Origin of the sequence: Streptomyces sp. NPDC089915, assembly GCF_040684675.1 — a bacterium.
Taxonomy (GTDB): Bacteria; Actinomycetota; Actinomycetes; order Streptomycetales; family Streptomycetaceae; genus Streptomyces.
Genome location: NZ_JBFBGN010000048.1, coordinates 1 through 46,119 on the forward strand (window position 1 = coordinate 1; position 46,119 = coordinate 46,119).

38 protein-coding genes are annotated in these 46,119 nt (G+C 74.0%); 24 read left to right on the top strand and 14 right to left on the bottom strand.

Annotation, left to right across the window (positions count from 1 at the left end; genetic code table 11):
• Nucleotides 1–267: 267 nt before the first annotated feature.
• The gene (locus AB0O29_RS16835) at nucleotides 268–1,884 is read right to left on the bottom strand and encodes a CocE/NonD family hydrolase (protein ID WP_365152283.1); all 1,617 of its coding nucleotides are present in this window, start codon (nucleotides 1,882–1,884) and stop codon (nucleotides 268–270) included.
• 374 nt (nucleotides 1,885–2,258) lie between these two features.
• On the opposite strand from AB0O29_RS16835, the gene AB0O29_RS16840 reads away from it, so the two are divergent.
• The 7 genes from AB0O29_RS16840 (at nucleotide 2,259) to AB0O29_RS16870 (ending at nucleotide 11,343) form a co-directional block, all read left to right on the top strand.
• Entirely contained in the window at nucleotides 2,259–3,059 is an 801-nt protein-coding gene (locus AB0O29_RS16840) for a TIGR03084 family metal-binding protein (protein ID WP_365152286.1), read from the top strand.
• Complete coding sequence (locus tag AB0O29_RS16845) at nucleotides 3,056–5,008, top strand: acyclic terpene utilization AtuA family protein (RefSeq protein WP_365152288.1); 1,953 nt, start codon at nucleotides 3,056–3,058, stop codon at nucleotides 5,006–5,008. Before AB0O29_RS16840 ends, AB0O29_RS16845 begins: the two co-directional genes overlap by 4 nt.
• Entirely contained in the window at nucleotides 5,005–6,603 is a 1,599-nt protein-coding gene (locus AB0O29_RS16850) for a carboxyl transferase domain-containing protein (protein ID WP_365152290.1), read from the top strand. Before AB0O29_RS16845 ends, AB0O29_RS16850 begins: the two co-directional genes overlap by 4 nt.
• An 8-nt stretch (nucleotides 6,604–6,611) precedes the next feature.
• Nucleotides 6,612–8,519, top strand: coding sequence for a biotin carboxylase N-terminal domain-containing protein (locus AB0O29_RS16855; protein ID WP_365152292.1), 1,908 nt, complete (start codon nucleotides 6,612–6,614; stop codon nucleotides 8,517–8,519).
• A complete protein-coding gene (locus AB0O29_RS16860; protein ID WP_365152294.1) occupies nucleotides 8,516–9,679 on the top strand; it encodes an acyl-CoA dehydrogenase in 1,164 nt (387 codons plus the stop codon). The genes AB0O29_RS16855 and AB0O29_RS16860 overlap by 4 nt, the downstream gene beginning before the upstream one ends.
• Before the next feature lie 243 nt (nucleotides 9,680–9,922).
• Complete coding sequence (locus AB0O29_RS16865; RefSeq protein WP_365152296.1) at nucleotides 9,923–10,663, top strand: enoyl-CoA hydratase family protein; 741 nt, start codon at nucleotides 9,923–9,925, stop codon at nucleotides 10,661–10,663.
• Nucleotides 10,651–11,343, top strand: a complete 693-nt coding sequence (locus AB0O29_RS16870; protein ID WP_365152298.1) for a TetR/AcrR family transcriptional regulator — start codon at nucleotides 10,651–10,653, stop codon at nucleotides 11,341–11,343. Before AB0O29_RS16865 ends, AB0O29_RS16870 begins: the two co-directional genes overlap by 13 nt.
• Nucleotides 11,344–11,404: 61 nt before the next feature.
• On the opposite strand, the gene AB0O29_RS16875 is transcribed toward AB0O29_RS16870, so the two are convergent.
• A complete protein-coding gene (locus AB0O29_RS16875; RefSeq protein ID WP_365152300.1) occupies nucleotides 11,405–12,511 on the bottom strand; it encodes a citrate synthase 2 in 1,107 nt (368 codons plus the stop codon).
• 239 nt (nucleotides 12,512–12,750) lie between these two features.
• Between AB0O29_RS16875 and pdxH the strand changes: the two genes are divergently transcribed.
• The 3 genes from pdxH to AB0O29_RS16890 all read left to right on the top strand — a co-directional run bounded on the left by pdxH (nucleotide 12,751) and on the right by AB0O29_RS16890 (nucleotide 15,795).
• A complete protein-coding gene (gene pdxH, locus AB0O29_RS16880) occupies nucleotides 12,751–13,374 on the top strand; it encodes a pyridoxamine 5'-phosphate oxidase (protein WP_365152355.1) in 624 nt (207 codons plus the stop codon).
• A 386-nt stretch (nucleotides 13,375–13,760) separates the two neighbouring features.
• Nucleotides 13,761–14,366, top strand: coding sequence for a PH domain-containing protein (locus AB0O29_RS16885; protein WP_365152301.1), 606 nt, complete (start codon nucleotides 13,761–13,763; stop codon nucleotides 14,364–14,366).
• Nucleotides 14,367–14,484: 118 nt separating this feature from the next.
• Nucleotides 14,485–15,795 (top strand): PAS domain-containing protein, encoded by a 1,311-nt coding sequence (locus AB0O29_RS16890; RefSeq protein ID WP_365152303.1) that lies wholly within the window; start codon nucleotides 14,485–14,487, stop codon nucleotides 15,793–15,795.
• Between the two features lie 130 nt (nucleotides 15,796–15,925).
• Here AB0O29_RS16890 and AB0O29_RS16895 read toward each other — a convergent pair whose 3' ends face one another.
• Nucleotides 15,926–16,681, bottom strand: coding sequence for an SIS domain-containing protein (locus AB0O29_RS16895; protein WP_365152305.1), 756 nt, complete (start codon nucleotides 16,679–16,681; stop codon nucleotides 15,926–15,928).
• Between the two features lie 259 nt (nucleotides 16,682–16,940).
• On the opposite strand from AB0O29_RS16895, the gene AB0O29_RS16900 reads away from it, so the two are divergent.
• From AB0O29_RS16900 to AB0O29_RS16910, 3 genes are all read left to right on the top strand, one after another.
• A complete protein-coding gene (locus AB0O29_RS16900) occupies nucleotides 16,941–17,633 on the top strand; it encodes a metal-dependent transcriptional regulator (RefSeq protein WP_365152307.1) in 693 nt (230 codons plus the stop codon).
• 292 nt (nucleotides 17,634–17,925) lie between these two features.
• On the top strand, nucleotides 17,926–18,870 hold the full coding sequence (locus AB0O29_RS16905) for an alpha/beta hydrolase (protein WP_365152309.1): 945 nt from the start codon (nucleotides 17,926–17,928) through the stop codon (nucleotides 18,868–18,870).
• A gap of 186 nt (nucleotides 18,871–19,056) precedes the next feature.
• Entirely contained in the window at nucleotides 19,057–21,135 is a 2,079-nt protein-coding gene (locus tag AB0O29_RS16910) for a calcium-binding protein (protein ID WP_365152311.1), read from the top strand.
• A gap of 64 nt (nucleotides 21,136–21,199) precedes the next feature.
• Here the strand turns inward: AB0O29_RS16910 and AB0O29_RS16915 are convergent, their stop codons facing one another.
• From AB0O29_RS16915 to AB0O29_RS16930, 4 genes are all read right to left on the bottom strand, one after another.
• Complete coding sequence (locus tag AB0O29_RS16915; protein WP_365152313.1) at nucleotides 21,200–22,273, bottom strand: hypothetical protein; 1,074 nt, start codon at nucleotides 22,271–22,273, stop codon at nucleotides 21,200–21,202.
• 101 nt (nucleotides 22,274–22,374) lie between these two features.
• Complete coding sequence (locus AB0O29_RS16920) at nucleotides 22,375–23,979, bottom strand: transporter (RefSeq protein WP_365152315.1); 1,605 nt, start codon at nucleotides 23,977–23,979, stop codon at nucleotides 22,375–22,377.
• Nucleotides 23,976–24,812, bottom strand: a complete 837-nt coding sequence (locus AB0O29_RS16925; RefSeq protein WP_365152317.1) for an ABC transporter ATP-binding protein — start codon at nucleotides 24,810–24,812, stop codon at nucleotides 23,976–23,978. Before AB0O29_RS16925 ends, AB0O29_RS16920 begins: the two co-directional genes overlap by 4 nt.
• A 125-nt stretch (nucleotides 24,813–24,937) precedes the next feature.
• The gene (locus tag AB0O29_RS16930; protein WP_365152319.1) at nucleotides 24,938–25,618 is read right to left on the bottom strand and encodes a bifunctional DNA primase/polymerase; all 681 of its coding nucleotides are present in this window, start codon (nucleotides 25,616–25,618) and stop codon (nucleotides 24,938–24,940) included.
• Between the two features lie 219 nt (nucleotides 25,619–25,837).
• On the opposite strand from AB0O29_RS16930, the gene AB0O29_RS16935 reads away from it, so the two are divergent.
• Both AB0O29_RS16935 and AB0O29_RS16940 read left to right on the top strand, forming a co-directional pair.
• Nucleotides 25,838–27,220 (top strand): transcriptional regulator, encoded by a 1,383-nt coding sequence (locus tag AB0O29_RS16935; protein ID WP_365152321.1) that lies wholly within the window; start codon nucleotides 25,838–25,840, stop codon nucleotides 27,218–27,220.
• Between the two features lie 91 nt (nucleotides 27,221–27,311).
• A complete protein-coding gene (locus tag AB0O29_RS16940; RefSeq protein WP_365152323.1) occupies nucleotides 27,312–29,060 on the top strand; it encodes a hypothetical protein in 1,749 nt (582 codons plus the stop codon).
• A 9-nt stretch (nucleotides 29,061–29,069) separates the two neighbouring features.
• On the opposite strand, the gene AB0O29_RS16945 is transcribed toward AB0O29_RS16940, so the two are convergent.
• The gene (locus AB0O29_RS16945; protein ID WP_365152325.1) at nucleotides 29,070–30,479 is read right to left on the bottom strand and encodes an ABC transporter substrate-binding protein; all 1,410 of its coding nucleotides are present in this window, start codon (nucleotides 30,477–30,479) and stop codon (nucleotides 29,070–29,072) included.
• 196 nt (nucleotides 30,480–30,675) lie between these two features.
• Between AB0O29_RS16945 and AB0O29_RS16950 the strand changes: the two genes are divergently transcribed.
• Together AB0O29_RS16950 and purU are read left to right on the top strand one after the other, a co-directional pair.
• Nucleotides 30,676–31,122, top strand: a complete 447-nt coding sequence (locus AB0O29_RS16950; protein ID WP_365152357.1) for a hypothetical protein — start codon at nucleotides 30,676–30,678, stop codon at nucleotides 31,120–31,122.
• A 14-nt stretch (nucleotides 31,123–31,136) separates the two neighbouring features.
• A complete protein-coding gene (gene purU, locus AB0O29_RS16955; RefSeq protein WP_365152327.1) occupies nucleotides 31,137–32,015 on the top strand; it encodes a formyltetrahydrofolate deformylase in 879 nt (292 codons plus the stop codon).
• Between the two features lie 153 nt (nucleotides 32,016–32,168).
• On the opposite strand, the gene AB0O29_RS16960 is transcribed toward purU, so the two are convergent.
• A complete protein-coding gene (locus AB0O29_RS16960) occupies nucleotides 32,169–32,684 on the bottom strand; it encodes an EF-hand domain-containing protein (RefSeq protein WP_365152331.1) in 516 nt (171 codons plus the stop codon).
• 268 nt (nucleotides 32,685–32,952) lie between these two features.
• Between AB0O29_RS16960 and AB0O29_RS16965 the strand changes: the two genes are divergently transcribed.
• Nucleotides 32,953–33,531 carry a sigma-70 family RNA polymerase sigma factor gene (locus tag AB0O29_RS16965; RefSeq protein WP_042816979.1) on the top strand — a complete coding sequence of 193 codons (579 nt, stop codon included), beginning with the start codon at nucleotides 32,953–32,955 and terminating at the stop codon, nucleotides 33,529–33,531.
• Nucleotides 33,528–34,754, top strand: a complete 1,227-nt coding sequence (locus AB0O29_RS16970) for a zf-HC2 domain-containing protein (RefSeq protein ID WP_365152333.1) — start codon at nucleotides 33,528–33,530, stop codon at nucleotides 34,752–34,754. Before AB0O29_RS16965 ends, AB0O29_RS16970 begins: the two co-directional genes overlap by 4 nt.
• Nucleotides 34,755–34,822: 68 nt before the next feature.
• Here AB0O29_RS16970 and AB0O29_RS16975 read toward each other — a convergent pair whose 3' ends face one another.
• Nucleotides 34,823–36,433, bottom strand: a complete 1,611-nt coding sequence (locus AB0O29_RS16975) for an AMP-binding protein (protein WP_365152335.1) — start codon at nucleotides 36,431–36,433, stop codon at nucleotides 34,823–34,825.
• 143 nt (nucleotides 36,434–36,576) lie between these two features.
• On the opposite strand from AB0O29_RS16975, the gene AB0O29_RS16980 reads away from it, so the two are divergent.
• From AB0O29_RS16980 to AB0O29_RS16995, 4 genes are all read left to right on the top strand, one after another.
• Nucleotides 36,577–37,779, top strand: coding sequence for an amidohydrolase family protein (locus tag AB0O29_RS16980; RefSeq protein ID WP_365152337.1), 1,203 nt, complete (start codon nucleotides 36,577–36,579; stop codon nucleotides 37,777–37,779).
• Nucleotides 37,779–38,933 (top strand): acyl-CoA dehydrogenase family protein, encoded by a 1,155-nt coding sequence (locus tag AB0O29_RS16985; protein ID WP_365152339.1) that lies wholly within the window; start codon nucleotides 37,779–37,781, stop codon nucleotides 38,931–38,933. Before AB0O29_RS16980 ends, AB0O29_RS16985 begins: the two co-directional genes overlap by 1 nt.
• Before the next feature lie 6 nt (nucleotides 38,934–38,939).
• Nucleotides 38,940–39,896, top strand: coding sequence for an acyl-CoA dehydrogenase family protein (locus AB0O29_RS16990; RefSeq protein WP_365152341.1), 957 nt, complete (start codon nucleotides 38,940–38,942; stop codon nucleotides 39,894–39,896).
• A 344-nt stretch (nucleotides 39,897–40,240) separates the two neighbouring features.
• On the top strand, nucleotides 40,241–40,702 hold the full coding sequence (locus AB0O29_RS16995; RefSeq protein ID WP_365152343.1) for an ATP-binding protein: 462 nt from the start codon (nucleotides 40,241–40,243) through the stop codon (nucleotides 40,700–40,702).
• 216 nt (nucleotides 40,703–40,918) lie between these two features.
• On the opposite strand, the gene AB0O29_RS17000 is transcribed toward AB0O29_RS16995, so the two are convergent.
• Together AB0O29_RS17000 and AB0O29_RS17005 are read right to left on the bottom strand one after the other, a co-directional pair.
• Complete coding sequence (locus AB0O29_RS17000; RefSeq protein WP_365152345.1) at nucleotides 40,919–42,310, bottom strand: pentapeptide repeat-containing protein; 1,392 nt, start codon at nucleotides 42,308–42,310, stop codon at nucleotides 40,919–40,921.
• Nucleotides 42,307–42,957 (bottom strand): TetR/AcrR family transcriptional regulator C-terminal domain-containing protein, encoded by a 651-nt coding sequence (locus AB0O29_RS17005; protein ID WP_365152347.1) that lies wholly within the window; start codon nucleotides 42,955–42,957, stop codon nucleotides 42,307–42,309. Before AB0O29_RS17005 ends, AB0O29_RS17000 begins: the two co-directional genes overlap by 4 nt.
• 71 nt (nucleotides 42,958–43,028) lie before the next feature.
• Here AB0O29_RS17005 and AB0O29_RS17010 point away from each other — a divergent pair, with 71 nt between their 5' ends.
• Entirely contained in the window at nucleotides 43,029–44,516 is a 1,488-nt protein-coding gene (locus tag AB0O29_RS17010) for an FAD-dependent monooxygenase (protein ID WP_365152349.1), read from the top strand.
• A 14-nt stretch (nucleotides 44,517–44,530) separates the two neighbouring features.
• On the opposite strand, the gene AB0O29_RS17015 is transcribed toward AB0O29_RS17010, so the two are convergent.
• Nucleotides 44,531–44,950: a hypothetical protein gene (locus tag AB0O29_RS17015; RefSeq protein WP_365152351.1), complete on the bottom strand. Its 420-nt coding sequence runs from the start codon at nucleotides 44,948–44,950 to the stop codon at nucleotides 44,531–44,533.
• A 23-nt stretch (nucleotides 44,951–44,973) separates the two neighbouring features.
• Nucleotides 44,974–46,119 (bottom strand): EndoU domain-containing protein (locus AB0O29_RS17020; protein ID WP_365152353.1); only part of this gene is annotated, 1,146 nt, incomplete at its 5' end.

The window sequence follows — 46,119 nt, forward strand, 5'->3', positions numbered from 1 at the left end:
GTCAAGGGTCGCCGCAGGCGATCGCGAAGCGACGCGACGAAGGAGCGCCCTTGACAGGGCGGCCCGACGCGGAAGGACGATGAGACTGGCGGGAAACCCCCAGCCCTCCCTGAGACCGCCCCGCCGAGGCCCCGCCCTCCCCCGGCCCCGCCGCACCGTGCCACCCCCGCCCAGCCCCCACCCCCGCCCGGGCGGGTGGGCAGCCACCGCCCGGCCCCCGGCGCCTCGCGGGGGAGATGGCCGGCCCCCGCCGCGCCCCGTACACCCTCACCCCACCGGCAGCTCCACGTACGACGGCGTCGGCTCCGGTGAGGTGAACGACAGGGTGGCGCGGGGGAGGTTGGCGTCCGCGTAGAAGGGGTCTCGGGGGGTGAGGGCCAGCATCGGGCGGTGGCCCGGGGGGAGGTCGTACGCCGTCGGGTGGAGGGTGATGTCCGCGGTGATCAGGCTGTCCGGCGGGGAGTGCAGGTCGCTGAACGGGGCGTGGGTGATCAGGCGGGCCGAGCCGTCGGGGGCGAGGTCGAGGAGGTAGGCCACGAAGGTGGAGCCGGAGTTCGCCGCCCGGTAGGTGACCCGCAGGCGCGGGGTGCCGCGCAGGCGGGTGGTGTCCGCCGCCGGGGCGGCGGTCCACACGGCGGCGGCGGTGCGGTCCATCGCGGCGGCGGCCGGGTGGTGCCGGGGCCGGCCGGCCAGCTCGGCGTCCCCGGAGCGGGCGACCGCGTCGGCGACGGTCACCGGGGTCTCGACCCCGCACACGACGCCCGCCGCCCAGCCGGGGTCGGGCTCGGCCGTCAGTTCGCCGGTGCCGGTGAGGTAGAGGCGGCGGGTGAGGCGGGTGGGGGGCGGCCAGGTGGGGGAGGGCTCCAGGGTCCGGCTCCACATCACCTCGCAGAGGACCTCCCCCTCCGCGTCGACGCCGTTGTCGAGGCCGAGGAGGTGGCGGTCGAACCAGCGGTGGGCGTCCGTCCACACCCGGTTGGGCAGTCCGGGCAGGCCGCTGGACTCGGGACCGCCGTGGTCGCCGATGGAGAGGTCGATCCGCTTGGGGCCGGTGAGTTCCTGGAACATCCGCAGCACCTGCCCGGCGGGGAAGAGGGTCTCGTGCCAGGCGTGCGCGCAGAACACCGGCACCCGCCGCCGGACCAGCTCCTTGACGTACGTGAAGGGTGAGCGCCGCTCCGCCCACGCGCGGGTCTCCCGGCCGTCCCGGTGGGCGAGTACGTCCTCCAGCGCGCGCTCCGCCGGCCGGCCGAGCCGGGCCCGCGGGGAGGCGGTGAGCAGGGCGTGGACGGCGGCGGTGCGGCGCGTGGCGTTCTCGCCGAGCACCTCCCCGAGGTCGGCCCAGCCGCTGAGGGCCGCCACCGCGTCCACCCGGGCGTCGTGCGCGGCGACGAGCTGGGCGATCCCGGCGCCGTAGGAGACGCCGAGGAGGCCGATCCGGCTGACGGGTCCGGCGGCGCGTTCCAGCAGGTGGTCCAGGGCGTGCCGGCCGTCGGTGACGTCGAGCGGTCCGGCGAGGTCGGACTGGCCCTCGGAGGCGGCGAACCCGCGCGGGCTGTAGGCGAGGACGTCGTAGCCGCGCAGCGCGAACCGGGAGGCCTGGACGGCGTACGCGGGCCAGCCCAGGTCCGTCCACGGCGCGGGCATCACGACCACCGGCCGCGCCGCGGATCCGGTGTGCCGCCAGAGGGCGGCGTCGAGGAGGTCCCCGTCGGCGCCGGTCACCTTGCCCCGGCTGAAGACGGCGGCGGCCCGCACGGCCCCGACCTCGGCGGCCCGTGCGGGCGGCAGGCCGTCGGTCTCACCGGTTTCGAGGGCGGTGGCGAAGGCGGTGAGGGCGGTCGCGTCGAGTTCGGGGTGGAGGGAGTGGGCGGCAGGGTGCACGTCGGATCATCCTCATCGTCTCGTCGTCGAGTGGCATGGACGGGTGGGGACGTGTTCGGACGTGGGGGGGAGTGGGAGAGAGGCGCATGCGCCGCTTGTGCTCCGGTGGTACGGGCGGCGCACTCAGTATCGGCGCGGCGCGCGGGGTGTGCCCGGGGGCTTGCGGGGGACGGCCGGAATCGCCCGTGGGGGTGGCGGGCGGCGTCGGTGCCGTGGGCTTCGGGGAAGCGGTCGGCGGGCTCAAGTGGCCTGCGGTGGAGCGGGGTTGGCCGGTGGCGGGAATCGGTCGGGGCGGAATGAAAATCATGCAAGCATGCTTGATTGTTTCTCGGACGGCTGCCAGGCTTCCCCTCACGCCGAGAGGGGAGCACGCCGTGCCCGAGCCGTCCGTCGTCGCCGTCTTCGCCGATCTCCGCGAGGAGGGCCGTGAACTCGACTCCCTCGTAGGGGGGTTGGCCGAGCCCGAGTGGGCGCGGCCGACGCCCGCCGAGGGGTGGGGCATCGCCCATCAGATCGCGCACCTGCACTGGACGGACCGGGCCGCGCTGCTCGCCCTCACCGATGCCGAGGGCTTCGCGCGGGAGGTGGAGGCGGCCCTCAAGGCCCCGGACTCCTTCGTCGACGAGGGCGCCGAGGAGGGCGCCCGGCTGGCGCCCGCCGAGCTGCTCGCGCGGTGGCGGGCCGGGCGGGAGGCGCTGGACCGGGCTCTGGCCGCGGCCTCCCCCGACGCCCGGTTCCCCTGGTACGGGCCCCCGATGAAGGCCGCCTCGATGGCCAGCGCCCGGCTGATGGAGACCTGGGCCCACGGCCAGGACGTCGCCGACGCGCTCGGTGTGCGCCGCGCCCCGACCGCCCGGCTGCGGCACGTCGCGCGGATCGGGGTGCGGGCGCGGGACTACGCGTACGCCGTGCGCGGACTGGCCGTGCCGGACGGGGAGTTCCGGGTGGAGCTGACGGCCCCCGACGGGGCCGGGGTGTGGGCGTACGGGCCCGAGGACGCCGGGCAGCGGGTCACCGGGCCCGCGCTGGACTTCTGCCTGCTGGTCACCCAGCGCGCCCACCGCGCCGACCTCGCCCTCACCGCCGAGGGCGCCGACGCCGACCGCTGGCTGGACGTGGCGCAGGCCTTCGCCGGCCCCGCCGGCCCGGGCCGCGAGCCGCGGGGCGAGCGGTGAGCGGCCGCCGTCCGCTGCGCATCGGCAACGCCTCGGGCTTCTACGGCGACCGGCTGGGCGCGGTCCGCGAGATGCTGACCGGCGGCCCGCTCGACGTGCTCACCGGCGACTACCTGGCCGAGCTGACCATGCTGATCCTCGGCCGCGACCGGCTGAAGAACCCGGACCTGGGCTACGCCAAGACCTTCCTGAGGCAGCTGGAGGAGGGGCTCGGGCTGGCGCACGAGCGGGGCGTGCGGATCGTCACCAACGCCGGCGGGCTGAACCCGGCCGGACTGGCGGACGCGGTGCGCGCGCTGGCGGGCAAGGTGGGGGTGCCCGTCCGCGTCGCGCACGTCGAGGGCGACGACCTGATGCGGCACGTCGAGGGCGACGACCTGATGGGGCACGTCGAGGGCGACGACCTGATGGGGCACGGGCAGACGGCGGCGGGGGCGGGGCCGGCGGCGTGGGAGGGGGCGCTGACCGCCAACGCGTACCTCGGCGGAGCCGGGATCACCGCCTGCCTGCGGGCGGGCGCGGACGTGGTGGTCACCGGCCGGGTCACCGACGCGGCGCTGGTGAGCGGGCCGGCCGCGTGGTGGTTCGACTGGGGGCCCGAGGAGTACGACCGGCTGGCGGGGGCGGTGGTCGCGGGGCACGTCCTGGAGTGCGGGACGCAGGCCACCGGCGGGAACTACGCCTTCTTCACCGGCCACGACGTACGCCGGCCGGGCTTCCCGCTGGCGGAGGTCTCCGAGGACGGCTCGGCGGTCGTCACCAAGCACCCCGGCACCGGCGGGCTCGTCTCCCCGGGCACGGTCACCGCGCAGCTCCTGTACGAGACCCAGGGCGCCCGCTACCTCGGCCCCGACGTCACGGCCCGCCTGGACACGGTGCGTCTGACCCCGGACGGCGAGGACCGGGTCCGGATCAGCGGGACCGTGGGGGAGCCGCCGCCGGACACCCTCAAGGTGGGGGTGACGAGGGTCGGGGGCTGGCGCAACGAGGTCGTCTTCGTCCTGACGGGCCTGGACGTCGAGGCGAAGGCGGCGCTGGTGCGCGAGCAGCTCGCGGACGCGCTGGCGGGGGTGGAGGGCGTGGCCTGGACGCTGGCCCGCACCGATCACGCGGACGCGGACACGGAGGAGGCGGCGAGCGCCCTGCTGCGGCTGGTGGTCCGCGACCCGTCGCCGGACCGGGTGGGACGCGGCCTGACGGGCGCGGCGGTCGAGCTGGCCCTGTCGAGCTACCCGGGCTTCCACGTCACGAGCCCGCCGGGGCCGGCCCAGCCGTACGGGGTGTTCACGTCGGCCCTGGTCCCGGCGGACGCCGTCCCGCACATGGCGGTCCTCCCGGACGGGACCCGGGTGGCGGTCCCGCCGGCCGGGGCCCGGGCGGGCGGCGGGGCCGCTGACCTGGCCGCTGACCTGGTTTCCCCCACCCCGCCCCTTCCCGGAACCGGGGCTCCGCCCCGGACCCCGTCCGGGGGCGGAGCCGCCGGCCCCACCACCCGTGCCCCCCTCGGGCTGGTGGCCGGGGCGCGGTCCGGGGACAAGGGGGGTGACGCCAACATCGGGGTCTGGGTCGAGGGCGACGCCGCCTGGGAGTGGCTGCGCGAGACCCTCACCGTCGAGGCCCTCCGGGTCCTGCTCCCCGAGACCGCGCCCCTCGCCGTCGTCCGCCACGAGCTGCCCCGGCTCCGGGCCCTGAACTTCACCGTCGCGGGGATCCTCGGCGCCGGCGTCGCCTCCGGCCACCGGTTCGACCCGCAGGCCAAGGCCCTCGGCGAATGGCTCCGGGCCCGCCACGTGGACATCCCGACGCACCTCCTGCCACCCGCCCCGGAGGGCCGCTCCACTCCCGAGGGCCGCTCCGCTCCCGAGGCGCCACCCGCCCCCGAGGGCCCCGCCGCTCGCGCCGGAGCGGCCGACCGTACGTCACCCGCCCCCGAGGGGATCCGCCCATGACCCGTCTCGCCACCGCCGTCGACCCGCTCGCCCCCGAGCACGCGCAGGCCCGTACCGCCGCGCTCGAACGGCTCGACGCGCTGCACGCCGAACACGCCAAGGCCCTCGCCGGCGGCGGGGAGAAGTACACCGCCCGCCACCGCGGCCGCGGCAAGCTGCTGCCCCGCGAACGGGTCGAGCTGCTCCTCGACCCCGACACCCCGTTCCTCGAACTGTCCCCGCTCGCCGCCTGGGGCAGCGACCACCCCGTCGGCGCCTCGATGGTCACCGGCATCGGCACCGTCGAGGGCGTCGAGTGCCTGATCACCGCCAACGACCCCACCGTGCGCGGCGGTGCCAGCAACCCGTGGACCCTCAGGAAGGCCCTGCGCGCCAACGAGATCGCCCTGCGCAACCGGCTCCCCTGCATCAGCCTCGTCGAGTCCGGCGGCGCCGACCTGCCCTCCCAGAAGGAGATCTTCATCCCGGGCGGGGCGATCTTCCGCGACCTCACCCGGCTGTCCGCCGCCGGCATCCCCACCGTCGCCGTCGTCTTCGGCAACTCCACCGCGGGCGGCGCCTACATCCCGGGGATGTCCGACCACACCGTCATGATCAAGGACCGTTCCAAGGTGTTCCTGGGCGGTCCGCCCCTCGTCAAGATGGCCACCGGCGAGGAGAGCGACGACGAATCGCTCGGCGGCGCCGACATGCACGCCCGCGTCTCCGGCCTCGCCGACCACTACGCCCTCGACGAGTACGACGCCATCCGCCAGGCCCGCCGCATCGTGGCCCGGCTCAACCACCGCAAGCCGTACCCCGAACCGCCGCGCGCCCAGGAGCCGCTGTACGACGCGGAGGAGCTCCTCGGGATCGTCCCGCCGGACCTGAAGACCCCCTTCGACCCCCGCGAGGTCATCGCCCGCATCGTCGACGCCTCCGACTTTGACGAGTTCAAGCCCCTCTACGGGCCCAGCCTCGTCACCGGCTGGGCCAGCCTGCACGGGTATCCCGTCGGCATCCTCGCCAACGCCCAGGGCGTCCTGTTCAGCGCCGAGTCGCAGAAGGCCGCCCAGTTCATCCAGCTCGCCAACCAGCGCGACATCCCGCTGCTCTTCCTCCACAACACCACCGGCTACATGGTCGGCAAGGAGTACGAGCAGGGCGGCATCGTCAAACACGGCTCGATGATGATCAATGCGGTGTCCAACTCCCGGGTCCCGCACCTGTCCGTCCTCATCGGAGCCAGCTACGGCGCCGGGCACTACGGCATGTGCGGCCGCGCCTACGAGCCCCGGTTCCTCTTCGCCTGGCCCAGCGCCAAGTCCGCCGTCATGGGCCCGCAGCAGCTGGCGGGCGTGCTCTCGATCGTGGCCCGGCAGTCCGCCGCCGCCAAGGGGCAGCCGTACGACGAGGAGGCCGACGCCGGGATGCGGGCCTTCGTCGAGGCGCAGATCGAGTCCGAGTCCCTGCCCATGTTCCTGTCCGGGCGGCTCTACGACGACGGCGTCATCGACCCGCGCGACACCCGAACCGTCCTCGGCCTGTGCCTGTCGGCCGTCCACAACGCCCCCGTCGAGGGCGCCCGTGGCGGCTTCGGCGTCTTCCGGATGTGAGCCCGCCCATGACGAACCCGATCACCTCCCTCCTCGTCGCCAACCGGGGCGAGATCGCCGTACGGATCTTCCGCACGGCCCGCGCCCTCGGCCTGGCCACGGTCGCCGTCCACTCCGACCCCGACGCCGACGCCCTGCACGTCCGCTCGGCCGACACCGCCGTCCGGCTGCCCGGGGCCGCCCCCGCGGACACCTACCTGCGCGCCGGCCTGATCGTCGAGGCGGCCCGCGCGGCGGGCGCGGACGCCGTCCACCCCGGGTACGGATTCCTCTCCGAGAACGCGGACTTCGCCCGCCGGGTCGAGGCCGCGGGGCTGGCCTGGATCGGCCCGCCGCCGGAGGCCATCGAGGCCATGGCCTCCAAGACCCGGGCCAAGGACCTCATGCGGGCCGCCGGGGTGCCGCTGCTGGAACCCGTCGACCCCGCCACCGCCACCGCCGCGGACCTGCCCCTGCTGCTGAAGGCCGCGGCGGGCGGAGGCGGCCGGGGGATGCGCGTCGTACGCGACCTGGACTCCCTCAAGGAGTCCCTGGACGCGGCCGCGGCCGAGGCCCTCTCCGCGTTCGGCGACGGCGAGGTCTTCGCCGAGCCGTACGTGGAACGCGGCCGCCACGTCGAGGTCCAGGTCCTCGCCGACGCCCACGGCACCGTCTGGGCCCTGGGCACCCGCGACTGCTCCCTCCAGCGCCGCCACCAGAAGGTCATCGAGGAGGCCCCGGCCCCCGACCTCCCCGAGGAGCTCCGGACCCGCCTGCACGCCGCCGCCGTGGCCGCCGCCCGGGCGGTGTCCTACCGGGGCGCGGGCACCGTCGAGTTCCTCGTCGGCGCCGACGGCCGCCCCTACTTCCTGGAGATGAACACCCGCCTCCAGGTGGAACACCCCGTCACCGAAGCCGTCTTCGGCCTCGACCTCGTCGCCCTCCAGCTCCGCGTCGCCGAGGGAGAACCCCTCCCGCCGGCCCCGCCCGAGCCCTCCGGCCACGCCGTCGAGGCCCGGCTGTACGCGGAGGACCCCGCCCTCGACTGGCGCCCGCAGACCGGCGTCCTGCACACCCTCTCCGTCCCGGAACACGTCCGCGTCGACACCGGGTTCACCGACGGCGACAGCGTCTCCGTCCACTACGACCCCATGCTCGCCAAGGTCATCGCCCACGCGCCCACCCGCGCCGAAGCCGTCCGCGTCCTCGCCGACGCCCTCTCCCGCGCCCGTATCCACGGCCCGGTCACCAACCGCGACCTCCTCGTCCGCTCCCTGCGCCACCCGGAGTTCACCGCCGCCCGGATCGACACCGGCTTCTACGACCGCCACCTCGAAGCCCTCACCGAAGGCGCGCCCGACCCCGCCCTCGCCTGCCTCGCCGCCGCCCTCGCCGAAGCCGCACCGGCCCCCGGCGCCCCGCTCGCCGCCCGGCTGGGCGGCTGGCGCAACCTCCGCTCCCAGCCGCAGACCCGCCGCTACACCGTCGCCGGCACCGAGCACGAGGTCCGCCACCACCCCGTCGACCGGCCCGGCGTACGCGTCCTGGCCGCCGCACCGGAGCTCGTCACCCTCGAAGTCGACGGGGTCCGGCGGATGTTCCACGTGAAACACGAATCGAACACCGTCTACGTGGACTCCGCGCTCGGCTCCCACACCCTGACCCCCGTCCCCCGGTTCCCCGATCCCCAGGACCGCACCGAACCGGGCTCCCTGCTCGCCCCCATGCCCGGAACCGTCGTCCGCGTCGCCGAGGGCCTCGCCCCCGGCACCGCCGTCACCGCCGGGCAGCCCCTGCTCTGGCTGGAGGCCATGAAGATGGAGCACCGCATCCTCGCCCCCGCCTCCGGCACGCTCACCGCGCTCCACGCCGCCACCGGCCAACAGGTCGAGTTCGGCGCCCTGCTCGCCGTAGTCCAGGAGGAAACGCCGTCATGAGCCCCGCCGCCACCGAAACCGAAGAACACCAGGCCCTGCGCACCGCCGTCGCCGCCCTCGGACGGCGCTACGGCCGCGACTACCTCGCCCGCCTCGCCCGCGAGGGCGGCCACCCCGACGAGCTGTGGGCCGACGCCGCCAAGCTCGGCTACCTCGGGGTCAACCTGCCCGAGGAGTACGGGGGCGGGGGCGGCGGCATCGCCGAACTCTCCATCGTCCTGGAGGAACTGGGCGCCGCCGGCTGCCCGCTGCTGATGATGGTCGTCTCGCCGGCCATCTGCGGCACGGTCATCGCCCGCTTCGGCACCGAGGCCCAGAAGCGGGCCTGGCTGCCCGGCCTCGCGGACGGCAGCCGCACCATGGCCTTCGGGATCACCGAACCCGACGCCGGCTCCAACTCCCACCGCATCACCACCACCGCCCGCCGCGACGGCGGCTCCTGGGTCCTCACCGGCCGCAAGGTCTTCATCTCCGGAGTGGACATCGCCGACGCCACACTGATCGTCGGCCGCACCGAGGACGCCCGCACCGGCCGGCTCAAGCCCTGCCTGTTCATCGTCCCGCGCGAGACCCCCGGCTTCACCCGCTCGGTGATCGACATGGAGCTCCAGGCGGCGGAGAAGCAGTTCGAACTCGTCCTGGACGAGGTCCGGCTCCCCGCCGAGGCGCTCGTCGGCGACGAGGACGCGGGCCTGCTCCAGCTCTTCGCCGGCCTCAACCCCGAGCGGATCATGACGGCGGCCTTCGCCATCGGGATGGGCCGGTACGCGCTGGGCCGGGCCGTGGACTACGCCCGCACCCGGCAGGTGTGGCAGGAGCCGATCGGCGCCCACCAGGCCGTCGCGCACCCGCTGGCGGCCGCGCACATCGAACTGGAGCTGGCGCGGCTGATGATGCAGAAGGCCGCCCGGCTGTACGACGCCGGGGACGACATGGGGGCCGGGGAGGCGGCGAACATGGCGAAGTACGCGGCGGGGGAGGCGTGCGTGCGGGCGGTGGACCAGGCCGTGCACACCCTCGGCGGGAACGGGCTCACCCGTGAGTACGGGCTGGCCTCCCTGATCACGGCGGCCCGGGTCGCCCGGATCGCGCCGGTCAGCCGGGAGATGATCCTCAACTTCGTCAGCCACCAGACGTTGGGGCTCCCCAAGTCCTACTGATCCGCCGCTGCGCGGAGCCGCTCCCCGCCCCGCCCTTCGCCCGTTCCCCGGGGCTCCGCCCCGGACCCCGCGCCCCGATCGCCGACGGGCCCGGACTCCAGCCGCCCCGACCGGGTGAACCCGGTGCCGTGCCTGCCCTGACCGGGAGGGGGGCGGGCGGATCGGGGGCCGGGGCGGGCGGGGGCGCCGCGTACCCTCCCCGGAGGGGCCGGCGCCCCGTCAACAGACCCCTCCGGAGGAGACATGGCCCCACTCGTGCACGCCGCCCGGGCGACCGGCATCACCACCCTCACCCTCGACTCCCCGGCCAACCGCAACGCGCTCTCCGCGCAGCTCGTCGGCGAGCTGCGGGCCGCGATCGCCGGCGCGGGCGAGGACTCCGGCACCCGCGCCGTGGTCCTCACCCACACCGGGAACACCTTCTGCGCCGGCGCCGACCTGAAGTCCCCCTGCGACCCGGCCGACTTCCTCGCCCTGCTGCGCGAGCTCACCACGCTCCCCAAGCCGGTCGTCGCCCGGGTCACCGGCCACGTCCGCGCGGGCGGCCTCGGCCTGCTCGGCGCCTGCGACATCGCCGCCGCCGGGCCGGGGTCCTCGTTCGCCTTCACCGAAACCCACCTCGGCCTCGCGCCCGCCGTGATCTCGATGACCCTGCTGCCCCGCCTCGACCCCCGCGCGGCCTCCCGCTACTTCCTGACCGCGGAACCCTTCGACGCCGCCGAGGCCACCCGGATAGGGCTGCTCACCCTCCACACCGACGGCGACCCCGACACCGCCCTCGCGCCCGTCCTCGACGGACTGCGCAAGGCCTCCCCGCAGGCACTGGCGGAGACCAAGGCGATGGTGGCCGCCGGCGTACGGGAGGCCCTGGACCGCGACGGCGCCCGCCTGACGGAACTCTCCGCGCGGCTCTTCGCCTCCGCCGAGGCCCGCGAGGGCATCACCGCCCGCTTCGAGCGCCGGGACCCGTCATGGGTGCGCTGACCGGAGCGGGCACCGCCCCCCAAGCCGCCCCCCGAGCCGCCCCCGACACCGCCCCCGGTGCCTCTCAAGCCGCCCCCCAGGCAGCCCCCCGCCCCGGCACCGGCGCCGTCCCCAAGCAGGCGCGCAGCCGCGTCACCCGCCGCCACCTCCTGGAGGCGGCCGTCTCCTGCCTGGCCGAGCACGGCTGGGCGGGTTCCACCGTCGCCGTGGTCGCCGAGCGCGCCGGGGTCTCGCGGGGCGCGGCCCAGCACCACTTCCCGACCCGGGAGGCACTGTTCACGGCCGCCGTCGAGTACGTCGCCGAGGAACGCTCCACCGCCCTGCGGGAGCTCTTCCAGGCCGCCCCCGCCCCCCGGCCGGCGGTGGTCGAGGCACTGGTCGACCTCTACACCGGGGCGCTGTTCCGGGCCGCGCTCCAACTGTGGGTGGCCGCCTCCAACGAGGAGCAGCTGCGTCCGCAGGTGACGGAGCTGGAGGCCAGGGTGGGCCGGGAGACCCACCGCATCGCGGTCGAGCTGCTGGGCGCGGACGAGTCGGCGGCGGGCGTGCGGGAGACCGTGCAGGGCCTCCTCGACATGGCCCGGGGCCTGGGCCTGGCGAACGTCCTGACCGATGACACGGCCCGCCGGGAGCGGGTCGTCGCCCAGTGGTCGAGGATCCTCGACGCCGCCCTGGGCTGAGGAACGCGAAGGGCGCCGCACCCCGGCGAGGGGGTGCGGCGCCCTCGGGGCGGGCGGACCGTCAGGCCGTGGACGCGATATCCGCGTAGCCCTCGATGTCGCGCGGGTCGCGCCGGCCCGGGCCCGTGTAGCGGGCGGACGGGCGGACCAGGCGGCCCGTGCGCTTCTGCTCCAGGATGTGCGCGGACCAGCCGGCCGTACGGGCGCAGCTGAACATGGACGTGAACATGTGCGCCGGGACCTCCGCGAAGTCCAGCATGATCGCGGCCCAGAACTCCACGTTCGTGGCGAGCACCCGGTCGGGGCGGCGCGCGTGCAGCTCCTCCAGCGCGGCCTTCTCCAGCGCGGCGGCCACCTCGTAGCGGGGGGCGTCGAGCTCCTTGGCGGTGCGGCGAAGGACGCGGGCGCGCGGGTCCTCGGCGCGGTAGACGCGGTGCCCGAAGCCCATGAGCCGCTCGCCCTTGTCGAGGGCCTTCTTCACGTAGGCCACGGCGTCGCCGGTGCGCTCGATCTCCTCGATCATGCCGAGGACGCGCGAGGGCGCCCCGCCGTGCAGCGGCCCGGACATGGCGCCGACGGCGCCCGACAGGGCCGCGGCGACGTCGGCGCCGGTGGAGGCGATGACGCGGGCGGTGAAGGTGGAGGCGTTCATGCCGTGCTCGGCGGCCGAGGTCCAGTAGGCGTCGACGGCCTTGACGTGCTTGGGGTCGGGCTCGCCCCGCCAGCGGATCATGAACCGCTCGACGACGGACTCGGCCTTGTCGATCTCCCGCTGCGGCACCATCGGCAGGCCCTGGCCGCGGGCGGACTGGGCGACGTACGAGAGGGCCATGACGGCGGCCCGCGCGAGGTCGTCGCGGGCGGTGCGCTCGTCGATGTCGAGGAGCGGTTTCAGGCCCCACACGGGGGCGAGCATGGCGAGCGCGGACTGCACGTCGACGCGGATGTCGCCGGAGTGGACCGGGATCGGGAAGGGTTCGGCGGCCGGCAGACCCGGGTTGAAGGCACCGTCGACCAGCAGGCCCCAGACGTTCCCGAAGGAGACGTGGCCCACGAGGTCTTCGATGTCCACACCCCGGTAGCGGAGCGATCCGCCTTCCTTGTCGGGCTCGGCGATCTCCGTCTCGAACGCGACGACCCCTTCGAGTCCGGGTACGAAGTCGGACATGCGGCGGCTCCCTCAGATAGTGCGAACACGCGCGGTTCCCGGCGTGATTCGCGGTCCGGCGCGGTCATCACCGTTGATGCCCGGCACGGCCGATGGTCATCCGTGCGGGGACCCTCGGACCGGCCCCAAGATTTTGTCCGTTCCACCCGGCCTTCGGAAGCGTGACATACGGCACACCGGCCGCCGGGTTACTGCGGCAGGATGGCGGTGTGACCGATCAGGACATTGACCCCGCCGCCATGCGCGAGCAGTACCGCTCCGAGATCGTCGAGGAGGCGGGTCTCGCCGGGGACCCGATGGCGCAGTTCGCCCGCTGGTTCCAGCAGGCCGCCGACTCGGACCTCTTCGAGCCGAACGCGATGGTCGTCTCGACCGCGACCGCCGACGGCCGGCCCAGCTCCCGCACCGTCCTGCTGAAGCGGTTCGACTCGCGGGGCTTCGTGTTCTTCACCAACTACGGATCCCGCAAGGCGCGCGAGATCGAGGAGAACCCGTACGTCTCGCTCCTCTTCCCCTGGCATCCGATCGCCCGCCAGGTGATCGTGACGGGCCGGGCGGCCCGGGTCGGCCGGGACGAGACGGCCGCCTACTTCCGCTCCCGGCCGCACGGCTCCCAGCTGGGCGCCTGGGCGAGCGAGCAGTCCCGGGTGATCGGCTCGCGCGCCGAGCTGGACCGCCGTTACGCGGAGCTGGCGGAGCGCTACCCCGAGGGCGAGCAGGTGCCGGTGCCGCCGGAGTGGGGCGGGCTGCGGGTGGTGCCCGACGCGCTGGAGTTCTGGCAGGGGCACGAGAACCGGCTGCACGACCGGCTGCGGTACGTACTCGACGGGGAGAAGTGGCGGATCGAGCGCCTGTGCCCGTAAGAAGGGCGCCCCTGGCCCTGAGGGGCCGCGGGAAAGCAGGCGACCCGCGGGCTCGGGTTCCTCTCCTGCAGTGAGAGGAGCCGGCCGGACGTGCCGGCGAGCCCGCGGGTCGGGTGACTGCTTGGGATTGGCACCGGGCGGCTAGCTTCCGCCGGGCACCGCACTGGGTGCGTTGCTGACGACGGGCCCTTAGCCCGCAGCCACCTCACGCGTCCGGTTTCCGTACATTTCGGGAACCACCTCCCTTCTCGTGTACGGCAGAGCCTAGGCCGCCGCCCCGAGGGCCTCAACCTATTTATCGGGTTCCCCACCGATGGCGGCAACTCCCCTATTCGGTGCGGGAGTTACTCCCTACACTGGCCGTCCGCCATCGGGGGAGGGGTGCCATGAGCGCCGAGCTGCTGCCGCGCGACTACCGGATCCGGGCCCAGCAGATGACCGCCGTTTACGTCGCCGTCGGGGTGGGGCTGCCCGGCATCGCCCTGTCCACGCTGAACCTGGACGACGTCCCCGGCTCGGTGAAGCTGGTGATCATCGCCCTGGTGGTGCTGCTCTTCGGCTGGCTGGTCTGGGCGTCCAAGCGCTGTGCGACCTCCGCCGACCTCAAGGGCATCCGGGTCCGCCGCTTCACCGGGAGCAGGCGGCTGGCCTGGGAGGACATCCAGGAGATCCGGGCCGTGCGCAATCCGAGCGCCGCCATGGGGCAGAACCAGCCCACCCTCGTCTCGTACGCCTACGACGCCGAGGGGCGCCGGGTCCAGCTGATGTACGTGGACGACAACCACGTCGACGTCGAGCGCGAGATCGCCGTGATCCGGACCGCCTGGGAGGAGCTCCGCGGCCCCGGCTGGGCGCCGGACCCGCAGGCGCACGCGCGCATCGAGCGGCAGGCGGTGCGCGAGGGGCGGATGCTGAAGGCGACGTTCTGGGGGTGCGGGATCTTCTTCGTGCTCTTCGTGATCGCGATGGTCGTCATGGTCGTCAGCACCTGAGCCCCCTCGCCCCCACCGGACATTCCGGGAGGATTCCGGGAAGCGGGTGTGGTCTGGGTCACGTTCCAGTTCAATGATCTGACGTGCCGCACACGCGAACACCTGCAGGGGGTGCCAGGTGAGTGCTTCCGGACGTGGTGAGACCACCGACGATCTGCTCGCAGCGCTGCTCGACGGGATGGACGCCGCCCTGTGCGCGTTCGACTCCGACGGCGTGATCACGCACTGGAACCGCGAGGCCGAGCGGATCCTCGGCTGGAGCGCCGCCGAGGCGGTGGGCCGGCGCGGGTTCGCGGGCTGGGCGGTGCGCGCCGCCGACGCGGACGACGTGCAGGACCGGCTGATGTCGGCGCAGGACGCGCCGGGCCGGCAGGTCCACGAGTTCGCCTTACTGACCAAGGAGGGCGGGCGGATCCTCGTACGGACCCAGTCCGCCGGGGTGCCGGGCGCCGACGGGAAACCCGCCGGGGTCTACTGCGCCTTCAGCGAGGTCCACGCCCAGATCGACCTGGAGCGCTCCATCGCCCTCAGCGAGGCCCTGATGGACGACGCCTCCTGGGGGGTCGTCCTGGTCGACGTGGACCTGCGCCCGGCGGTGGTCAACGCGCACGCCGCCCGCGCCTTCGGCTCCGGGCGCACGACGCTGCTCGGGCGGCCGCTCGGCGAGCTGCTGACCCAGGGCGTGGAGGAGCTGGAGGGGGCACTCCAGCACGTACTGGCCGAGGGGGCACCGCCGGGGCCGGTGGAGCTGTGGGTGTCGGTGCGGACCCCGGAGGGGGAGCGGCGGCGCTGCTGGCGGAGCGGGTTCCTGCGGCTGGCCTCGCCGCTCGCGGAGGAGCCGGTGCCGCTGGGGGTGGGGTGGCTGTTCCAGGACGTCACCGAGGCCCGGCAGGCCGAGCTGGACAACGGGCAGGTGCGGTTCCGGTCGAACCAGCTGCACCGGGCGGGGCGGGCCGCCGGCGAGTGCGCGGACCCGGCGGAGGCGGCGGCCGTACGGCTGGACTTCGCGCTGGCCGGGTTCGCGGAGCACGCGCTGGTCGACGTACTGGCGCAGGACGGGCGGCGGCTGGTCCGCTCGGCGGTGTCCCCGTCGGGGCTGGCCCTGCTGCTGCCCGGGCCGGGGGCGATCCCCGTCCGGTACGAGACCGCGCACCCGGCGCTCCAGGCGCTGGACCGGATCGGCCCGGTGCGGGCGAGTGCGCCGGGGGCGCCGGGCAGCGAGGCGGCGGAGGGCTGGGCGCGGGCCCGGCAGTGGCCGCCGGGGGCGGCGCACGGGCTGTGCACGGTGCTGCGGAGCCGGGGGCGCACGGTGGGGATCCTGACCTTCGTCCGCGGGCCGTCGCGCCCGGCCTTCACCCATCCCGACGCGGCGTACGCGGAGGAGGTGGCGGCCCGCGTCGCCGCCGACCTGGACCTGGCCGGAGCCTGAGGGGGCTCCGCCCCCAGAACCCCGCACCTCAACGGGGTCCGGGGCGGAGCCCCGGGAAACGGCGAAAGGGCGGGGCGGGGAGACGGCTCCGCGCAGCGGCACCCCCGGCCCCGCCCCGCACGGCACCGGCTCAGTGGCGGAAGAAGATCCGGTCCCCGTACTCGCGCATCACGCGCCCGTTCCACTCGTGCCCGCCGTCCACGTTGCCCGACCGCAGCAGCGGCGGCTCCACGCCCCGCGCGGCCAGTTCCCCGGCCGCGGCCGCCATGACCGCCTGCATGATCGCGCTCGTCACCACCGTCGACGCGGGAGCGAACGGCGCCTCGATGCCGTCCGCCGTCAGCTCCGCGTCGCCGACCGCGATCTTGCTGTCGAGGACGATGTCGCAGTGGTCCTTCAGGTAGGTCCCCGAGACGTGCCGCGACTTCGTCTCCGTCGCGTACGCCACCGAGGTCACACCGATCACCTTCAGCCCCAGGGCCCGCGCGTTCATCGCCATCTCGACCGGCAGTGCATTGCGCCCGGAGAGCGAAATGACGACGAGCACATCGCCGTCGGAGGCCGGACTGCTGTCCAGCACCGCCCCGGCCAGCCCGTCGACCCGCTCCAGCGCGCTGCCCAGCGTGGCTGGCATGACGTCCACGCCCGCCGTGCCCGGTACCGCGAGGAAGTTCATCAGGGCCAGCCCGCCGGCCCGGTACACCACGTCCTGCGCGGGCAGCGAGGAGTGCCCCGCACCGAAGGCGAACAGCCGGTGACCTGCGGCGACGGCCTCGGCGATCACGGCCCCGGCCTCGGCGATCCGCGAGCCCTCCTCGTCACGCACCCGCTCCAGCAGGCCGATGGCGGCGTCGAAGAACTGCCCGGCCAGCTTGCTCTCGCTCATACGCCGAAGGCCCTTCCAGGGTGGGGTGCGGTGGATGCGTCGTCGGTGGTCCGCCGCTCACCGTGCGGTCTGGACCAAGGACGTGTCAATACGGGCGTCAATCCCGGGACCAAAGCCCTGCGCACCGGGCGTCCGGGGCGGCCCGCCGGGCCTGCCGGGAGATGTCCAGTACATGCCTTGACGTCAGGCGCGGGACGGTTGTCGGCCCGATGCGTCAGAATTGGGGGCAGGGCCAGCGCACGCAATCCGAGGGGCACGAATGTCCGGACTGATCGATACCACGGAGATGTATCTCCGCACCATCCTCGAGCTGGAAGAGGAAGGCGTGGTCCCCATGCGCGCCCGGATCGCCGAGCGGCTGGACCAGAGCGGCCCGACGGTGAGCCAGACGGTGGCGCGCATGGAGCGGGACGGCCTCGTGGCGGTCGCCAGCGACCGGCACCTGGAGCTGACCGACGAGGGCCGCAAGCTCGCGACGCGCGTGATGCGCAAGCACCGCCTCGCGGAGTGCCTGCTCGTCGACGTCATCGGCCTGGAGTGGGAGCAGGTCCACGCGGAGGCCTGCCGCTGGGAGCACGTGATGAGCGAGGCGGTGGAGCGCCGCGTGCTGGAGCTGCTGCGCCACCCGACCGAGTCCCCGTACGGGAACCCGATCCCGGGTCTGGAGGAGCTGGGCGAGAAGGCCGAGGCCGACCCGTTCATCGAGGACGGCATGGTCAGCCTGTCGGAGCTGGACCCGGGCAGCGAGGGCAAGACCGTGGTCGTCCGCCGCATCGGCGAGCCGATCCAGACCGACGCCCAGCTGATGTACACCCTGCGGCGCGCGGGCGTGCAGCCCGGCGCGGTGGTGAGCGTGACGGAGTCCCCGGGCGGGGTGCTGGTCGGCAGCGGCGGCGAGGCCGCCGAGCTGGACTCGGACATCGCCTCGCACGTGTTCGTCGCCAAGCGCTGACGCGGGGGCACGACCCGTACCGGCCGTCGCAGTCCCCTGAAGACGAGTGGTCCCGGCGCCTCGCGGCGCCGGGACCGTCCTCCCCCGGTTGACCTGGAGCCCCGAGCTCTCAAGGTCATCCCCTTCGGACCGTCTTCCCCGAGCGGCCCGCCTCCCTGCTGGAAGGATCTCCATCGGCAGCGGCGGCCAATCCTTGAGCAAGGTCACTCGAAAGAGCGGTGTTGTCGGCGAGACGCCCGTTTTCGAATACGGGTTCGATAGTCTGGCCGGGAGCGAAGGGGGTGCATCCTCGGTGGTTCAGCGCATCGATGTCACTGCAGCCGACGGCGTCCGACTGGCCGCCTGGGAGTTCCGCGATCCGCCCGCCGGGGCCCGGCAGCCGGCGGTCCTGTTACTGCACGGCCTGATGGGCCGGGCCCTGCACTGGGCGGGCACCGCGAGCTGGCTGGGCGAGCACCGCCGCGTGGTGGCCCTGGACCAGCGCGGGCACGGCCAGAGCGAGCACCCCGTGACCAACGGCGCCGGAGCGCCGGGCGGCGTCAGGGACCTGGCCGGCCCGACCGGCTTCGGAGAGCCGCCCGTCCCGGGGGCCCCGGTGCCCTCCCTCGGCCGTGAGGCCTTCGTGGCCGACGCCGAGGCGGCCGTCGAACAGCTCGGCCTCGGTCCGGTCGTCCTCATCGGCCACTCCATGGGCGCCCTCACCGGCTGGCAGCTCGCCGCCCGCCGCCCCGACCTCGTCCGCGCCCTGGTCATCTGCGATATGCGCGCCTCCGCGCTCGGCGAGGCCTCGCAGCAGGAGTGGGAGGAATGGTTCCGCCGCTGGCCGCTGCCGTTCCCCACGCAGGACGCCGCCCGCCGCTGGTTCGGCGAGGACGACCCCCGGGTCGAGCGCCCCGACCCCGGCCGGGGCGCCTTCTTCGCCGAGGTGATGCACCAGGCCGCGGACGGCTGGCGCCCCCTTTTCTCCCGCCGCCAGATGCTGACGGCCCGCGAGACCTGGGTGCACGACGCCCACTGGGAGGAGCTCGCCAAGGTCCGCTGCCCCACCCTCGTCGTCCGCGGCCTGGACGGCGAGCTGGGCCGCGCGGAGGCGCAGGAGATGGTCCGCGTCCTCCCGGCCGGCCAGTACGCCGAGATCCCCGACGCGGGCCACTACGTCCACTACGACCGGCCGGCCGCCCTGCGCGCGGTCCTGGAACCCTTCGTCGACGAGGTCTCGGACCTGGCGCCCCGCTGATCCGGCGGGATCCGGGGGACCCTTCGCCGGTGCGGCGCTCACCCGATGGGGTGGATCACGGCCCTCCAGTGGGCCCAGCGCGGCCCGCCGCACGTGCCGGGCGGCCGCGGCCCCAACAGGCTGTCGCCCGTCCAGTGGGAGCCGCCGGCCCGCTGAGCCCCGGCGGTGAGCCGACGAAGGGTCTCCATGTCCACGTCCCCGTCCACATCCTCCACCTCCCCCCACGTGTCCGCGCCCGGGGTCGCGTCCGCCCCTGGCCGCAGGAGATCCCCTCGCCGCCGGGCGGCCGCGGTCCTCGCCGCCGGTCTGGCGCTCGTCCTGGCCCTGCCCGCCGCCGCGCTCGGCGCACCGGGCGACCTCGATCCGGCCTTCGACGGAGACGGCAGGGTCGTCACCGACTTCGGCGGCGGCAACTACGACGAGAGCCGCGGCATGGCGATCCAGGCCGACGGCAAGATCGTCACCGTCGGCACCACCGTCCCCGCCGCCGGCGGCTTCTCCGATTTCGCGCTGGCCCGCTACAACCCGGACGGCAGCCTCGACCCCACGTTCAACGGCGACGGCGACAACGACGGCAGGATCCAGACCGACCTGCGCGGCGGCGACGACGTGGCCGACGCGGTGGCCGTCCAGCCCGACGGGAAACTCGTCGTGGCCGGCTACAGCGCGGACCCCGACGGCGCCGGGGCGTTCACCGTCGCCCGCTTCAACCCGGACGGCAGTCTCGACCCCACCTTCGACGGCGACGGCTTCACCCTCACCGACTTCGGCACCGGCGGCGGCCCCCAGGAGGCCTACGGGGTCGTGATCCAGCCCGGCGGCGCCATCGTGGCCGCCGGCGAGAGCGGCACCGGCGTCGCCGTGGCCCGCTACGACGCCGCCGACGGCAGCCTCGACCCGAGCTTCGACGGCGACGGCAAGGTGACCACCGCCTTCGCCGGCGGCTCCGCGAGCGCGTACGACGTGACGCTCCAGTCCGACAACAAGATCGTCATCGCGGGCCGCTCCGGCTACAACTACCCGTCCGACGACTCCGACTTCGCCCTGGCCCGCTACAACCCGAACGGCAGCCTCGACATCACCTTCGACGGCGACGGCCGGGTCACCACCGGCTTCAGCGGACCCGACGTGGCGGGCGGGGTCAAGGTCCAGCCCGACGGGAAGATCGTCACGGCGGGCTACGCCACCTTCGACTTCGCGCTGGCCCGCTACAACCCGAACGGCAGCCCGGACGCGACCTTCGACGGCGACGGCAAGCTCAGCACCGACTTCGGCACCAACACCCTGGACCGGGCCACCGACCTGGCCCTCCAGCCCGACGGGAAGATCGTCGCCGCCGGCATCAGCCTGGCCGACTTCGCCGTGGCCCGCTACAACACCGACGGCTCCCTCGACACCGGCTTCGCCACCGGCGGCAAGGTCCACACCGACGTCTCCTCCGGCTTCTACGACACCGGCAACGCGGTGGCCCTCCAGTCCGACGGGAAGATCGTCGTCTCCGGCAACACCGGCGACGACCGGGGCCTCGTCCGCTACCAGGTGGCGACGCCGCCGCCCCCGCCCGGCGTGGACCTGGCCGTCACCAAGACCGGCCCGGCCTCCGTCAGCATCGGCGACCAGGCCACGTACACCGTGACGGTGACCAACAGGAGCACCACCACCGCGGCCACCGGCGTCTCCCTGGCGGACACCCTCACCGGCCCCGGCACCCTCCTGTCGGCCACCCCCGGCCAGGGCACCTGCACCCTCACCGCCACCACCGCCGGCTGCGCCCTCGGCACCCTCGCCCCCGGCGCGCAGACCACGGTCAGGTTCACCGCCGAACCCCGCGCCACCGGCACCCTGTCCGACAAGGCCACCGTCTCCGCCGCCCAGACGGACCCGGCGACCGCCAACAACACGGCGACGGCCGCCAGTACCGTCAACAACGCCCACGGCTGCACGATCATCGGCACCAGCGGCGCCGACACCCTCAACGGCGGCTACGGCAACGACGTCATCTGCGCCCTCAGCGGCAACGACACCGTCCGGGCGAGCTACGGCAACGACACGGTCTACGCCGGCCCCGGCAACGACAACGTCGACGGCGGCTTCGGCGACGACACCCTCATCGGCGGCCCCGGCAACGACATCCTGACCGGCAACTACGGCAACGACCGCCTCGACACCGTCGACGGGGTCTCCGGCAACGACCGCGCCGACGGCGGCTTCAACACCGACACCTGCACCACCGACCCCGGCGACACCCGCATCAGCTGCCCGTAACCCGCGCCCCACCCCCGGGCGGCTCCCCGGAGGACCTCCAACAGCTCCTCCGGGGCGTCGCCCGTCACGGTGTGCCCGACGGCGCCGACCACCGGTTGAGGGTCCCCGTCCCGTCGTCGTACGTGAGCCAGGTGCCGTCGCCGAGCGGGAGCACCGGCCCGGTCGCGGGCGTTCCGGCGGGGTAGGAGAGGCGTCCGCGCTCCTTCAGGGTCCGGGCGTCGAGGAGGCGGTGGCCGGCCAGGAGCGGGAACTCGTCCTCGTCCGGGACCGTGGCGATCACGGTGTCGGCGTCCACGAACCCGCAGCCGTAGTCCCAGCACGGCCGGTCCCCGAACTCGTCCGCCTCCGGCTCCGCGACGGCGAGGACGTCCCCGTCCAGGGCGTGCAGCTCCAGGTCCGCCCCGTAGTGGTCGACGGTCAGGAAGCCCGCGTGCCCCGGGTGGACGTCGATCAGGATCCGGTCCATGGTCTCGTTGAGGTCCCAGGAGGTCAGCCGCTCGCCGTCCCACCGCGCCCAGTACAGCAGGATGCCGTCCTGGCCCATGCCGATGGACAGCCCCATGTGGATCCCGTCGGGGTGGGAGACGTGGTGCGAGCCGGACGTCACGCTGTCCAGCGGCAGCCGGGCCAGCTCCCGCCCGTCCGCGGCGTCCAGGACCACCCAGCACTCCTGCCAGTCGTCCTCCCCCTCCCCGGTCATCACGTGCGCCCAGACGAGGCGGCCGTCGTCCGAGACCCGGCAGGAGCCGTGCTCCGAACCCCGGCACACCTCCTGCTCGTCCCCGCTGTGCGGATGGCCCAGCTCCGGGCCCCAGCAGCCGTGCCGGTACTCCCAGAGGGTCTCCCCGCCCGCGCCCACGGCCCGTACGGCACGCTGCCCGGAGAACACGGCGAACGAGCCGTCCGGGCTCATGGAGTGGACGCCGCCGCCCCAGCCCGGCCAGGGCAGCGGGAGGACGGCGCCGGGCGCCCGCTCTCCGGCGAACAGCCCGTCGAGGTCGAAGACCTCCAGCTCGTGGCCATTGCGCAGCAGCGCCCGGCGCGCGCCCCCGGCGCGGCTCTCGAAGGCGAATCCGTTGACCAGGGCGTTCCCGCCCGGCAGGGGCAGCGCGTCGCGCAGTCGTGCGTTGATCGGCATGCCCCGAAGCTAACGGCCGCCACTGACACCGGTTCCGCCGGGGAACGCCGCAGGGGGCGGCGGGCCATCGGCCTGCCGCCCCCTGCGGGGGACGCGTGCGGTCAGCCCTTGCTGACCGCCACCAGGATCTCCGGGAGCTTGCGCGAGACCACCGGCGAGGCGATGCGCAGCCCCGCCCAGGCGGCCAGGGCGCCCCAGAGGATGCCCGCCGGGAGGGTCAGCCAGGCCACGCCGGCCGGGTCGTCCGACAGGCTGACCCAGATCGCCAGCGCGATCACCGGGGCGGAGACGACCGCCGAGACGATCATGCCGCCGAAGATGCCCAGCCAGGCCAGGCCCGCCTGCCCCGGGGCGACGTTCTTGAACGCGCCCTCCGACGGGATGGAGTACGGGAAGTGCGCCGAGGCCAGCGCGCCCGTGCACAGCATCGCCCCCAGCAGGCCCAGCCCCAGGCCCAGGGCGGCCGGGAACTGCGCCCAGTCGCCGACCAGCGCGGCCGTCACCACGGTGACCACGACGGTGTAGGGGACGGTGACCAGGGCCAGGGCGTAGGCGCGGGCCCGGAGTTCGGTGAACGCGTCGCGCGGGGAGGAGATCGTCTGGGCGACCATCCAGAAGGCGGAGGTGTCCTGCCCGAACTGGTTGTACATCTGGACGCCGAGCATGCCCGCGCCGAAGCAGGCCAGGTAGACCGAGCCGGTGCCCTGGACGGCGTTGAAGACGGGGACGATCATGCCTACGGCCAGCGCCGACACCCACGCCGACTTCGTCTTCGGGTCGCGCACCACGTAGCGCAGGGTGCGCTGCATCGCCGCGCCCGTGCGGCCGTCGGGGAGGAGGGACCAGGCGCCGCCCGTGCCGCGCTCCTTCTCCGGCTTGGCCGCCGCGAGGGTCGAGCCGTCCGGGCTGACCATCAGCTTGGTCAGGCTCCGCTCCCAGAACCAGAGCAGGGCGGCGAGGGCGGCCAGGGTCAGCGCCAGCTGGGCCGCGGCCTGCGCGTACGCGCCCCGGCCCGCCGAGTCGACCATGCCGACCGCCGTAGCCGGCGGCAGCCAGCGGACGATCGCCTCGACCGGCTCCAGCGCCGACAGCCCGCCCTGCTGGAACAGGCGCTGGCTGGCGAAGTTGGCCAGCTGCGCGCCGATCGCGATCAGCAGGCCGCTGAGGAGGGCGAGGTCGCGGCCCTTGCGGCTGGTCAGCAGCCGGACGTTGGCCGTGGCCACCGCCCGGGCCAGGGCCACGCAGCCCAGGAGCAGCAGCGGGGCGCCCAGCACCGCCGCGACGACGCCCGCCGCGCCGTGCGCCACCGCCGCCACCGAGCCGACGGCCAGGCAGAGCGTGAACAGCGGGCCGATGCCGACCAGCGAGGAGGCCAGCAGGGCCCGTACGAGGGGACGCGGGCGCAGCGGCAGCATCACCAGCCGGCTCGGGTCGAGGGTCTCGTCGCCGGTGGGGAAGAACAGCGGCATCACGGTCCAGGCCAGCGCGAGGATGGCGCCCATCAGGACGACGACGGTGCTCGCGTGGGCGTGGCCGTGCAGCATGGCCAGGCCCAGGGTGGCGAAGGCGGAGAAGACCAGCGAGATCACCAGGCTGATGATCCAGACGGCCTTGCGCTTCGAGGACCCCTTCAGGCCGTTGCGCATCAGCGACAGCTTGAGGCGGACGAAGAGGGTGGTGAGGGACGCCTCGGCGGTGGCGCTCATCGGGCGCCGCCGAGCCAGTCGAGGGAGTCGCCGGCGGCGTGGTCGCGGGCGCCGACGAGTTCGAGGAAGGCGTTCTGCAGGGAGGGCGCGGCGCCCCGTACGTCGGCCAGCGGGCCGGCGGCGCGGATCTGCCCGGCCGCCATGACGGCGACCCAGTCGCAGAGCGATTCGACGAGTTCCATCACGTGGGAGGAGAACACGACGGTCGCGCCGGACGCGGTGTAGCGCTCCAGCACCCCGCGGATGGTCTGCGCCGACACCGGGTCGACGCCCTCGAACGGCTCGTCCAGGAAGAGGACTTCCGGGTTGTGCAGCAGGGCGGCCGCGAGGCCGATCTTCTTGCGCATGCCCGTCGAGTAGTCGACGACCAGCTTGTGCTGGGAGCCGGCGAGGTCGAGGACGTCCAGCAGCTGCGTGGCCCGCTTGTCGGTCTCCTCGCCCGGCAGTCCGCGCATGCGGCCCATGTAGCCGAGGAGTTCACGGCCCGAGAGGCGCTCGAACATGCGCAGGCCCTCGGGCAGGACGCCGATGCGCTTCTTCACCTCGACCGGGTCGGCCCACACGTCGTGCCCGGCGACCGTCACCCGGCCCATGTCCGGGCGCAGCAGGCCGGTCACCATCGACAGCGTGGTGGTCTTGCCGGCGCCGTTCGGGCCGACGAGCCCGACGAAGCGGCCGGCCGGCAGCTCCAGGTCGATCCCGCCGACGGCCACCTGCTCGCCGAAGCGCTTCCACAGTCCTTCTATCCGTACGGCGGGAGTCCCCGACGCGGATCGCGCGCCGTCCGTCCCGCTCGTGCCGATACCGCTCGCCGCATCACCCTGGTCCGGCATGCGCCTGCCTCTCGTTCTCATCCCCGTGGTCGTACTTTCCTCACGATAGGAGGGCGGGGAGAGGGCGCAGCAGTTACGAATGTCATGAACTTGCGGACACGTATGTCAGAGCGGCGGGTTCCGCGCTAGGCCTGGCGGCGGCCCCGGGCCGCGGCCGCCTCGCTGCCGCACGCGTACGCGAGGGCGTCGATCAGCTCCTCGGTGTCGGGCAGCCAGCGGTTGGCGGGGGTGGGCTTGCGGGCCCACTGCACCGGGCCCCTGCCGCCGTAGCGGGTCGGGGGCGCCGCCACGTACTCGCCCTCGCCGCGCGCGGTCAGGTCGATGGCGTGCGGCAGCCAGCCCAGCTTGCGCACCAGGTCCGGCACCTTCGCCCCGGCGCCCGGCAGTACGAAGAACATCATCCGGTGGTCGGGGGTGAGGGTGACCGGCCCGAGGGTGCGCTGCATCCGCTCCAGCCGGGCCAGGGCGAGGAAGCCGGCGGAGTCCGGCACGTCCAGGGCGTCGAAGGTGCGGCCCGTCGGCAGCAGGATGGACGCGGCCGGGTGCTTGGCCCAGATCCGCCGCACCCCGACGGCACTGCCCGAGGCCAGGGAGCGCCAGTCCTTCACCGCCGGGTGCGCGCCGGGCGCCGGGCAGTCGGCGGCCCCGCAGGAGCACAGCTCCCGGCCGTCGCCGGGTTCCAGCCAGGTACCGGCGAAGACGTCCCAGTGCCGCTCTTCCACGTACCGCACGGCATGGTCGAGCAGCAGCTCGCCGCGCTGCTGGGGGATGGGCGCGGTCTCCGTGACTCCGATGGTCTCTTCCACGTGCAGCACAACTCCCGGGGTCACCGGGGGTTACGGGGATAAACGCGCGGGTCGACGGTGCATCGATCCTGCACGCGGGGCGCACGGATGCATGTGCGGGGGCGCGTAGGAGGCCGGGGCGCGGCCGTTGGGTAACGACACGTCGCAGAGAGGAAGATTCTCCGCACTTCAGGCGGGAAGTGATCATTCCAGCGATCACCCGCGTCTCAGGGGGTTTTCATGGCAGCCAGGCCTCTCGTCGCCCGCCAGCCGAACGAACGGTTGCAGGCGCTCATTCAGGAAGCCGGGTGCTCCAATGCCGGGCTCGCCCGGCGCGTCAACATGTGCGGGGCCGAGCACGGCCTCGATCTCCGCTACGACAAGACCTCCGTGGCCCGGTGGCTGCGCGGGCAGCAGCCGCGCGGCCGGGCGCCCGGCATCATCGCCGAGGCGCTGGGGCGCAAACTCGGCCGGACCGTCACCATCGACGAGATCGGCATGGCCAACGGCAAGAACCTCGCCTCCGGGGTCGGCCTGCAGTTCTCCCCGACCGTCGTCGGCGCCATCGAGCAGGTCTGCGAGCTGTGGCGCAGCGACGTCGGGCGCCGCGACTTCCTCTCCGGGTCGAGCGTGGCCGCCTCCGCGCTCGTCGAGCCCAGCCGCGACTGGCTGATCACCGGGGCCGACCCGCAGGTGGCGCGCAACGGAGGCTCGCGCGTCGGGATGTCCGACGTGGAGGCCGTCCGGGCCACCACGGAGGCGCTGACCGACCTCGACCACCGCTTCGGCAGCGGGCACGTGCGGCCCGTGGTCGTCCACTACCTCAACTCCGTGGTCTCCGGGCTGATCGGGGGCTCGTACCGGGAGCCGGTCGGGCGGGCCCTGTTCGCGGCGGTGGCCCGGCTCACCGAACTCGCCGGGTACATGGCGGTGGACACCGGCCAGCCGGGGCTGGCGCAGCGCTACTACATCCAGGCGCTGCGCATGGCCCAGGCGGCGGGCGACCGCGCGTACGGGGGCTACGTGCTGGCGGCGTCGATGAGCCATCTCGCGGCCGAGCTGGGCAATCCGAGAGAGATCGCCCAGCTGGCGCGGGCCGCGCAGGAGGGCACCCGCGGGCAGGTCACCCCGAGGGTGGAGGCGATGTTCTACGCGGCGGAGGCGCGCGGGCACGCGCTGCTCGGCGACACCCGGTCCACGGCGGTGCTGTCGGGGCGGGCGGTGACGGCGCTGGAGCGGGCCGAGCCGGAGTCGGGGGACGACCCGGTGTGGATCCGCCACTTCGACCAGGCCTACCTCGCGGACGAGCTCGCCCACTGCCACCGCGACCTCGGCCAGGCCGAGGCGGCCGGCCGGCGGGCGGAGGAGGCGCTGCGCGGACTGCCCGTGACGAAGGCCCGCCGGCGGGCGATCGGCCTGCTGCTGCTGGCGTCGGCGCAGGTCCAGCAGCGGGAGGTGGAGCAGGCCTGCCAGACCGCGGCCAAGGCCGCCGAACTGCTCGGATCGCTGCGTTCGCGGCGGGGCGCGGAGTACCTGGACGACTTCCGGGCGCGGCTGGAACCGTACCGGGAGGAACCGGCGGTGCGGGAGTTCGGGGCGAGGCTGGAGGTTCAGGTGGCCTGACGTCGAAACGCCGTGACCGGGTAGCGTGACCCGACGGCTGCGCGGGATCCCCACGGAGCGCGGACGTCGGAGAAGGCGAGAAGGAGTCCCGGTGACGGAGAACGGACAAGGGGGCGTCCCCCAGCCCGGGACGCCACAGGCCGGGCAGCCGTGGGCCGTGCCCGCGTACGGTACGCCGCAGCCGCAGGGTTACGACCAGCCCTCGTACGAGCAGCAGGGCGGGCCGGTCGAGCCCGCCTACGTCCCGCCGCCGGAGCCCGGCGGCCCGGCGTACGGCTACCCGCAGACCGGCCCCGGCTACCAGGGCCCGGGCGCTCCGCACGGTTACGGCTACCCGCCGCTGCCGGACGCCGGCGCCCCGTACGTCCCGCCGGCCCCGGGTGCCGCCGAGGCGTACGCGGCCACGCAGTACGTGCCCCAGGTGACGGACGCCGCCGCGCCCGCGCCCCCGTACGACCCGGGGGCCCTGGTGGCGGGGGCCGAGACCCAGATCGTGCCGACGCTGACGGGCACCCCGGCGGGCGGCGCGCCCCCGTACCCCGGCCGGCCCCCGGCCGCCTCCCCGCCGCCGGGCCCGTACCTGGCGGACGCGGCGACGCAGTACATGCCGCCGGTGCCGTCGGGCGGGGTGGCCGACGCGGCGACGCAGTACATCCCGCCGGTCGACGCCGCCACGCAGTACATACCGCCGGTGCCGGCGGGCGGTGGCGTCGGTGACGCGGCGACCCAGTACATCCCGCCCGTTCCGGCGGGGGGTGTGGGTGACGCGGCGACGCAGTACATCCCGCCCGTTCCGGCCGGTGGGGCCGGGGACGCGGCGACGCAGTACATCCCGCCCGTGCCCGCGAGTGGTGTCGGGGACGCGGCGACCCAGTACATCCCGCCGGTCCCGGCCGGTGGTGCGGCCGACGCCGCCACGCAGTACATCCCGCCCGTTCCCGTCGGTCCCGGCCCCGAGGCGGGGGCGGCCGGTGGGGGTGAGGGGTTCGACGGGCTGTTCCGGGACGCCGGCGCCGCCGACATGGACGCCGGGCACACGCAGCAGCTGCCGCCCGTCACCGAGCCGGTGGCCCGGCGGACGCCGCCGCCCGCCGAGCCGCAGCGGCGCGGGCCGCGCCGGGCGCAGCCCCGGCAGCAGCCGCAGCCGCAGTTCGCGCCCCCGCCGCAGCAGTTCCAGGCCCCGCCGCCCCCGCCGGCACCCGCGCGCCGGATCCCGCCCGCGGTGATCGCCGCCGCGGTCTTCGGGCTGGCCGTGGCCGGGCTCGGGGTGGGCGCGCTGCTCAGCGACGGCAAGGCGCAGAACAACGACCCCGCCGCCGTGCCCCCGAAGGCCGACGGGTCCACCGCCGCCGACGCGCCGGGCGGCTCCGCGCCCGTGGACCCGGCCCGCCCGCAGGCCGTCCAGCTGGACAAGCTGCTCGCGGACGCCAACGACAGCCGGACCGCGGTGATCAAGGCCGTGGACGACATCAAGGACTGCAAGAACCTCGGCCAGGCCGCCCAGGACCTCCGCGACGCGGCCCGCAGCCGCGACGAGCTGGTCACCCGGCTCTCGGACCTGAAGATCGACCTGCTGCCGAACCACGCCCGGCTCTCGGCCGCCCTCACCAAGGCCTGGAACGCCTCGGCGGACGCCGACAACAGCTACGCGGCCTGGGCGGACGACGCCGGGCACGACAAGGGCGGCTGCAAGGACGGCAAGGCCAAGACCACCGACGACGCGGCCGACGGCAACAAGTCGAGCGCCGAGGCCACCAAGGCGAAGGAGTCGGCGGCGACCATGTGGAACACGATCGCCGCCAAGTACTCGCTCACCCGGCGGGACACGACCCAGCTGTAGCGGCCACCGCTACGCGGAGCGCGGGGCCGATTCCATGGCCGCAGTCATGTCCACGTCCTGCTCGCCGACCTGGGCGACGAGCCGGCCCTGCTGGACGACCTGGAAGCTGACCCGGCCGTTGACCAGCCGGGGGAAGCCGGCCACCGCGCGCATGTCCTGGTAGCGCCAGCTCAGCTCCGGGGTGAGGTTGCCGGTGGAGATGCCCGAGGTCTCGTTGAGGGTCCGGGCCAGCTTGCGGGCCGTGATCTCCTCGCCGTCCTTGAACTTCTGGACGACCTGGTTGAGCACGGTGTACGCGATCCAGGTGGTCTGGGCGCCGCTGTCGTCGGCCTCGACGGTGTCGTCGCCGAAGGCGTCGTCGCTGATCACCTTCCGCATCGGCGCCCACAGCGGGTCGGTCGACACCGGGTACCAGCTGGTGACGTACGCGCCCTCGAAGGGGCTCTCCTTGCCGCCGGTGCGGTCGACCAGGGCCTGGCTGACGCTGCCGAGGACCGAGGAGATCTGCGGGTTGCGGTGGGCGGTGGCGTCGGCGCGGCGGAAGGCGTCGAAGAAGGTCTCGGTGCGCTCGCCCAGCACGGCCGTGACGCAGCTCTTCGACGAGGCGGACGAAGGGGACGAAGAGGATGAGGCGGACGAGGACGAGCCCTTCGCGGTGCCGGCCGAGGCGGAGGGGCCGGGGCTCGTCGTCGCCTTCGCGGACGGCGACGGCGCCGGGTCCTTCGGCGCGGACCCGCTCGTGCTGACGTCGGCCAGGGCCTCGCGGGCCTGCGGGGTCAGGTCGGCGGCGTCCTCGGCGGCCCGGATGTCGGAGGCCTCCGGGGTTCCGCTGCCCTTCAGTCCCGCGTTCAGCAGCACCGGCAGGGTGTCCCCGGCGAGGGTGTCCGGGCGGACCAGGGACACCTGGGAGCAGGTCTTGCCGAGCTGGTGGCCGGCGCCGGCGAGCAGTGCGGGCTGGCCGCCGTTCACCGGGTAGGACAGGGTGCTCTGGAACTCCTCCGGGGAGACCCCGTAGCCCCCGATGAAGGGGATGCCCTCGGCCTCCAGCGGGGCCATGAAGGCGCGCCCGAACTGGCTGTACGAGCCGACTACGGCCACCGCCTTCTTGGCGATGGCCTCGCGGGCGCAGTCGGCGGCGCCGGTCGCGGTGTTCTTCTCGTTGCAGGTCAGGACGCGGAGTTTGCGGCCCTTGATGCCACCGTTGGAGTTGACCCAGCGTTCGTACGCCTTGGCCATGCCCGGCATTCCGGGCATGTTGGTGGCTTTCGTTCCGATCGGTGCGAAGGTCATGACCGTGAGGGTGTCCCCGGATCCCCCCGAGTTCCCGGGGAGCACCCCACACGCTGTGGTGAGACACGCACCCGTCGCTGCGGCAAGGAGCAGGCGGGACAGGGGGGTTGCGCGTCGGCTTTTGGTCATGTCCCCCGACCCTTCCGCCACCGGGGTAACTGGGTGCTGAGGTGTACACAACATCCGGTGACGCCCAGGTGAACGGCCGGGGCGGGGGTGCGGATAGGTGCGTCAAGATCGCATTTGTGGGGAACGTACGATCGAAAGCGTGACATTCGCCCAAGGTTCGAAGAACTCTTCCCGCCGCGGCGGCCGCTCCTCCACCATGGGCGGCATGCCCCTCAACGACATGCCGTGGTGGCGCTGGCGCGGCAACGTGCGCTCGGCGCTGCACATGCTTTCCGACACCGCGTTCCAGCGGGAGGTCTGGCTCGCCGGCGCCGAAGGGTACGGGGACGTCACCGACGCCGTGTACCGGCTGGTCGAGGACACCTGGCTCGACAGCTGGTCCGCCGACAAGTACATCGGCACGATATTCCGCGACGCCCAGGAGGCGGCCCTCGTCGACCTCGCCGTGCTGCGGGTGCTGCGGATCCTGCACCAGGTCGGCCCCGACGCCCCCGTGACCGCCTACCTGGAGCACCACGCCTGGCCCGAGGCCGTCCGGGCCGCGCGCGAAGCGCACGTACGGATGTCCACCGCGGACGGGGAGGACCCGGACGAGCGGCCGAGCTCCGTGGAAGTGCTGAGGATCCTCACGCGCGCGGTGTGAAAGGCTATGCCGTCATGAGCGACCCGCAGCCCGGGGCCCGGCCCCTGCCCCAGTACGTCCTGACCGTGTCCTGCCCCGACAAGCAGGGCATCGTGCACGCCGTGTCCAGTTACCTCTTCATGACCGGCTGCAACATCGTGGACAGCCAGCAGTTCGGAGACCGGGAGACCGGGCTCTTCTTCATGCGGGTGCACTTCGAGGCCGAGTCCGAGGTGACGCTGGACAAGCTCCGCGCCAGCTTCGCGGCCATCGGCGACAGCTTCCGGATGGACTGGCAGATCCACCGCTCGGACGAGCGCATGCGGATCGTGCTGATGGTGTCGAAGTTCGGCCACTGCCTGAACGACCTGCTGTTCCGCGCCAGCATCGGCGCGCTGCCGGTGGAGATCGCGGCGGTGGTCTCGAACCACACCGACTTCGCCGAGCTGGTCGGCTCGTACGACATCCCCTTCGTGCACATCCCCGTCACGAAGGAGACGAAGGCCGAGGCGGAGGCGCGCCTGCTGGAGCTGGTGCGGGCGGAGAACGTCGAGCTCGTGGTGCTGGCCCGCTACATGCAGGTGCTGTCGGACACCCTGTGCAAGGAGCTCAGCGGGCGGATCATCAACATCCACCACTCCTTCCTGCCGAGCTTCAAGGGCGCCAAGCCGTACCACCAGGCGCACGCGCGCGGTGTGAAGCTGATCGGCGCGACCGCGCACTACGTGACGGCCGACCTCGACGAGGGGCCGATCATCGAGCAGGAGGTCGAGCGGGTCGGGCACGAGGTCACGCCGGACCAGCTGGTCGCGGTCGGGCGGGACGTGGAGTGCCAGGCGCTGGCGCGGGCCGTGAAGTGGCACAGCGAGCACCGGGTTCTCCTGAACGGAAGCCGGACGGTCGTCTTCGCGTAGCCGCGCCGGGCGGGTGCGGGGGTGCCGCTGCGCGGTGCTGTCCCCGCCCCGCCCTTTCGCCGTTTCCTGGGGCTCCGCCCCAGACCCCGCGCCTCAATCGCCGGCGGGGCTGGATGTGGCGCGGCTGGGTTCGGTGGGGGCGCGCCGCAGGCGTTACGCGTCCGGGTCCACGCCGCAGTAGGCGGCGAAGGCGGTGAGGATCTCCTCCTCGCCGATGCGGCCGTCGCCGTCCGCGTCCAGGGCCGACGCCACGTGGGCCGCCAGTTCCGGGGCGGTGCCCAGGACGCGCAGGACGCGGGCCGCCGTCGCCGGGGTCGCGCCCGTGCCGTCCTCGTCCGCCACCGCGACCACCGCCGCCAGGAACGGCCGGGCGATCTCCGCGAACCGCTCCGGGTTGTCCCGCAGCCGCTTCGCCGCCCCGGTGACGAACTCCTCGCGGGACACCCGCTGGTCCCCGTCCACATCGGCGATGCCGGCCATCCCCTGCCAGAACGCCTCGGCGCCGGCGAAGACGGCCTGGCCCTTGTCCGAGCGGGCGGTGACACCGAATTCGCGCAGTACGGCCTTGGCCGCCGTACTGAAGTCCTCACGGTCGATGTAGCCGGAACCGTCCTGGTCGAAGGTGGCGAATCGGGAGGCGATCTTGCGCTCGTACTCTGCGCTGTCCATATTCGGCGTTCCGCCTTCACATGTGCGTCGGGGTGTACCTGCGGTGCAGATCAAGACAGGCAGGAGCGTAAGGCCTCGATGGCCTGCGCGTTAAGCGAAGCGGGCAACGAGGTGGCCGCATCGAACCCGCGCACGGGGAGCGCGGTGGGGCGCGTACGTGTGTGCGGCTAGCACGCGGGCCCCGCTTCCGGGGGAGGTTCCCCCAAAACAGGCGCGCTCCGGCCGGTGCCGACTACATTTGACGGGTCGACACACGGCTGGAGGCACCATGGCGAAGGACGTTCCACCGCGCTGGGACCGCCGCATGCAGCAGCGTCTCGCCCGTGGTGAGGCCGCCGCGCTCGGGGAGCTCTACGACCGTTTCGCCTCGCTCGTGCACAGCCTCGCCCACCGGGTGCTCGGGGACGAGAAGGCCGCGGACCGCATCACCCGCGAGGTCTTCGGCTACATCTGGGAGAACCCCGACGCCTACGACCCCAAGCAGGGCTCGATGCGCTCCTGGGTCGCCCGGATCACCCAGGGACAGGCGGTGGCCCGGCTGCGCCAGGCCGAACTGGGCCGGGGCTCGCGCGAGGAACTCGAACAGAAGGTGCGCAGCGCCAACGCCGCCGCCCGCGCCGACTACATCGTCACCTCCATGCCCGCCCCGCTGAGGGCCGCCCTGGAACTCGCGTACTTCAAGCGCCGCGACTACCGGCAGGCCGCCGCCGACCTGCAGATCAGCGAGGACGAGGCGCGGCGCCGGCTGCGCCTCGGGCTCCAGCTGCTGTCGACCGCCAACGTCCTCCCGAGGGAGGACACCGCCCCGCCCGGATACGGCCCACGCGGATACGGAACCACCCGATGACCGGACCCACCGATGACACCCCCGACGACGCGTACGAGCCCCCGGCGGCCGGATCCGCGCGGATACCGGGTCCCCGCGCGGCCGGCGACGACCTGCGGGCGCCCGAGGTCCTGCCGCCCGCGCCGCCCTCGCACGCCGTACTGAAGTCCCTGCTCGGGGCCTGGGCGCTGGCCGCCTGCTCCGCCGAGGAGACCCAGGCCGTCGAGGACCACCTCACCGAGTGCGCGCCCTGCGCCGAGGAGGCGCTGCGGCTGCGCGACGCGGTCGGGCTGCTGCACCCCGAGGAGAGCCTCGACCTGAAGCCGCTGCTGCGCTCGCGGGTGCTGGAGGACTGCCTGGGCAAGCGTCCCGCCCGCATCCCCGTACCCGTGTGGGCGACCCCGTACGACACGGAGACCGCGCGGCTCGACGCCCTGCTGCGGGACTTCGGGGAGTCGGAGTGGGACACCCCGGTGCGGCTCAAGTGGTTCGAGGAGGAGCGCCGGCGCAGCCACCGGACCACGGTGGCGGGGGTGATCGGGCACCTGCTCACGGTCGACGGGCTCGTCGCCACCGCGCTCGGCCTGGACGACCCGCTCGGACCGCAGGCCCCGCCGGGCGGTCCCACCGGCCGTACCGAGCACTTCTGGAGCTCGGCCGCCTCCCCGGCGACGCGGAAGGTCCGCGAGCCCTGGCGGGAGCAGGGGCACACCCTGGTCCGCACGGTCTCCTTCGCGGGCCGGGGCGTGGCCGAACTGGCCGTGGACTACGGGGCCTTCGCGCTGCCGCTCGGGGACGCCTTCCTGGAGCGGGCCTTCGAGTGCTGGGTGCACGCCTGGGACATCGCGGAGGCGGTGGACTACCCGTACGAGCCGCCGTCCGGCCCGCACCTGCACCGCATGATCGACCTCGCGGCCCGGCTGCTGCCCGGCGCCCTGGCCGGCCGCCGCCGTGCGGGCCTGGCGGCCCCGGCGCGCGGGCTGGTCGCGGCGGGGGCGCCGGGGCGCACCCTGCACCTGGAGATCGAGGGCGCGGGCGGGGGCGGCTGGGACATCGCCCTGGACTCCCCGGCGGCGCGGCCCTCCCGGGAGCACACGGTGGCGGAGGTCGCGCTGGACGGCCTGGAGTTCTGCCAGCTGGCGGCCGGGCACATCTCCCCCGAGGAGGCGGCGGTCGGCCAGACCGGAGACCGGGAGGCGATCCGTGACGTCCTCTTCGCGGCGGCCTCGCTGAGCCGCCTGTAGCGGTACGCGCGTACGCGGCCCCGCCCGTCGGAAGGGGCCGCGCACGGGCCGGCTGGTGGGCTGCGGGCTCAGGAATATCGCTCGCGCAGGCGGTACTTGAGGACCTTGCGCAGGGCGTCGTTGCGGGGCAGGGCGTCGACCAGCTCCAGCTGTTCGGGCAGTTTGTACGGGGACAGGCCCTGGGCGCGGAGGTAGGCGGTGACCTGGGGGAGGGTCAGCGGGGCGGCGCCCGCGGGCTGCTCGACGACGGCGCAGACGCGTTCGCCGCGCTCCTGGTCGGGGAGGCCGATGACAGCCACGTCGCCGACTCCGGGGAGCCGGTGGAGGAGGTCCTCGACCTCCTTCGCCGAGATGTTCTCGCCCTTCCGGATGATCACGTCCTTGCTGCGGCCGGTGAGGACGAGGTGGCCGGAGGGGGTCAGGTGTCCGAGGTCGCCGGTGATCAGGTAGCCGTCGTCGTCGAAGACGCCGGGGGCGTCCTCCTGCCCGAGGTAGCCCTGGCAGACCGCCTCCCCGCGCAGCCGGACCTCGCCGTCGGTGCCGGCGGGCAGGGGGGTGCCGCCGGGGGTGGTGATGCGGATGGACATGCCCTCCGGGGGGCGGCCCTCGGTGGTGGCGAGGTTCTCCGGGGTGTCGTCGGGGGAGCCCATGGTGATCATCGGGACCTCGGTCATGCCGTAGCCGTGGGTGAGCTGGCAGCCCAGCTCGCGCACCACCGCGTGGTAGATCTCCGGGGGCTTGGGGGCGCCGCCTCCGGCGAGCAGGCGCAGGCTCGGGAGGAGGGGCGTGCCGGGGTCCTTGCGCTGTTCGGTGAGGAACATGGAGTAGAAGGCGGTGGAGCCGCCCGCGATGGTGACCGCGTGGCGGCGGTAGCCGTCCAGTGCGCCGGGCATCGCGAACTTCTCGAAGAGCACGGCCGGGAACCCGTACAGCAGCAGCATCACGGTGTAGTCGGGCCCGGCTATGTGCGCGTACGGGAAGGCCATCGAGCCGACGTCGGACGGGCTCAGGCACAGGGCGTGGGCCAGGCAGGAGCCGCCCGCGATCAGTGAGCGGTCGGTGTGCAGGACGCCCTTGGGGTCGGAGGTGGTGCCGGAGGTCCAGTAGATCCAGCGGACGGAGGTGCCGTCGGCGGGCGGCGGGGGCAGGACGGCCGGGTCGCCGTCGGGCAGGTCCGCGTACGCCTCGAAGACCCCGCGCGCGCCGAGCCGGGCGGCCATGGCGGTGTGGTCGAAGCCGCGCCAGGTGCCGGGGACGGCGAAGAACTCGGCCCCGGACTCGCGCAGGGCGAAGCCGGTCTCGCGGTCGCGGTAGAAGGGGATGACGGGGGACTGGACGGCGCCGAGGCGGGCGAGGGCGGCCGACAGCAGGACCGTCTCGATGCGGGTCGGCAGCTGCCAGGCGACGACGGTGCCGGGGCGTACGCCCATGCCGTACAGGCCGGCGGCGACGCGTTCGGCGCGGTCGCGCAGGGCGCCGAAGGTGAGGGTGCGGTCGGCGGCGCCGGGCTCGGCGGCCTGCCGGGCGGGCCCCGGCTCGGCGGCGTCCGGCTCGGCGGCCTCGATGAGGACGGGGGCGTCGGGGGTGAGGGCGGCGCGGCGGGAGATCAGTTCCCAGAGGGTGCGGGAGCGGCCGAGTTCCGTGGCGACGGCCTTCGCCGCGTCGTCCGCTGTCCTCATCCCGGACCTCCCCTGGGCGTGCCGGCGCGCGGCCAGCTGACGGTGAGTCAGATCAAGGGCAGAGCGTAGGGCTCCGGCGCTTGTCGGTCCAGGGGTGGCGGGGCTAGCTTGTTTCTGACGATCCATCAGATTGGGGAGCGCGCATGGCACTGGAACTGCCTCGGATCATCAGCGTCGACGACCACGTGATCGAGCCCGCCCACCTCTTCGACGTATGGCTGCCCGCGAAGTACCGCGACCGGGGACCCAAGCCCCTCACCGCCGGCATCGGCGAGCTGGAGTACACCGGCGGCAAGTACGTCATCTCCATGGACCCCGACGGCCCGCCGACCGACTGGTGGATCTACGAGGACCTGAAGTTCCCGTACAAGCGCAACATCGCCGCCGTCGGCTTCGACCGCGACGACATGACCCTGGAGGGCATCACCCGCGAGGAGATGCGGCGCGGCTGCTGGGACCCCAAGGCCCGGCTCCTCGACATGGACCTCAACCACGTCGAGGCCTCCCTCTGCTTCCCCACCTTCCCGCGCTTCTGCGGGCAGACCTTCGCGGAGGCCCGGGACAAGGAGGTCGCCCTGGCCTGCGTGCGCGCCTACAACGACTGGATGGTCGAGGAGTGGTGCGGGGACAGCGGCGGCCGGCTGATCCCGCTGTGCATCATCCCGCTGTGGGACATCGACCTCGCCGTCGCCGAGATCCGCCGCAACGCCGCCCGCGGGGTGCGCGCCGTGACCTTCTCCGAGATCCCCACCCACCTGGGGCTGCCGTCCATCCACTCCGGCTACTGGGACCCCTTCTTCGCCGTCTGCCAGGAGACCGGCACGGTCGTGAACATGCACATCGGGTCCTCGTCCCAGATGCCCGCGGCCTCCCCCGACGCCCCGCCCGCCGTCCAGGCCTCGCTCAGCTTCAACAACGCCATGGCCTCGATGATGGACTTCCTCTTCAGCGGGGTCCTGGTGAGGTTCCCGGCGCTGAAGCTCGCCTACAGCGAGGGCCAGATGGGCTGGATCCCGTACGCCCTGGAGCGCGCGGACGACGTCTGGCGCGAGCACCGCGCCTGGGGCGGGGTCCGCGGGCTGATCCCCGAGCCGCCGTCCACGTACTACTACCGGCAGATCTACTGCTGCTTCTTCCGCGACAAGCACGGCATCGCCTCGCTGGACGTCGTCGGCCGCGACAACGCCACCTTCGAGACCGACTACCCGCACGTGGACTCGACCTTCCCGCACACCAAGGAGGTCGCCCTCGACCACGTGAAGGGCCTGGACGACGAGACCGTGTACAAGCTGATGCGCGGCAACGCCATCCGCATGCTCGGCCTGTCCTTCGACGAGGGCCGCTGATGGACCTGGCCCACTCGCAGGAGGAGCGGGAGTTCCGGGCGCGGCTGCGGGAGTGGCTCGGCAAGGTGCTCCCCGAGCTGCCGCCCCGGCCCTCGCCCGACGACTGGCCCGGCCGGCGCGCGTACGACCTGGGCTGGCAGCGCCGGCTCTACGACGCCGGGTACGCGGGCCTGCACTGGCCCGTCGACGCCGGCGGGCGCGGGGCCACCCCGACCCAGCACCTGATCTTCCTGGAGGAGACCGAGCGCGCCGGCGCCCCCTACGTCGGCGCGAACTTCGTCGGGCTGCTGCACGCCGGCCCCACCATCGCCGCCGAGGGCACCCCCGCACAGCGGGCGCGCTGGCTGCCGCCGGTGCTGCGCGGGGAGGAGGTGTGGTGCCAGGGGTTCAGCGAGCCGGGCGCCGGCTCCGACCTGGCCTCGCTGCGGACGAGGGCGGTCCGGGACGGGGACGCGTACGTGGTCACCGGCTCCAAGATCTGGACCTCGCACGCCGAGGTCGCCGACTGGTGCGAGCTGCTCGTACGCACCGACCCGGCCGCGCCCAGGCACAAGGGGATCACCTGGCTGGCCCTGCCGATGGACGCGCCCGGCGTCACGGTCCGGCCGCTGCGCACCCTCGCGGGATCGGCCGAGTTCGCGGAGGTGTTCCTCGACGAGGTGCGGGTGCCGGTCGCCGACCGGGTCGGCGCCGAGAACGACGGCTGGCGGGTCACGATGGTGACCCTGTCCTTCGAGCGGGGCACCGCCTTCGTCGGCGAGGTCGTCGCCTGCCGGCGCACGCTGGGCGCGCTGGCGCGGGCGGCCCGGGCGAACGGCCGCTGGGACGACCCGGTGCTGCGGCGCCGGCTGGGCCGGCTGTACGGGGAGTTCGGCGCGCTGTGGCGGCTCACGCAGTGGAACGTCAGCGAGGCGCAGGGCTCGGGCGGGGTCCCCGGGATCGGGGGCAGCGTCTTCAAGCTGGCGTACTCGCACGCGCGGCAGGAGCTGTACGACGCGGCGGCGGAGGTGCTGGGGGCGGGCGCCCTGTCCCTGGAGGAGGAGTGGACGCCGGAGCGGCTCTCGTCGCTCTCGTACACGATCGCGGCCGGGACCTCGCAGATCCAGCGGAACATCGTCGCCGAGCGGATCCTCGGCCTGCCGAAGGGGCGGTGAGCGGAGGTGGACTTCCGGCTGACGGAGGACCAGCGGGACCTGCGGGCGGGCATCCGCGACCTGCTCGCGGGGCGGTACGGACGGGAGGCGCTGCGGGAGTCGGTCTCCCGGGCCGCGGGCGCGGACGGCCGGGGCGGCGCGGCCGCGGGCCCGGGCGGCGGGGTCGTGGACCGGCGGCTGTGGCGGGAGCTGGGCGAGGCGGGGTTCTTCTCGCTGCGGCTCCCGGAGTCCGAGGGCGGGGTGGGGCTGGGCCTGCCGGAGGCGGTGCTGGTCTTCGAGGAGGCCGGGCGGGCGCTGCTGCCGGGGCCGCTGGTTGCGACGCACCTGGCGGCCGGGGTGGTCCCGGGGGCGGCCTCCGGCTCGGCGGTCGTGACGGCCTTCGACCTGGACGGGCCGCTGGTGGCCCACCTGGGGGAGGCGGACGCGGTCCTCGGGTCGTCCGGGCTGCCCGCCGGCGAGGCGGTCCGCTCGGTGGACCCGCTGACCCCGCTGTGGCGCTGCGCGGGGGAGGTGCCCTCCGTGTCCGGGTTCCGGGAGGAGGGGACGCTGCTGACGGCGGCGCTCCAACTGGGCGGCGCGCTGCGGACGGTGGAGCTGGCGGTGCGCTACGCGGGGGAGCGCGAGCAGTTCGGGCAGCCGATCGGGGGCTTCCAGGCGGTCAAGCACCTGTGCGCGGACATGCTGGTGCGCGCCGAGGTGGCCCGTACGGCGGTGTACGCGGCGGCGGTGACGGCCGACGCGGCCGAGATCGCCGCGGCGAAGCTCCTCGCGGACGAGGCGGCGGTGCGGGGGGCCCGGGACTGCCTCCAGGTGTACGGCGGCATGGGCTTCACCTGGGAGGCGGACGTGCACCTGTACCTGAAACGGGCGTGGGTGCGGGCCGAGCAGTGGCGGACGGCGGCGCGGGCGGAGGAGCTCCTGGCGGCCCGCCTGGCGGAGGAGGCCGGGGCCGTGACGGGGTGAGCGGCGGCCCTGGCGGCTGACTGACTCACTGTTACGGGAGGGTGCGGGAGGGACGGCGCGGGACTCATGTCCGATTACAGAGAGTTGATATCGGTTTGTGTCCTTCGCCCACCCCGATGCGGCCCGGAGGCGGGGGTGCGCCACGGTACGCTCCCACGATGCGAGTGGTTGAGCGGCGGAAGCGCCGCACAGTATGCACCACGCCTACTCCTTCGCGCTGGAATATGCCCGAAGCGCTTGTTGTGGTGACTGTATGTCAACCATGCTGCTCGGCAAGGGGATCACAGTCGGTGATCCCGCCCTGTCGCGAGGCGAAGTGTCCGCCGGTTCGGATGGTGTGAGCGGTGCAGGTGCTTCAGGTACAGCTGGAGGTAGGACCGGACCCCGCCGAGGTCGGCCGGGCACGGCGCTGGGCGCGCTCCCGGCTGGCGGGGTCGGGCCTGGGCGACGACGAACCGCTCGCGGAGACGCTGATCCTGCTCATCTCCGAGCTGGTCACGAACGCGGTCGTGCACACGGGCTGTCCGGCCGTGCTGCGGATGCTCCTCGGGGGCCCGGGCGTCCGGGTGGAGGTCGCCGACACGAGCGACCGCGCCCCGGCCCGGCGGCGGGCCGCCGGTGACGACACGGGCGGGCGCGGACTGGAGCTGGTGGACGGGCTCGCGGACCGGTGGGGCTGGCAGCGCGAGGGCGCGGGCAAGCGGATCTGGTGCGAGATCGACCGGGCGGTGGCACAGGCCCCGTCGGGCCCCTCGGTACCGCCGAAAAAAGTCGTGCTGAAACGGGAACCGCGCGTGTACCTCTAACGAGGTGTTGACGGTTCGTCACCTGTTGATCACCCTGGTGGTGAGCGATTCGTCGCGAGGGGACGCCAAGGGTCCTGAGCCTTGACGAGTGCGGGTCGTGGGGTGGCGGCTGCCGTGCCGCGCTCGGGGTGCGCACGAACGCACGCCGCCACCCGCAGGTCGGCCCGCCGACGGGCGTTCGCCGTCAGGAGGGCCCGCCGTCAGGAGGGCCCGCCGTCAGGAGGGTTCGGGGCCCGGTCGCCGCGGGGGGACGACGCGGACCTCGGCGCCGCGGGAGCGGAACCAGGATTCCAGGGCGGGGCCGGTCAGGGCGGTGCCCAGGGCGGGGCCCGCGGGGGCGATGAGGGTGCCCTTGAGGCCGGTGAGCGCGGTGGTGTCGTCCAGGGTCATCCCGAAGGTGCTCTCGCCCAGTTCCGCGCCCGTGAGGTCCGCGCCGCGCAGGTCGGTGTCCAGGAGGGTCGCGCCCAGGAGGCGGGCGCCGCGCAGGCTCGCGCCGCGGGCGTCGGCGCCGTGCAGGTCGGCGCGGGTGAGGTCGGCGCCGTCCAGGACCGTGCCGCGCAGGACGGCCCCGTCGAGGTCGGCCCGTACGAAGCAGGCGCCGGTGGCGTCGGCGTCCGTGAGGTCGGCGCCCTGGAGGTGGGAGCGGTGGAACCCGGTGCCGGTGAGGCGGGTGCCGGCCAGGCCGGTCCCGCAGAAGAGGGACGAGGAGAAGTCCGCCCCGCTCAGGTCGGCGCCGCTCAGGTCGAGGTGGGAGAGGTCGACGCCGCCGGGCAGGCCCTCGGCCCCGTCCTCCACCCACTTCCACAGCCAGCGGGCCGCCTCCGGGTCGGCGGGCGGGAGCACCCGCCAGGGCAGGACGGCCGGTCGCCGGCGGCGGTACCAGGGGGTGGCCGCCGGGTCGGCGCCGAGTTCCAGGCCGCCGTCGTCGACGGTGACGGCGCGGAAGCGGGCGTCGAGGGCCTCCAGCCGGGGGTCGCCCTCCAGGTCGCGCAGGGCGTCCCGGGCCCGGAGGTCCTCGCGGTACATCTCGGCCCCGTACCAGCGCAGGGGCGGCCACCCCGCCTCCATCCGGCAGACCAGATCGGCCCACGGCCACAGCCTCGGGCCGGTGTCCCGGGGCGCGAGGGGGTGGTCGCGGACCACCTCCGGCAGGCCCCGCACCGGGACGTGGGGGAGGTCCCGGACGCCTGCCTGTAGGGCCGTGATCCGCAGTGCGGGGCGGTCCGGCCCGTTCAGGTCCTCGGTCCGCGCGTACGTCGATCCGCCCGCCGGGGTGAACACCCGCATGATCCACGGGAGGGTGCCCGTGCTCGTCAGCACCGCCGTGCCCAGCTCCCGGGCCAGCGCCCGGGCGACGGTCTCCTCGGACGGCGGATCCGCCGCGGCGGGGCCGGCGTAGAGGTGGAGGGCGCAGGCGACGTCCCCCGGGCCGAACCACTCGTAACCGCACTGGACGGGCGTGTCCCACCGCCAGCCGTCCGGCTCCCCCTCGGGGCCGACCTCGACGGCCCCCTCGCCGAGCGCGAACACCGCGTCGAGGGCGCGGGCGAGGGCCGCCGGCTCCGGGCGGGCGGTGGTCAGGAACCCGTAGGCGCGGCCCGTCGTCACGCGATCCCGTACCGGGCGGCGATGCCGTCGACGAGCAGGGCGAGTCCTTCCTCGAAGCCCCGGTCGTAGTCCTGGAAGAGGTCCGCGCCGGCCGCGGCGGCCAGGGGGTGGCCGGCGAGGCGTTCGGCGCGTTCGGCCACGTCGAAGCCCTCGCGGCGCTCGCCGGGGAGGGGCTCGACGCCCTGCTCCTCGGTGACGAAGCCGAGGGTGAAGAGGTACGCCGTGGTGGTGGCGCGCACGGCCTGGTGGAGGGTGAAGCCGGCCCCGGTGAGGGCGCGGAGCTCGGCCTCCATCCCGACGGCGTGCTCGGTGCCGGTGAAGCGGGAGCCGCTGAAGACCTTCGCGCCGTCGCGGTAGCGCAGCAGGGCCGTGCGCAGGCCGCGGTTGGCGGTGAGGAGGCGGTCCTGCCAGGAGAGGCCGGGGGCGAGGGGGGAGTCCGCCGTCATGCGGCGGTACATCTCCGTGGCCATCTCGTCCAGGAGCTCCTGCTTGTTCTTGAAGTGCCAGTAGAGGGCGGGTGCCTGGACGTCCAGCTCCTTGGCGATCGCGCGGAGGCTGAGGCCGTCGAGGCCGACCTCGTTGAGGAGGCGGAGCGAGGTGTCGACGGCCTGCCTCTTGTCGAGCTTGGGGGATCTGCGGGTAGCCACGCTTGACAGCTTAACAGCGTTAAGTGCATGGTTCGAGGACCGGGAACTTAACGCTGTTAAGGAGTGTGGCGGTGGACGTCGTGGACGTTGTGGATGTGGTGGACGCGCTGGACGTGGACGTGGACGTGCTGGTCGTCGGGGCCGGGGCCGCCGGGCTGGCGCTCGGGGTCGACCTCGCCCGGCGGGGCGTACGCGCCCTCGTCGTGGAGCGGGCCGAGGGGCTGTTCCCCGGGTCGCGGGGCAAGGGGATCCAGCCGAGGACGCTGGAGGTCTTCGACGACCTGGGGGTGCTCGACGAGGTCCTGGCGGCGGGCGGTCCGTACCCGCCGGGGATGCTCTGGCAGGACGGGAGCCGGCTCGGCGAGCACCGGATGTGGGAGGAGGCGGACGCGGAGGAGGGCTCGCCGTTCCGCGAGCCCTGGATGCTGCCGCAGTGGCGCACCCAGCAGATCCTCTTCGCCCGCCTCACCGGACTGGGCGGCACGGTCGCCTTCGGCCGCGAGCTGGTCGGGATCACCCAGGACGAGGACGGGGTGACGGCCGAGTTCGCCGCCGGGCCCCCCGTACGGGCCCGGTACGCGGTCGCCGCCGACGGCGGGCGGTCCACGGTGCGGCGCCTGCTCGGGATCGGGATGACGGGGGAGACGGTCGACCCGGACCCGGTCCTGGTGGCCGACGTGCGCATCACCGGCCTCGACCGCGACCACTGGCACATCTTCCCGCCCGCGCCGGGCCGGGGCTTCCTCGCCGTCTGCCCGCTCGCCGGGACCGAGGACTTCCAGGTCGCCGCGCGGCTGACGGAGGGTGGCCCGGCCGTCGACCTCTCCCTGGAGGGGGTGCGCGCGGTCGTCGCCGCCCGCTCGCACCTGGCCCCGTCCGATGTGACGGAGGTGCGCTGGGCCTCGGACTTCCGGCCCCGGGCGGCGATGGCCGACCGGTTCCGGGAGGGGCGGGTCTTCCTGGCCGGCGACGCCGCGCACGTGCACTCGCCGGCGGGCGGGCAGGGGCTGAACACCGGTGTGCAGGACGCCTACAACCTGGGCTGGAAGCTGGCGGCGGTGCTCGGCGGGGCCGCGGGGGAGCCGTTGCTCGGCACGTACGAGGAGGAGCGGCTGCCGGTGGCCGCGGAGGTGCTCGGCCTCTCGACGCGGATCCACCGCGGCGAGGCCCGCCGCGGCGCGGAGACGCGGCAGCTGGGCCTGGGCTACCGGGGCTCGTCCCTGTCGGTGGAGACCCGCACGGACCTCCCCGCCGGCGCCCTGCGTGCCGGCGACCGGGCCCCGGACGGGCCGTGGGAGGGCGGAGGGGAGGGCGCAGGGGAGGGCGCACGGGAGGGCGCACGCCTCTTCGACGCCTTCCGGGGCCCGCACTGGACCCTGCTGACCGTCGGCCCGACCCCCACCCCGCCCCTGCCGGGCACCAGGTCGGTCCGCATCCCGCCGCACGGCGCATACGGGCAGGGCGTGTTCCTCGTCCGCCCGGACGGCTACGTGGCCTGGGCGGGCCACACGGCCGAGGGCGCGCAGGCGTACGCGGCGCGGCTGGGGGTCGGGGGGTAGGGGGGTAGGGGGGCTCAGGTCCCGAGGTGGTCGCGGATTCCGGTGAGGGGGTCGCGGCCGTGTTCCTCGGCGTACTCGCGGCGGCGGGCGTCGACCTTGTCCGGATGTGCCTGGCAGCAGTAGTCCCAGAAGTCGACCAGCAGGCGGAAGGCGTCATCGAGGGTGTAGTCACCCTGGACGTGATCGACGAAGTGGTTCTCCACACTGACGCCCTGCGGGCTGATGGTGGCGGTGTGAGCGTTCCCGTCCAGGTCCTCGGGCGCGAAGTCCGGGTCGGCCTTGGCCTGGGCCACCAGGTCGATCGCCTCCAGGATCTCCAGCGGGGAGAGCTGGATGTCCGCCGTCACCCATTGCCCCAAGAACTTCAGTTCCGCGGGCCCGGAGAAGAAGGGCACCCCGAACTGGTTCTCGACGTAGTACTGAGTGCGGATCACTGCGCTGTTCTCCTTATCGGCCGCTACGGCATGAGCGGGTAAATGGTCTTCGCGTCACCCGTGATCGGGTCGAAATACCCTTCAAACTTGATGCCCTTCCATTCCCCCTGCCACATGTAGGAGTCGGCGTCGACTATGCGGCCGTTCTCGAAGGCCTTTTCCATGGCGCGCCTGACCTGCTTCTCCGTCCAATGGGCAGGGAAGAACGTCGTCTTGGCCCGTTTCATGACCATCGACCCGGTGCGAGGGTTGCGCATCCACACATTGCCCCTGGTCAGGCCCGTCCTGTGGTCGATCTCGAAGATCCTGGTAACCCTCACCATATGGGGGTTGAGGTCGCGGCCACCAGGGCGGAAGTGATATCCGGTCACCTTGGGGTTGCCGTTGCGATCATACTTGAGCTCGCCCTTGAGGACGTGGTCAAAGGTGTGTTCCGGGATCTGGCCGCCCTTGGGCAGCGGAGGGAGTTCTTCCTTTTCCGGTGGATCCTGATGGGGTGTCGTCGGGTCCCCGTTGTGGCCCGGACCTGAACCCGCCGCCGGATGAGCCGTGCTGGGGTCGGCGGGGTCTTGGGGGTCGCCACCGTGACCGGAACCCGGGTCAGCGGGGTCGTGCGGACCATGGCCGCTGCCGCTGGACGAGTCGTGACTGTTGTGTCCAGGGGTGGTGCTGCTGTCACCGGGGTTGGTGTGGCTGTTCTGGGGCGTGTGGTCGGCGGCCCCTCCCGGAGTATGGTCCGTCGCGCCGCCCGGGGTGTGGCCGGTGGCGCTGCCGGGGGTGGTGTGGGCCGTGGCCTCCGCCGTGTTCGCCGCCGCGTGGGCCGGGGCGCCAGCCATGGCCGGCTGGCGTCCCGGGATTTCGGCCAGGGGGTGGTCGGGGCCCTTAGGGATGGCGGTGAGGTCCTGCTTCGGGAGGCCCTGGTGGTCGAGGAGTTCGTGGGTGATTTTGTCGTAGTACTGGGGGCGGCCCAGGGCGTCGGTGTGGGGGAGGAGGACGGTGTCGTCGGGGTGGGGGAAGGTGACCCCGGGGGTTTCGGCTTTGGGGAGGTCCTTCCAGATCACGTCGTCGAGGTGTGGGAAGGCCCCGTCCACCTTGCCCAGGTTGGCGAAGAGGTCGCCGATCTTGACCTTGCCGATCTGGGCGGCCTTGCCGATGTAGGTGATCGGGTC

Bases quoted from the DNA above. Each gene is read 5' to 3' on its own strand.
- AB0O29_RS16950 (WP_365152357.1), top strand. From the start codon at position 30,676: ATGGGCGGCATGCCCCTCAACGACATGCCGTGGTGGCGCTGGCGCGGC.
- AB0O29_RS16935 (WP_365152321.1), top strand. From the start codon at position 25,838: ATGGCAGCCAGGCCTCTCGTCGCCCGCCAGCCGAACGAACGGTTGCAG.
- AB0O29_RS16915 (WP_365152313.1), bottom strand. From the start codon at position 22,273: ATGCCGATCAACGCACGACTGCGCGACGCGCTGCCCCTGCCGGGCGGG.
- AB0O29_RS16980 (WP_365152337.1), top strand. From the start codon at position 36,577: ATGGCACTGGAACTGCCTCGGATCATCAGCGTCGACGACCACGTGATC.
- AB0O29_RS16960 (WP_365152331.1), bottom strand. From the start codon at position 32,684: ATGGACAGCGCAGAGTACGAGCGCAAGATCGCCTCCCGATTCGCCACC.
- pdxH (WP_365152355.1), top strand. From the start codon at position 12,751: ATGCGCGAGCAGTACCGCTCCGAGATCGTCGAGGAGGCGGGTCTCGCC.
- AB0O29_RS16900 (WP_365152307.1), top strand. From the start codon at position 16,941: ATGTCCGGACTGATCGATACCACGGAGATGTATCTCCGCACCATCCTC.
- purU (WP_365152327.1), top strand. From the start codon at position 31,137: ATGAGCGACCCGCAGCCCGGGGCCCGGCCCCTGCCCCAGTACGTCCTG.
- AB0O29_RS16870 (WP_365152298.1), top strand. From the start codon at position 10,651: ATGGGTGCGCTGACCGGAGCGGGCACCGCCCCCCAAGCCGCCCCCCGA.
- AB0O29_RS16885 (WP_365152301.1), top strand. From the start codon at position 13,761: ATGAGCGCCGAGCTGCTGCCGCGCGACTACCGGATCCGGGCCCAGCAG.
- AB0O29_RS16920 (WP_365152315.1), bottom strand. From the start codon at position 23,979: ATGAGCGCCACCGCCGAGGCGTCCCTCACCACCCTCTTCGTCCGCCTC.
- AB0O29_RS16865 (WP_365152296.1), top strand. From the start codon at position 9,923: ATGGCCCCACTCGTGCACGCCGCCCGGGCGACCGGCATCACCACCCTC.
- AB0O29_RS16850 (WP_365152290.1), top strand. From the start codon at position 5,005: ATGACCCGTCTCGCCACCGCCGTCGACCCGCTCGCCCCCGAGCACGCG.
- AB0O29_RS16875 (WP_365152300.1), bottom strand. From the start codon at position 12,511: ATGTCCGACTTCGTACCCGGACTCGAAGGGGTCGTCGCGTTCGAGACG.
- AB0O29_RS16910 (WP_365152311.1), top strand. From the start codon at position 19,057: ATGTCCACGTCCCCGTCCACATCCTCCACCTCCCCCCACGTGTCCGCG.
- AB0O29_RS16970 (WP_365152333.1), top strand. From the start codon at position 33,528: ATGACCGGACCCACCGATGACACCCCCGACGACGCGTACGAGCCCCCG.
- AB0O29_RS16855 (WP_365152292.1), top strand. From the start codon at position 6,612: ATGACGAACCCGATCACCTCCCTCCTCGTCGCCAACCGGGGCGAGATC.
- AB0O29_RS16945 (WP_365152325.1), bottom strand. From the start codon at position 30,479: ATGACCAAAAGCCGACGCGCAACCCCCCTGTCCCGCCTGCTCCTTGCC.
- AB0O29_RS16925 (WP_365152317.1), bottom strand. From the start codon at position 24,812: ATGCCGGACCAGGGTGATGCGGCGAGCGGTATCGGCACGAGCGGGACG.
- AB0O29_RS16985 (WP_365152339.1), top strand. From the start codon at position 37,779: ATGGACCTGGCCCACTCGCAGGAGGAGCGGGAGTTCCGGGCGCGGCTG.
- AB0O29_RS16975 (WP_365152335.1), bottom strand. From the start codon at position 36,433: ATGAGGACAGCGGACGACGCGGCGAAGGCCGTCGCCACGGAACTCGGC.
- AB0O29_RS16860 (WP_365152294.1), top strand. From the start codon at position 8,516: ATGAGCCCCGCCGCCACCGAAACCGAAGAACACCAGGCCCTGCGCACC.
- AB0O29_RS16895 (WP_365152305.1), bottom strand. From the start codon at position 16,681: ATGAGCGAGAGCAAGCTGGCCGGGCAGTTCTTCGACGCCGCCATCGGC.
- AB0O29_RS16965 (WP_042816979.1), top strand. From the start codon at position 32,953: ATGGCGAAGGACGTTCCACCGCGCTGGGACCGCCGCATGCAGCAGCGT.